Genomic DNA, 57,671 nt, shown 5'->3' with positions numbered 1-57,671 from the left:
AACGCCTGAACGTGTTACAGCGGCGTGTATCGCGAAAAGTGAAAGGATCGAAGAATCGACAGAAAGCAATTCAAAAATTAGCCCGATGTTATGAGACGGTTGCAAACCAGCGGAACGATCTCCTGCACAAACTTTCCTATCAAATTGTGAGCGAGAACCAAGCCATCGCAGTAGAATCGTTGAATGTCGCTGGTATGCAGAAAAACCACACATTAGCCCGGAGTATCAACGACGTATCGTGGAGTGCGTTCTTCACGATGCTAGAATACAAGTGTCGGAAGTATGGAAAGACACTCCTTACGATTGGAAGGTTCGATCCGTCATCGAAAATCTGTAGCTGCTGCGGGTACCGGAACCGCGATCTGAAACTCTCCGATCGCGAATGGATATGTTCCGATTGTGGTACCGTCCATGATCGAGATATCAACGCAGCGATCAATATCAAGAAGTTTGCTGTACAAGAGCAGAACCTTGTCGGCGTATTAACAGGTGCGAAACGCGCCGTCGAGCCTGTGGATTTGCCTCAATAGAGGAAGGATGAAGCAGGAAGCCTCGAACTTTAGGGCGGGGTAGTTCACGCCCCGGTTCGTGGATACCGGAGGAGGAGTTCGGTCGCCGCCCTGATATCCTGCCCCTGCTTCTTCGCCTCGGTGAGGTAAGCATCGTAGACCTCGTCGGTTACCAGCCGTACCTGCGGGCGGAACATATCAGCATGCATCATCAGGTCAAAAGACCGGGCTTCGCTCTCGGTGAGACCGAGCGCCCGGTACTCCCCGGTGTGCGGCATAAATGCCGGGTTTTTGTCTCGGGGCGTCCTGACCGCGAGGTCGGCGAGGGGCGTCCCGGGAATGGGCTCGGCGCTGCTCACGAAGACGTCGTCGAGAGAGAGCGCGGCAATGAGGTCCTTTGTTGCCTCGTAGTCCCGTTTCGTCTCCCCCGGGTAGCCGACGATGAAACTTCCCGCAACCCGGAGGTTGTGCTCCCGGCATCGCTCCACCGCTTCCTCGACCTGCCGGACGGCCACACCCTTGCCCATCAGCCGGAGCACCCGGTCGCTCCCCGACTCGATCCCGAAGAAGACCCACCCGATGGTATACTGCCGGATAGCGTCCAGGACCTCATCGGTGATACAGTCCACGCGGATGTCCGGAGAGGAGACGTTGTGCGGCCCCATCACCTCGGCCATCCCGCGGAGGAGGTTGATGAAGGCTTCCGGGTTCATCTCGCCGTCGCGAGAGCCGTAGAGCGACCCGGTCCCCCCGGAAACCGAGAGCCGCGTGGCCCCGGATGCTTTAAACACCTTCACCTCATCGATGATGCTCGCGAGGTTCCGGCTCCTGACTTTCCTCCCGAAGAACCGGGGCACCTGGCAGAACGTGCATCCCCCGATGCACCCCCGGTGGGTCTCGATATAGGCACTCGCGCCCCGGATGCTCTGGCTCCCGATATCGTCCGGGATCAGCGGGAGCGGCCGGTCGATCGGTGCCGGCGGGGCGGGGGGCGTCACGACCACCCGTTCGTTATCACGGTAGGCAATCCCGGGAAGGGTAGCCGAGACCCCTTCCTCGACGAGGCGGACCACCGTTTCCTCGCCCTCGCCGACGACCACCGCATCGGGAGCGAGTTCCCCGAGCACCATCTCCGGCGCTGCTGAGACCGGCCCCCCGATGTAGACCGTCCCGCCCTGCTTGCGATGGGTCCGGATAAGGCCCCTGATCGCAGGATCGAGGAGGTGCTGGGTGGAAAAGAGGCTCGCGAGCAGGAGCGAGCCGGCCGGGGCCCCGCCCGTCCGCGTGAGGGTCACCCGGTGGCCTGCGTCGCGGAGGACGCCGCCGATCAGCATGGCGCCGTAGGTGTAGATGCCGGGAGAGAGGATCGTGATATCCATGATACAGTATCGGCACAACAGTATACAAATGGTGGGGCCCCGCCGGTCCCCGGTCAGAGCGGCACCTGTTGCCTGAACCGCCGGGCCTCGGCGACGGTATGGGCGTCCCGGTCCGATGCGGCGATCAGCCGGGCCTGAAGCCGCATGATATCGGCGATCATGGGTTGCGGGTGCTGCTCCAGCGTCTCCGTCACCACGGCACGGGCCTCCCTGAGTCTACCCGCCCTGCGGAGCAGGTCCGCGAGGAGCGCTTCGTCCGCTCCCGCCTGGGAGGCCAGGCGTTCGCCCTGATCCCACGCCCGCCGCAGGAGATCGGCAGCGCGTTTCCGGCAGATCCGGGCGGGTACATCCTCCCCCTCGTCGTCGCAGATCCAGGCGGCGTGGAGGGATGCCCACGCCGCCCGGGCCGGGGCACCGAGGTCTTCCTGGATGATCGACCAGCAGAGGAAGGTGTTTGCAATCTTCGGGAACTTCGGGGAGTCGAGTTGCCAGCGGTAGCGCGGGAGTTTCACCACGTCTGCCGCTCTCTTCGGGGCCTGGCCCGGGTCGGGGGCGCAGTAGCCGCAGGAAGGACACCGTTTCACCCATGCGTAGATGGTGGACCGCAGGGGTTCGGCGGGGCGAGTGTCGAGGTCCCGTGACCCGACGCTGCCGGAGGCCTCGGGGATGGTGAACCGGCAGGATTCGCCGCAGACTGCGCAGGCCGTATTGAGGTAGCGAGGGTGGATCATCGATGGGCTGACTTGCATAACCCGGAATATATAATTTTGCATCACTGGAAGACGGGCGGAGGATGAGAGTGCGGGACCCCTCTCTGCCGACCGGCCCGGGACAGTGTATCGGGGTATCCGGTTCCGAAGGCTTCGAGACCGGGATGGACCGCCGGCGACGCAACCCGGCCTCGTCCTTCACCGGGTTCCCGGGGCGGCTTCTCCGACCCGCCGGGCGTAGGCCGTTGCGGCCCACCCGAGGAGCGCCGTCGCGCCCGCGACCAGCGCAAGGACCAGCCAGTGAACCGGGCTCGCGGTATCCACCGCGAGCCGGACGATGAGGTTGAAGGGGTTGTAGGGGACAGCCAGGACGAAGAGGAAGACCACGACGAGAGCCGTCGAGAAGATGAACTGGGCGCTGGTCCGCTCCCGGTAGTGGAGGCCGACGAGAGCCCCGACCAGGATGAGGAAGAGCCCACCCGCCGAGACATGGAGGAGGATCGGGGCGGCGTTGTTGACCGCGATGCCGTTTGCCCGAAGAAGGAGGAGCCACGCCCCGGCCTGGACCGGGACCAGGATTGCGCAGGCGGCGACCTTCCCCCAGACCATCTCCCTGAACGTGACCGGTGTCGACATGAGCGTCTCAAGGGTCTGCCGCTGGTACTCCTCGGTGATGAGATCGATGATCAGGGCTGCCGAGACGACTGCCGGAAGGAGGACGAGCAGCGGGATGAGGAGGCCGTAGACGAACTCAAAGAAGTTCTCGCCGCCCCCTGATTCGGGGAAATTCAGGCCGATGGGGAAGGAGGTCCTCCGGTCGGCCCGGACCTCCCGGAGTTCCTCCTCGTAGCCCTGGAGGACCTCTTTGAGCTTGACATTGATGACGCTCGACTGCAGGTCGTTCTGGATGAGGTAGAGCGTGAGCATAACCGGTTCTTCCGCGTCCGGCGGCGTATCCGGGACGTAGACCACCGCTGCAACTCTCCGATCGCGGAGTGCTCGAAGTGCCGCGTCAAGGTCCGTCCGGTGGAGGACGAGGTCCGGGCGTTTTTCAAACTCGTCGATGAGGGCTGATTCCGCTCCCGCGTACCCGACACCGTAGTTAACCGTCGAGTAGCCCTCGATTGCCTCCGGGTCGTACATGGTGGTGAGCCCCACCATCAGGAACGAGGAGAACATGGCGATGAAGACCTGCAGAAGGATGGCGAAGACGATCGTCTTCTCCGACGACAGCCCGAAGAACTCTTTCTTTGCGATAAGGCCGATATGGCGGGCGTTCAGAGGAGCACCCCCGTGAGGAAGTAGAGATTATAGAGGCAGTGTACCACGCTTGCCACGAGAAGCCCGGGCACGTAGGCCCGCCGCCCCCCGATCATGAGGAAGGTGCCGGTGATCAGCACTCCCGCAATGTGGAGGAGGAGCGGCATCCAGAGCACCTGGAGCGATGCGAAGAGGATACTACCGAAGATCGACTCCGTGATCTGGGCGAGCGTGGCAAAGAGGAGGAGTTTTTCCCCCGCGAGGAACCCGAAACCGATGGCTATCGCACCGAAACAAAGGTTTTTTACTGTGAGGAATCCCGGGCGCTCCCGTGCTGCCGCGTAGAGCCCGGCTGATTTGGCAACCTCCTCGATGAACGCCGCAGAAACGGTCAGGAGGACGAGAGAGAGCGGCATCGGGAAGTTGAAGAAGAGGACGAGCGTCATCATCTGGGCCATGAAGACGAACGGTATCGTGAATGCGGCAATGAGGAAGAGCGAGAGGTGCGGGTGGTCGCGGCTGATCCCGCCCGAGACGAAGTCTGCGAGCCTTGATGCGAGGGGTTTCTCCGAGAAGAGACGCTCCTCCCGGAAGTTGACCGTCCCGACGTAGAAGAGAACGGCGCTTGTAGCGAAGAAGAGCGCGGTCGAGTAGACGTACTCCATGGCGGTGAACCCCTCACCCTGGATCTCGAGGACGACCAGGGTGAGGGGGGAGATGATGCTGATGACATGGGTGTTCGCAAAGACCGTCGGGAAGAAGAGGTACGACGTGGCGAGGGTCGAGAAGAAGATCGAGACGAACGAGAGTTCTTTGAAACTCCGGGCGGCCATCCCGATGATGAGGGCGTTTGCGAGGAAGAAGATGACGACCGGGATGAGCGGGAGAAGGATCGTCACCGGCACCCCGATGAAGAGGGTGATGGCAGCCGAGACGAAGATCATGATTCCGAAGTAGGGGAGCGCCTTCCCGATGACGATCGCCGACGGCCGGACGGGGGTGGAGAGGAGAGGTTCCCCGGTCCGTCCCACCCGCTCGTTCATCACGCTCATCATGAAGAACTGGGAGGTGAAGTAGAGAGGGAAGATGAAGACGAAGACCAGAACGAGCGCGTCGAAGGGAAGCGGGGGCGAGAGTTCCGATGGTGTCTGAAGCTGTGCCCCCTGCCCGTTCTCCGAGAAGATGCCGGTGTAGCGGGCGAGGGGGTGATCGCTCCCCACCTCCGCGAGTTGCTCCCGGAGGTCGTCCTCGGAGACCGGGACGGCCGATGGCGGAAGGGTCACCACCTCGACCGGGCCGGAAGGGGCGGGAGCGACCGGGGTGGTTGCCGGGGCGCCGACCTGCTGCCCGCTCTGGGTCGCCAGGAAGTCGATCTCGCTTTTGACGTACTTCAGATCGATCCAGAGCGGGTAGGCGGCGAAGAGGTCGGGCTCCCCGGCGGCCACGCGGGCGACGTAGGACTTGTAGTCACGCTCGAGCGTTCTGGCCGCCGCCCGCCCTTTCTCCGTGTCGGCGACGTATACCACTCGATTCAGGATGAGGACGTCGTACGCGAACCGGTTCTCACGGAGGGCCGGGCCGTCGGCGAGGCCGATGGTGAAGCGGCTATCGGTGGCGACGACCCGGGCGACGTCGGGGTCATCGATGCCGATGCGGTAGATGCCGTCCTGCATGTGGACGCCGCTCTGGGCGGCAAACACGGTCACCAGCACCAGGAGGACAAGCAACCCCGCCGCGAGCGGCAGGACGTTTCGTCCCATCGTGGTCATCGACCGGTTCAACTCCCACGTGGCGATCGTCCGGATGGAGGAAACGAGACTCATGGTAATCCCAGAAGGCGTCGGAGAACTCTACCTCTGTGCAGCAACCTATTAGTAGTCATCGGAGCCATAGGGAGATCCGATGATTGCCGCCCGCTCTCTTGTCAAACACTACGGCGACTTCCCGGCCCTCGACGGCGTCTCCTTCGATCTCGACGATGCACGGATACTCGGGGTGATCGGGCATAACGGGGCCGGCAAGACTACACTCTTAAAGATTATGGCCGGCCTCATCGCCCCGACGGCAGGCAGCCTCGAGATCGGCGGGGTGGATGTCGTGAGAAGGCCGCTCGACCTGAAGCAGAACCTGGGCTACCTCCCCGAGGAATCGCGGCTCTACGAGACGATGACGACGGATGCCTACCTGGCGTTCTTCGGCGAGATCTACGGCCTCCCGAAGGCGGCCATTCGGGCGCGGCGCGACGACCTCCTCGCTTCGCTTGCACTTGAGCCCGACGGGAAGAAGATCGGGGAGCTTTCGAAGGGGATGAAGCGGAAGGTTGCCATCGCGAGGTCACTGATGCACGACCCGGGACTGCTCATCTACGACGAGCCCACCTCCGGTCTCGACCCCATGACCTCGCGTTCGGTGATCGAGTACGTCAAAGGCCTCCGGGAAGATGGTAAAACGGTGATCTTCTCGGCCCACAACCTCTTCCAGGTGGAGGAAGTCTGCGACCTCGTGCTGATCCTGCGGCGGGGGAAGGTGGTGGCCGGGGGGACCATCTCCGAACTCAGGGAGACCTTCGGTTCGATCACCTACCAGGTCTTCTTTCGGATACCCGGCCCTGCGTCTGCCTTCGCCACGTCGGTCGAGTTCTCCGCCCACGACGGCCGGTACCTTGCCGAGGCACGCTCCATCGAGGAGTTGAACCGGACGACCGCGGCGCTCGCGGCCGACGGCGCGACGATCGACCGGATCGAATCGCACTACCCGACGCTTGAGGAGATGCTCCTGATCATCGGGCGGTGACGCGGTGCATCGAGCCACTTCGCGAACTTCCGCGTGAGCCTGTGGTAAAGACAGGTGACGGGCCGCACGCGAAGGACGCGAAGGGGGTGTGAAATTTCGCATGAATACTCCGTAAATTTGAAAACTGGGCCCCATTTGCGCTTCTAAACGTGACGTTCCGGTGTCTATCACCTTGGGGGGGGCAGGTCCCCCCCTGTCTCCGCCCTCCGTGGCGATGCCCACCACGGCCCACTACACGAGGACAAGCCCGGAGATAAAAGAGCAATAGTCCAGCAGGTTCGGCCCTGTCGTCATTACACGGGGTTTTCCAGCGTTTCACCGGTAGCCGGATATACCCCGGTATAGATCTCGAATCTTCCCGCACCCGGCTGCACAAACGTCCGGCGTGACCACCGGATCGGCGGCTGTTCCCCGTCCTTCGCCAACCCTGGCCTGGTGAACGGCTCTCCGGCACTCAGGGGATCCATGCCAAAGAATTCATGAACCCGCCGGCCGGTCGGGTCATGCCCGGTCAACGCCCTGCACCGTCTGTTGCACCACACGATCCGACCGTCGTCATCCGCAACCACGACCTGGGCATCGATCGCGTCGGGGGCGGCAGCGTTGAATATCCACCCCCGTTTCAGCAGCTCCTCGGTGTGGCACAGCGCCGTGATGTCGTAGACGAACCCGATCGCACCGGCGATCTTCCCTTTACTAGCGTAGACCGGAAAGGCTTTCTCCCTGATCACCCGCGAGTACCCGTTTGGCAGGGAGGCGGTTTTCTCGGCGATGAGACAATTTCCTTCCTCCCGTATGCAGCAGGCATACCCCCCCACCGGCAAGTCACCGGAACCGATCGCCTGGTCGACGAGCATAGGCACCCGCCCACGGTAGAACGGCACCGAGTACTCGTAGTTCCCCTTTCCAAGCATATCAGCCGCGCTGATGCCGGTCATCGTCTCTATGGCCCGGTTCCAGGCCATGACCCTCCCGTCGCGATCGATAGCAAACGCTGCTTCCGGGAGATTCCGTATGGTCTCTTCAAGCAGGGAGCTGGCCGATCTAACCAGAGTTCCGGCTTTTTCATACCCATCTGTATCCTGAACCCTGACCATGTACCCCAGGGGGCGGGTGTTTTTGGGGTCGCACAACGGGGAGATGTTCGTTTCTATCGGCGTGGCACCGGGATTTCCCTCACCGTGGGCAACGGAACACGAAAGTCTGACCTGACGACCCTGCTGCAGCATGCCGATCTCTTCACGGGTGAGGCTGGGATACTGGAATAACCTGGCCCCTGAAGTCGTGAGAGGGACGGAGAGTTCCCGGAAGGCTTTATTGGCGTGGATCAGGGACCCCTCGTGGTCATAGAGCGCTAATCCGACTGGAGATTCGTCAAAAGCCATACCGAACAGGTCTTCGCTCCGCCACCGGATCTTATCTCCTGCTCCGGAGATGAGCCGGAAGACTGCACAACAATACTCTCTCCCGTCCAACTTGAGGTATTTTGCAGTTATCTCAGCCGGGAGGAGCGTTCCATCGAGCCTCCGCAACATCGATCCGGTATAGTAGCAGCCCTCCCGCCGGAGTGTCGCCCATATCTGCTCAAGCGACTCGCGGTCGCACCGGATATCGATCTCCTGGAGATACAGCAATCGCAGGTCGTCCCTGGTATACCCGAGATCCCCGCACAGTGCCTGGTTTGTATGGAGAATGCGGCCGGAGGGATCGAACCAGCAGATGCCGTCCGTAGCCATCTCTACGGCATACCTGGCAAACCACGACGCGCTCTCGACCTTATCGGGGTGTGCAGTATCCTCGTAATACCAGAATTCCCTCTCCCGGGGCGGAGCCCGTCTCCCGGTTTCCTCTCCATATTGCAGGGCTCCGCCCCGGGCCGCCGGGTATTCGTTTACGTCATGACCCACCAGTTGATACTCCAGGAGCGTTCCGGATGAACCGTAGAGCGCCCGCAACGTCCAGGACTGCCACAGGATACCTCCATTCCGGGCGCTGATGCGGCACCTGATCGTCGTTGCCGGGTGCTCGACAGTGAGAGAGCGGAGTTGCCGGTTCCACTGCTCTCTCTCGTCCGCGGTGACCGGTGGCTGGAACCGCCGCCCCACAAGATCTTCTTTCGCCTGACCCGCCATCCTGCAGTAGCCGGGGTTTGCCCGCCTGACATACCCCTCAGGAGAAAGCCTGACGATGTATTCGCTCTGGTCCTCGAAGAGCGCCTGGTAGCGCAGGATGCCAAGTTCATCCCCGTTGCCACCCTGATCGCTCTCCGTGACGTCTTTCAGGACCAGGGAGACCGCAGGGCGTCCGGACTCAAGCACCGTAGGTATGAACGAGACGGAAAACGCTCTCTCCCCCTTGTGCTTGCCGGTCTGGCATCGCACCGTCTGTTCCTCGCCTCGCAATGCAGAACGCAACCGCGTCTCGAGATCGCTGATCCCGCGCAGGCCGGGGAGGAGATCGTCGATACGGCGTCCTGTGCCGCGTTCTCCGGCAGGCATGCCCAGGCTGGCCGGCATCGATGCGGACACTTCGATTACATCGAGAAGGTGATCGAGAATAATGTAATGGCGGCAGAATCTGCGTACGGCTGAAACCGGGATCCGATCTGCTGTGAAGTACATCTTTGCTGTACCTACCTGCCGCATGCCGACCGAACCCTGGCTCTGCATGATCTCCAGGTACTTCACGAGGGTGTTGCGGTTTATCCTGGATAGAGACGATATTGATGTGATGCTCAATCCTTCGGGGTGCAACCTGAGGAGTTCCCGTATCTTCTCCGTAACTTCCACCAAATCCATATCCATAATCGTACCGGCACCCGGTTTCAATGCAACATACTGCAGGTCCAGATAAATACTTCCTATATTGCATGGCGTCTTTGCATGGCAAATCGGAGATTTGAAACCATCTTCAGGAGATTACCAGATTACGAAGGCTTGCAGACAGCTTCCTTCCCGGATCCGAAGATGCGGCACGACGGCGACACGCATGGTGGGGGAGGAGGAGCCGTTCGTTTGCCCGGTCCGGAAAGAAGGATGTGAAGCAAATTGTGCCAGGAACCCTCTCCACTAGAAGAGAAGATGACATGGTATCGGGCAATACTGTATGCTCTGCCTGATGCGGTACTGCTGGTCGAGGACGGCAGATGCATCGATGGGAATACCGCCGCAGGCAGGCTCTTCGGCCTTGCCGGGCGGGAGGAGGTCATTGGACGGGATATCTCCTGGTTCTCGCCCCCACGGCAGCCGGATGGGAGGGCATCCGGAGAGGCGATCCATGCCTGTATCCTGGATGCGATACGCGGCAGACCCGGGAGGTTTGCATGGCAGTGCCGGCGGGCGGACGGCACGACCTTCGATGCTGAGATCGCCCTCGCGGCCGCCCGTATCGACGATGCCGTTGTTATCCTGGCCTCGATCCGGGATTCCAGCAGAGAAAACCTTCTGCTTGCCGGGGCGCGGGCCGCAGAATGGAGGGCGGAGATGGTGATCCAGGGGAACCCCATGCCCCTCGTCATCTGGGATCTGGCTATGACCCTCCGGGCGGTAAACAAGGCGTTCCTGCAGATGACAGGGTATGAGAGAAAAACCCTTGAATCGATGAGTGTCCATGACTTTGAATCTCTCGATCGGACCGCCCGGAAGATCGCGGACGCGACTCTGGAGGGGCAGACGGTACTTGAGGAGGTCACGCTCGACCTTCCTGCAGGAACCCGCACCCTGATCCGGTACAGCACTCCTCTTGTGGACGGAGACGGGAACGTCATAGAGATACTGACCGTCTACCGGGACATCACCCCGTAGGGGCAGGGCGTCAGGGGGTTCTGAGGGACACTGTGATAAATCCGGGAATGCGGGGAGGACCGTTGATCCCGGCGCAGGTATTGCTCCCACCGCCTGCCTCTCCTGTATCGGCGCCGGCTGTTCTACCACTTGTGATGCCCCCGCGCATCGAGGTCAGCAACACATCAGAGTAGCTCAAGGGCCGTGTTCGTAGAGATCCTCTCCTTCTTCAGGACTTCCTTGGCCCGTCTCTGTTCCGTGATGTCCCGGATCGACTCGATGGCACCGGCAACCTCCTCCCTGCCGTCGTAGAGCGGGGCGGCCCTCACCCACCATGTCCGTCGCGAATCACCGCTGTGGGGATCCCGGTTGGATCCTCCATCGCCAGGTTCCAGGTGGTGACGACTCCCTTCCGGTCGATTGCAAACATGGCATCGGGCAGATGCCTGGCGATGCCGGCCAGCCGGTCACAGGACTCCTGGAGTGCTCCTTCCGCCAGAACGCGGCTGGTGATATCGTGTACCTGGATGAGGTAGCCGTCCGGGGATCCACTGTCGGGTGACCTGAGCAGGCTGATGACGCCCCCGATGTGGATGGACCCGGCCCGGGCCGTTGGGAGGAGATCCCGGCTGCGGATCTGGTCGAAGTCGATGCGGCACTCAAGCGGGGTCGCCGCATCTCCGGGTAATTGCACCTCGCAGTTCCCGAGCGCCCTGCAGGCCTGCAAGAGGTTGATCCCCCGTACATCGTCGAGACGGGCGATCCCGAAGAGTTCGAGGCAGGTCCGGTTGACGTGGAGCAGCACCCCCCGGGGATCGCAGACCGCGATCCCGGTGGGGGAATCCTCAAATATCCTCCTGAACCGTTCCGCATGACAGAAAACCGGGTTTCAAGGGGCGCAAGCAAGCCCCCGGCTTGAGCCATGGGGAGAATTGCACCCTTTGGTCCGTTCACGAATCTCCCCGCACGGCATATCGTATAGACTGATGAGGCCCAACTCCTCTATTGGTTCAAGCAATGAGACACGTCACCCGTTACCGTGCATACCCCCTCTCACACCGTTGAACAGCGGTTGTGCACCGGGTTTGCGAGATGCACCTTTGTACGGAACCACTGTCTCGACAACAACGCCTTTCGGGACTCTCTTTTACCGGAACTCAAGAAACAGCACCCGGAACTGAAAGAGGCGCAGAGTCATGTTCTGCAGAAAGTGATCCACCGGATCGTCTCCAGCCTCCGAGCCCTGAGAGCGATGAAAGCGAAGGGGAGAAAGGTCGGCAAGCTCCGGAAGAAGTGGGTTCACTCGATGGAATTTGATTCGACCGGGTTCAAGCTCACGGGCAACCGCCTCCGGTTGAGCAAGATCGGGGAGCTGCCGATCGAGCTCAGCCGCCCGGTACCCGGGCGGATCAAACAGATCGTGATCAAGCACACGCCTGCTCACAAATGGTTTGTGGCGATCATCTCCGAGACTCCGGACACGCCCGAGCCGACGACCGGTACCCGGGCGGTCGGGATCGATCTGAACCTGGAGAACTCCTCCACCGACACTGATGGAGTGGTCTTCGAGCACCCGCACAACGTCAGGAAGTCGGCGAAGCGGCTCCGCAGGGCTCAGCGAAAGTTGTCCCGGGCAGTGAAGGGCAGCAGGAACCGCCGCAAGCAGCGGGTCACGGTTGCCCGGATCCACGAGCGGATCGAGAACCGGAGGGACGACTTCCTGCACACGTGGAGCCGATACTATGTGGATCGATATCATCTTATCGCGCTGGAACACCTAAACATCAGGCCGATGGTCGAATCGCTGGACGCGAAACTCCGTGGCAGATCTAAATCTTTTCTCGATGCCGCGATGGGCCGGAGGGCCGGAGCGGGAGAAGCCGGAGGCTTCGAATCGCGTGGTACAAGGCAAGAGAGTTCATACGCTACAAAGCTGCGAATGCTGGTAAGTATGTCCACATTATTGATCCGGCCTACACGACCCAGGACTGTTTCCTCTGCGGGCACCGCGAAAAGAAGGATCTCGCGCAGCGAACCCATTCCTGCCCGGTCTGCGGGTATACCGTTCCGCGAGATCTGAACGCCGCGCAGAATATTCTGAAACGAGCATCTGTAGGGTGGGGCACACCCGAATCTACGTTTGTGGAGATCAGAACCGCTACACCGCCAAGCCCGGCGGTGCAAGTTCCGGTCAACGAAGCAAGAATCTCCCGGCTAAAGCCCGGGGAGAGTGTCAATCCGCAACGTCTCCTCCGCCCGTTTCGATGCCGTGATGTCGCGGGCGACGCCCATCACGTAGCGGCACGTCCCGTCGTCCGCGCGGACCGGGATGAGCCGCGTATCGTACCAGACCTCACCATCCGGCAACGGCAGCCGACTTACGTTGTTTTTGATCGTGCCGGTAGCCGCCACCGACGCGACGTTCCGGCGGTAGTCTGCACCCTGGCCGCCCGGGAAGAGATCGGGGAGACTCTTCCCGAGGATATCTTCCCCGGGGCGGTGCAGCATCCGCGCCCCGGACGAGTTGACGTAGAGCAGGCGCCCATCCGGGTCGAGCAGGAAAACGACGTCCGGCAGCGACTCGGTCAATATCCGGTACCGCTTTTCGCTCTCCGTCCGTGCCGCCTCGACCTCTCGTTGCCCGGTAATATCGCAGAAGATGACGATTACCTGGAACGGATTCTCTTCGCCGGGTCGGAACCGGGGAACGGCAAGGAGATCAAGCCATCGGTACCCGCCTTCCCGGGGGTTGAAGAAGCCGAGGGTCTTTCTCTTTGGCATACCGGCCGCCAGAGTCGCCACGTGCGGGAGCATGTCCCCCGGGTACCCGGAGTTGTCTTCATCGATAAACCGCCACCGGAGTTCACTGCAGGTTTTGCCCCGCATATCCGAGAGCGGATACCCGAGTACGCGTTCGGCGGCGGGATTGGCATCGATGATCCTGCCGTCATCCCCCAGGTAGATGGCGCCTTCGGCCAGTGCCTCAAAGAGGTTCCGGTACCGCGATTCGGCCTCTTTTGCCGCCGTCCCCGCCCTCTTTCTTCCCGTAACGTCCCGAAATTGTAGTATGAGCCCGGAAGGCGTGCCGTTCTCCCCGGAGAATACCGGCGATGCCGCACCCTCAAGGCAGATCGTCTCCGCGTCGTCCGTTGCACTGGAAGTCCGGTTCTGGCGCTCGTTTCGGGGGTAGGGGATGGTAAACCTGAGCGGCTCTCCGCCCTGTAGGGTGCGCGGCATATCAGGGGGAATGTGCGGGTCTGCAAAGATGTTCCACCCTTCAATCTCTTTCCGGTCCGGGGCGCCTAAAATCGCGAGAAACGCACGGTTGACGCGAACCACGACACCGTCCATGCCGCAGAACGCCATCCCGGCGGGCGACTCCTCGAAGATCGCCCTGAACCGCTCCTCGCTCTCCCTGAGTGCGGCCACCCGGCCGTTTGCCTGCTGCTCAAGGGCCTGCTGTTGCCGACGCAAGGATTCCTCGAGCACCTTGAATTCGTGGATATCAGAGCAGATGTACTGGTACTCGAGGATCTCGCCTTCAGGGCCGCAGAGGGTCCTTCCCCTCCACCGGTACCAGCGAACGTCTTCATCCGGCATAACCATCCTGCAGTCGATCGTCGCTGCCGGGTTCTTCGGCGTGAGGCCCCGGACAAACTTCTGCCACGCCGCCCTCTCCTCCCCGACAAGCGACGGGCGGAATTGCCTCCCGACGAGGTCGTCTCCGCTCTTCCCCGCCACCCGAGAGTAGATCTCGTCGGCCCACCTGGTGCGCCCGTCCGGCGAGACGCGGACGATTCCTTCGGCCCGGTCTTCCCGGAGCGCCCCCTGCCGCAACGCCTCAAGCAGGCGCTCTTCTCTGGGATCGCCATCCTCTGGGACCTTCTCCAGGACGAGCGAGATCGCGGGCCTGCCGGTCTCAAGCACGGTGGGTATCAGGGAGATCCGGTAGGAGGCGGCACCCCTGCGAGAGCCGGGGCGCCACCGGAAGGTCCCCTCTTCTCCCCAGAGAGCCCTCCTGAGCAGGGAGGCAACATCATCTGAAGACGTGCCGGAAAACAGAACCGAAACCGGGCGGGAGGTGAGAGCCTCAGGCGTCGTCCTGAGGATGCTCGCGAGCGTATCGGATACCTCCAGGACCTCCAGGTTGTGGTCGACGACGATGAGGTTCGGGGAGCAGAATCGGCGGACGGCCGCGACCGGCAGGCGCCGGGTCGGGCAGTAGACCTTTGCCGCGCCGACCAGCCGCATATCGACCGATCCCTGCCGTTGCAGTATCGCGAGGTATTTCGAGACCGAGTTCCGGTTCATCGGGAAGAGAGTTGCGATATCGCTTATACTCAGCCCGCCCGGGTGCTCCTGTAAAATCCCGAGTATCTCTGCAAGATTCTTCTCTGTCTGTCTATCGACCATGGAGGACGACCGTGATGTAAGGTCATGCCGGAAATGGTATATATAATTTACGGAAATGCATGGCAAACATGCATGGCATAAGAGTTATTTTAAGTGGTAAAATGAGGATAGCCTTACATTAGCGACGAAAATTGGGAGATCTGATCCGCTGTGTGGAGAGGGCTGGCACGATAGCCGACACCTGGACCGGTGGTCGGGCTCGCTCTGCCCCTCGCCCGGCCCGGCGGAGTCTGCAGAGAATATGTGAAGTCGTACAGGAGGCAAACCATGATATCAAGTGAACAAGGATCAGACAACTTCATCTCAACCGCGGCAGAAGAGAGCCGGCGGCAGGCGGAGACCATCCTGCAGGAGAACCCGATGCCTATCATCATCTGGGACCGGAACCTGCACGTGAAGACAGTGAACAAGGCGTTCCTGCAGATGACCGGCTACGACCGAAAGAAGGCCGAGTCCATGACGATCAAGGACTTCAGCTATATCGGCAACCAGTCCGGCCAGGAAGTGGCGGAGGCTTTCAGGACAAAGCAGACAACATCCGGCGAGATAACGGTTGCGCTCCCGACCGGCGCCTTCTCATTCGTCCGCTACAACGTCCCGCTCCCCGACGGGACGGGCAACATCGATAGCGTGATGACTGTCTACAAGGACATCACCGACCAGAAGCAGCAGATAGAGCGGATGGAGGTGCTTCAGCAGCAGGCCGATGTGATCGTCCAGGAAAACCCGATGCCCATCCTCCTCTGGGACGCCGACCTGACCATCAAGGTCGTCAACAAGGCGTTTAAAAAGGTGAGTGGTTTTTCCGAGGAGCGGTCCGCGCACCTCTCCGTGCGGGACTTCAAGTACATCAGCCAGTCGGGGCAGGGTGCCGCTGATACACTGAAGAGCGGGAAGCCGAGCAAAGGCGAGGTCACCGTCGAGTTCCCTGCAGGCGTCTGCATCCTCGATCGCTACAACATCCCGCTCTTTGACAAGCAGGGTGACATCACGAGCGTGCTCACGGTCTACAACGATATCACGGAAGGGCGGACGCTTGAGCAGAAGCTTCAGAAGAGCATCGGAGAGTTAGGGGAGGGCCTCGCCGCGATTGCCAGCGGCGACCTGACCTGGGTGGTGCCTACCTACCCTGGCGACCCGCTGGGAAAACTTAAGAAGGACGTAAACGGAGCGCTTAGCGGTCAGAAGGAATTATTCCTGCAGATCCTCGAACAGGCCGATGCCCTCGAGCACATTGTCGGCGATGCCGGGAAGGGTGCCGACGAGATCGCCCAGGCATCGCAGCAGGTGGCAAACACCGCCCAGAAGACGTCCGACGGCGCAAAAGAGCAGATCCGGCAGCTTGATCGGGTGACGAAAGAGATCGGGGACCTCTCCGCGGCCGTGGAAGAGATTGCAAGCACCGCCCAGGAGGTCCGTGACCTCTCCACGAATGTGGCAAAGGCCGGGGAAGCGGCCGTCGGGCTCGGGAACGAGGCTGGCGCAAAGATGCAGGCGGTGCAGCGGATCTCCGAGCAGGCCGTCGGGGAGATCACAAACCTGAACGAGAAGATGCAGGATATCGGTCATATCGTGAAACTGATCACCGATATAGCGAACCAGACGAACCTCCTCGCGCTCAACGCCGCGATCGAGGCCGCCCGGGCCGGGGAGCACGGTCGCGGGTTTGCGGTCGTCGCCGGCGAGGTCCGGAACCTTGCCGGGGAGTCGAAGAGCGCGACCCGGCAGATCGAGGAGGTCATCGGCGGGGTAACCGCAAGCAGCGGGAAGACCGCCGAGGCGATGCGGGGAGCGCACACCGAGATCCTCAGCGGGATCGAGAGCGTGAACAAGACCATCGCGGCCCTCAATAAGATGGTCGCCGACGTCAACGCCTCCGTCGGCGGCATCGCCGACATATCCCGGGCGACCGAGAACCAGGCCGATGCAGCAAACGCGGTCACAACGAGCATCGAGGAGGTCTTCTCCCTGATCCAGGAGACCGAGAAAGGCACGGAGAACCTCGCCGCGCTCGCTGAAGAGTCGTCTGCCTCGACCGAAGAGGTCGCCAGCGCCTCAAACGAGATCCAGCAGATGGCGCACCAGCTCCGCGAGAGGGTCGCGGCGTTCAAGTTCCAATGAGGCCGTGAGCATGATCGATGTCGTTGAGTTCGGGCTGGGACAGGAACTGTATGCGATGGACATCCAGCTTGCCCGTGAGATCGTGGAGATGATGCCCATCACCCACATCCCCCGGGCGCAGGACTACATCGCCGGGATCATGAACCTCCGCGGAGAGATCACCACAGTCATCGACCTGAAACGGCTGATCCAGATCCCGGGGGTATCGGGCGACAACCAGAAGATCATCGTCCTCGTGGCCGAGGCGACGGGAGGGTCGAACCTCGGCATCATTGTAGACGACGTGCACAGCGTCATCCAGGTGGCCGAGGACGATATCGAGCTGATGGACGAAGGGATCGCCTCAGGGGTCCATGCCTTCGTCAAGGGGATCATCAAACTTGCAAGAGACGAAGACGACCGGAAGCAGGCCGACGGGAGGGGCCGGCAGGAGGCCGGGCTCATCCTCTGGGTCGATATCAAAAAGATACTCGACGACCTCGTCCGGAACAGCCGGGCATAGGCGCCCTTTCGGCGCGCCTGCAAAACGCGGCGTACTCGCAATTCTCTCTTTTTTTGACCCCGCCGTCCAGCCTGTGGTGGGCGGGTGCGGAACAGGCAGGCCTCCGGGGATCTCTCTCCTGCACAGCGCGCTCCCGGATTTTTTGTCAGAGCTGATTATATATAGCAGCGGCATATACGTGCCTGCAGAACCCCACAAAAATCGCAACAACCGGCCTCTCGTATGAAACCCTGGCGCGGACGGCGGTCGATGGGGGTTGACCGGACGACCGGGCGCCCCGTCCGTAATGCGAGTAACCTCGGAGGGTGATCACGGGAACCGGGCTGATCGTCACCGAGACGATCTCGAGAGAATCCAGGCAGACAATATGCAAAATTGAGAACTCGACGGGCCTGAAGGGATTTGAACCCTTGGCCTACGGATTAAGAGTCCGTCGCTCTGCCGAACTAAGCTACAGGCCCATGCATCTGACCTAGTAATGTAGCACGGGAAGTGGTATAAATCTTACGGAACCCCCCTGAAAATCGCCGAAATGAGATCCCTTAATACTATGAGAAGTTACACCATTGTACGCATGCCTGAGGCGGTCCAGAACGTTTCGAAGGAACGTATCAAATACATCATTTTTGGGTGCGGGAGCACCGGCTATAACGTCGCTGAGGAACTCGAGCAGGAGAGCGAAGACCTGATCATCGTCGATAAGGACGAAAAGCGAGTGGAGGATCTCCGGGACCAGAAGTATGAAGCGCTCGTCCGCGACCTCCGGGACCCGGACCTCATGGAAGGGCTGCCCGTCCCCGAGGTCGCGTTCATCCTCGCGAACGACCGGGACGCCAATCTGGCCGCACTCAAGACCATCAAGAACCGCTACCCGGCGACCTACGTCATCGCCCGCGCCACCGACCCGGTTGGTGTCGACCTCCTCCAGCAGGAAGGCGCCGATATTGTCCTCTACCCGCAGGAGGTGGTGGCCCGGACCGCCATCCACCACATCCGGCAACTCCACTCGTCACGGCTCGCCCTGCGGCTCTACGATATGCTTGCCGCCTGGGAGGGGACGCTCTGCATCGTCACCCACTTAAACCCTGACCCCGACTCGATCTCAAGCGCCATGGCACTCTCGATGATTGCCCGGCATGCAAGCCACAACAAACTCAACTGCCGTATCCTCTACGAAGGAGACATCGGGCACCAGGAGAACCGGGCATTCATCAACCTCCTCGAGATCAAGATGGAACGGCTCACCCCCCAGATCCTCGATGAATGCAACTACATCGCCCTGGTCGACTCATCCGGACCCGGCGTGAACAACGAACTCCCCAAGACCACCCGGGTCAACATCATCATCGACCATCACAAGAACGGTGAGCACCCTTCTACCGTTGCCGACTTCATCGATATCCGGCCGGGGGTCGGCGCCACGGCGAGCATCCTGACCCAGTACTTGATGGAACTCGATATCCCGGTGAGCAAATCGGTAGCGACCGCACTCCTCTACGGCATCAGAGCCGACACGAGAGATTTCAAGCGGAACGTCACCCCCCAGGATCTCAACTATGCGGCGTTCCTTCTCCCCCTGACCGACTCGGACCTCCTCGATAAGATCACGTCTCCGTCCATATCGCAGGAGACTGTGGATATCATCGGCAACGCCATCCGGAACCGGCGGATCAAGAGCGGCTACCTCTTCTCCAACGTCGGTTACATCCGGAACCGCGACGCTCTCCCGCAGGCGGCCGATATGCTGATCCATCTCGAGGGCGTGAACACGGCGCTGGTCTACGGCATCAGCGACCAGAATGTCATCATCTCCGCCCGGAACAAGGATATCAGGCTCCATCTCGGGAACGTGATGGCCGAGGCGTTCGGCCCTATCGGCGAGGCGGGGGGGCACGCCACGATGGCCGCCGCTATCATACCGCTCAGTTTCTTCTCGATGGTGAAGGAGAAGGAGGAACTGCTTGGCCTGGTCATCGACCCGATCCTCAAGCGCTTCTCCAACATCGTCGGCCTGGACAACGAGGATAAACAATGAGGTTTGCAGACTGGGAGCCTCATTATATCGCAATTCTTGAGTATTTCGGGTTTGAGCGCGAGGCGGACGAGGCGGCCGCCCGGCAACTTGCGGATCTGGCGGACCGCGACGACGTCGGGCTGCTCGAAGCCCTCATCCGGGATAGAGTGGTGACGGTCTGCGGCAACGCCCCCTGCCTCGTGGGGGAGCTCGACCGGATCGAGGGGACGGTGCTTGCCGCAGATGCCGCGGCCGGGGTGCTTGTCAGCCACGGGATCCGGCCCGACGCTGTCTTCACCGACCTGGATGGAGCAACGGAGGTCTTCATCGACCTCTCGGCGCAGGGGACGGTGATGGTCGTGCACGCCCACGGTGACAACCTCCCGCTCCTCCGCCACTGGGTTCCGCGCCTCCCCGGGCCGCTCGTCGCCACCACCCAGGCGGCCCCCCTTCCGTCCGTCCACAACTTCGGCGGGTTCACCGACGGCGACCGGGCGGTTTTTGCCGCCGACGAACTCGGGGCGGCAGAGATCCGGATCATCGGGTTCGACCTTGCCGATAGAAACGTCGACCCTGTCAAGCGGGGGAAACTGTACTGGGCGGGGGAACTCCTCCGCCTGATCGGGTATGACCTCTAACGCCCTCATCATCGACGGCTACGTCGACGAGCCCGCGTGCCTCGGGGTTGCGCCCTACATCTCTCCCTACGTGAGAGATGTCGCCGGCGTTCTTTCCGGGCACGGCTACGCTCCCCGCTACGTCACCATCGACCAGGTCCGGGCCGACCCGTCGCTCGCCGCCGCATGCGGCCCGGGCGACCTCGTGGTGATGATCGCCGGCATGACCGTGCCCGGCGCTTACATCGGTGGGAAGCCCGCGACCCTGACGGAGGTCCAGCAGCTTGGAACCCTGCTCCGGGGGCCGACCACCGCCATCGGCGGGCCGATGACCTTCGGTTACGCTCCCGAAGGCGGGAGGAAGGCCATCCGCCAGGCTATTGCCGGGTTCGACGTCACGCTCTCAGGGTCGCCGGCGGTCGCGCTGGATGCCTGGCTCTCGGGTGGGGAGCCCGCCGGTGCGGGCGATTACTCCCTGACCGATCCCTGGTCCGTGGCGGGCGCTCCGATCATCGCACAGCACCCGGCGTTCCCGTATGTGATGTGCGAGATCGAGACCGCGACCGGGTGCTCGCGCGCGACGGTCGGGGGATGTTCCTTCTGCACCGAGCCCTTCTACGGGCTCCCGCGCTACCGGAGTATCGAGGGGATTGCAGAGGAGGTGGCGGCACTCCATGCGGCGGGAGCCCGGCACTTCAGGCTCGGCCGGCAGCCGGACCTCCTCGCCTACCAGAGTTCCGGCGGCGAGTTCCCGGTCCCGCGCCCGGAGGTGCTCGAAGAACTCTTCTCGGCCATCCGGGCGAGTGCCCCGGACCTTGCAACCCTGCACATCGACAACATCAACCCAGGCACTATCGCCCGGCACGAGGACGCAGCGCGGGCGGCACTTTCAGCGATCGTCGCAGGCCACACACCCGGCGACATCGCGGCCTTCGGGATGGAGACCGCCGATCCGGCGGTCGTTGCGGCAAACAACCTGAAAGCCATGCCCGACGACGTCTTCCGTGCGATCGAGGTCGTGAACGATATGGGGGCAGGACGGACGGGAGGAATCCCCGAACTCCTCCCGGGCTTAAACTTCATCGTCGGCCTTGCCGGGGAGACCGCGGCGACGTTCGACCTGAACGGAGCGTTCCTCCAGCGGGTGCTCGACGCCGGGCTTCTGGTCCGGCGGGTGAACATCCGGCAGTTGATGCCGTTTGAGGGGACGACAGCCTATGACGAGAACACCCTCGGGATGCACGACGCCCGGTTCCGGGCCTTCAAGGAGTGGACCCGGACGCACTTCGACGAACCGATGCTCCGCCGGGTCTTTCCCGTGGGCACCGTCCTTTCGGATATCGTCATCGAGATCCCCGGAAGACCTTCCTTCGGGCGGCAGATGGGCTCATACCCGATCCTGGTCGGCATCCCTCTTGAACTCCCGGCAAAGACCGTGCTCGATGCCGTCGTGGTGGACTGGGGAATGCGGTCGGTAACGGCCCTCCCCTGCCCGGTGGAGGTCAACACCCTCCCGGTCGCGGCGCTCCGGTGGATCCCCGGCGTCGGCAAGAAGAGGGCCGCGACCATCGCCGCCTGCCGGCCGTTCCGGAACCTCGCGGAGTTCCGGGAGGTCGCCGGCGAGACGGGGATCGATGGGATGATGATGTTTTAGGCCTCCTCCCGCAGTTCCATCACTCTCAGCACATCCGTCCGGGTGACGATCCCGATCAGGGTATCATCTGCGACCACCGGGATCCTCCCGATATTCATCCCCGTGATGATCTTCAGCGCGTCGATGAGCGGGGCCGACGGCGGGAGGGTGGTCGGGGTCCGGGTCATGACGTCCTGCACCTGCATCGCCTCCCGGTCGAGCGGCGAGATCTTGTGGACATCGGCGAGAGCGACGATCCCCACGAGCGATCCGCGCTCCACCACCGGGAAGCCGAGATGCTTTGTCTCATACATCATCTCCAGCAGCCTGCTGAGCGGCATCGTCGGCTCCACGGTAGTTACCGGGCTGCTCATCGCGTCCGCCACCGTGACGTCCTGGAGCAGGATGTTGTAGCGGAGGTAGGTAGCCTCCTGGTTCGCCCCGATGTAGATGAAGAAGGCGATGATGATCAGGATCGGGTTCAAGAGCAGGAGTCCGACGATCCCGAAGAGGACGGCAAACCCCTTCCCGACGTCGGCGGCGATCCGGGTCGCCCGGGAGAGTGGCATCCTCCGGGCGAGCCACGCCCGCAGCACGCGCCCCCCGTCCATGGGGAACGCCGGGAGGAGGTTGAACCCGAAGAGCAGGATGTTTAAGAGCCCGAGGTAACCGAAGGTGAAGACCAGGACGCCGGCAATGCCCGGGTCGGCGACGACGGCATCAACGGCGTAGACCAGGGCGCTGGAGATCACGCCGACTGCGAGGCTGGTGAGCGGACCCGCGAGCGCCATGGGGAGTTCCACCTTCGGGTCCGGCATCGTCTCCTCCATCTGGGAGACGCCGCCGAGGATGAGGAGCGTGATGCTGTGGATCTCGATCCCCTTTGCTTTCGCGATGAGCGAGTGGGCCATCTCGTGGATGAAGACGCCGACGAAGAGGCCGAGCGCAACGACGGTCCCGAGAATGTACGGGTTGAATCCGGCCGCGATCAGCGTCACGTCGATCGGAACACCGAAGAGGACCGCGATCAACTCGGTCGTGAGCAGAATCTGGCTCCCGATGATCCAGGCAAAGATGGGGATCACCAGGAGGAAACTCCAGTGCAGTTTGACCGGAATCCCGGCCAGGTTTCCGATCTGTAGCGACGCTTCCATGAGAAGGAGTATCTTTTTATCATTTATAGTAATATACCTTCAGAGGATACCGATGAGAACACAGATCACAGAGCTGTTCGGACTGCGGGTCTATACTGATAAGGCCGTCTTTGTCGGGAACGTTGATGACGTCGTGCTCGACGTGGACCAGAAGAAGATCGACTCCCTCGCGGTTGGCGACCTCAACCCCGAGATTGGGGAGGTAAAAGGCTACGCAGGAATGCAGATCCCCTTCCGCATCGTAAAGAGCATCGGAGATATCGTCATCGTCCGTCACATCCCCGGGATCTTCAGGTCGCCGGCAAAAGAGGAGTAACCGGGAAGATCCGGTCTCTCCGGGGATCCTCATACGTCGATAGCATATGGATATCAAAGATCGGGAGATCTTCTCGAACCTCACCATCTTTCCCCCCGTTTTTGTCAGGCTCGACGGCCGGGCCTTTCATCGTCTGACCCGTGCGCTGAACCTTCAAAAGCCGTTCGATCCCGCCTTCAATGCCAGCATGCGGTCGGTCTGCCGCTACCTCCTCACGGAAAGCGGCCTTACGCCCGCGTTCGCCTACACCTTCTCCGACGAGATCAGCCTCTACTTCCGGACGCTGCCGTTCTCCGGGCGGGTGGAGAAGATCGATTCGGTGACCGCCGCGGTTGCGGCGAGCGCGCTGACGATCGAGCTTGGATGCGTCGAACCCCTCGCGTTCGATGCTCGGACCATCCCCGCTGCAGGGGAGTTTGCGGTCGAGTACCTCGCATCAAGGCAGAACGAGGCGTGGCGGAACCACATCAACGCCTACTGCCAGAGCGCTCTGGTCGATGAGGGAATGAGCACCCGGGAGGCCGCCACCACGCTCAAGGGGCTGCAGTCCGAGGCGATGCACGAGATGATGTTTGAGCGGGGCGTCAATCTGGCGGCGACCCCGGCCTGGCAGCGGCGGGGGACGTTCCTCTACCGCGAAGAGTGTGTAAAAGAGGGGTATAACCCCCTGACGGCCGAGACCGTCGAGACGAAGAGGACCTGCATCCGGGAGCCGGAGGAGACGCCCCTCTTCTCCAGCCCGGAGGGCGCTGCCCTGATCCGCTCACTCACCGGCACGTGAGATGCCGATCTGCATCTGCACGCCTTCCACGTCCCAGTCCTTCTCGAGCGCAAAGGGTTCTGCCGGTCTCTTTCCGTCTGCGTGCCGGACGGTGAGGGCAGCAGCCCGCACCTCCCCGGCGATCTCGTTCTGCCACTCCTCTTCCCCGACGAGCGAGGCTACCCGCCCATCGGCGATCTCAACGGCCGCAACGATGAAGTCGTTGACGTTCAGGTCCAGTTGCCGGCGCATATCCTGTATCCGCCGGATCACCTCGCGAGCGTAGCCCTCGGCTTCGAGCGCCGGCGTGAGGGTGACGTCGACGTAGACCGTCGCATCCTTCATGGGGGCGGAAAAGACGCCCGTGGGGAGGGCTTCTGCGAAGGTGACATGCCGCGCGGTGATCTCGTAGCCGTCGATCGTGGCCTTTCCGTCCCGCTCGATAGCGGCCTTCAGGGCGGTGCCGTCCGCGCTCTCGATCAGCGCCTTGACCTTCGGGCCTTCTTTGCCGAACTCCGGGCCGATCGCCCGCATCACCGGTTCGGCCTGCCAGAGGATCCGGTCCCATGTCCCCGTAACGACCCTGACCGCCCGGGCGTTCGCCCGGGCCAGGGCAAGGGCGTTTAAGTCCTGGAGCGCCGTCTTCACCTCAACGCTTTCGGTGACGACCACGGCCTCGCCGACCGGCCACCGGAGTTTCCGCTTCCCGGCCTGCCGGGCAGTGGCGACCGCGTCGTCGAACGACTGGACGACCCCCATGTCGGCCTCCAGATGCGCATCGATCAGGGAGTCTTCCGCCTCCGGCCAGTCGAGCATGTGGACACTCTCCGGGTCTCCCTCGAGGCGGAGGTTCTGGTAGATCTCCTCGGCGATATGCGGGGTAAACGGCGCGAGGAGCGTCGTTAAGCGACGCATGACGTAGTAGGAGGTCTCGTAGGCGTACCGCTTCCCCGGCGAATCCTCCTCGAGCCACATCCTCGGCCGAACGAGCTGCACGTACCAGCGAGAGAGGTCCTCAAGGATGAAGGCGGCAAGCGCCCGGGTCTCCCGGTGGAGGTGATACTCCTGCATATCGTCGTTCATGGCCCGGGCGAGCGAGTTTACGCGGGAGACGATCCAGCGGTCCTCCTCCGGCATCTCCCCGATGTGGGCCCGGACAAACGACCCGTCCCACCGCCCACCGTCACCGGCCGCGGGCTCAAACGCGTCAAGGGCCATGTACGGGAGCGGGAACCGGTAGACGTTCCAGAGGATGTTGAGCGTCCGGTGGACGGTCTTCACGCCGTCCCAGTTGAACTTCAGGTCGTCCCAGGGGGCGTTCGCCCAGAGGACGTAGAACCGGAGGACGTCGACGCCGAACTGGTTCATCACCTCTTCGGGCGTCACCACGTTCCCGATGCTCTTGCTCATCTTGCGCCCTTCGGCGTCGAGAGCAAACCCGTGCATCAGGACACTCTTGTAGGGGGCGCGGCCGAACGCCACGGTGCTCGCCCCGAGCTGGGAATAGAACCAGCCCCTGGTCTGGTCCTGCCCCTCGGTGATGAAGTCCGCCGGCCAGTAACGGTCGAAGGCCTCACGCTGCCGGGGAAACCCGAGGGTCGCCCAGGACGCGACCGCCGAGTCGAACCAGACATCGAAGATGTCGGCCACCCGGCGCATCTCGCCGCCGCAGGAGCACGGGATGGTGACCTCGTCCACGTAGGGTCTGTGGGGGTCGGGGATCGTTGCCCCTGAGCGTTCCTCGAGTTCTGCGATGGTGCCGATGACGGTGTACTCGCCGCACTCCTCGCAGTGCCAGATGGGGATGGGGATCCCCCAGTAGCGCTGCCGCGAGATGCACCAGTCCCGGGACTCCTTGACGAAGTCGTGGAACCGGGCGCTGCCCGCCCACCCGGGGTACCACTTCACCTTCGCGATCTCATCGAGCATCTCGCCGCGGATGCTGGTGGCCTTCAGGAACCACTGTGCCGTCGCCCGGTAGATGATGGGGGTCTTGCACCGCCAGCAGTGGCCGTAACGGTGGGTGATCGTCCGCCGGGCGAGGAGGTAGCCGCCGAGCGCGTCGACGACGACGTCGTTTGCGTCCCGGACGTACATGTCCGCAAACGCTCCTGCCGCCGGGGTAAAGCATCCGCCGGCGTCGACCGGGCAGAAGACCTCAAGATCCTCCTTGATCCCGACCAGGTAGTCATCCCACCCGTGGCCGGGGGCGATGTGGACGAGGCCGGTGTTCTCGAGCGTGACGTAGTCGGCCGCCACGACCCGGTGCCGGATCTCCGCCTGGTGCGGCACGTGGCCGGCGAGCGGAGATGTATACTCCATCCCGACGAGACCGCTTCCCGGGACCTTCTCGATGACCGTGTAGTCTTGATACCGGCCCATCTTCAGGACGGGCTCGACGAGTTCGTCGGCGATCCAGAGGATCTCTTCGTCGTTGTCCTTCTTCGCCCGAACCCGGGCGTAGGTGAACGCGAGATTGATCGCCACCGCCACGTTTGCGGGCAGGGTCCAGGGCGTCGTCGTCCAGATCACCAGGTACTCGTTCTCGCGCCCGACGACGGGGAACTTGACGAAGATGGATGGGTCGGTCTCGTCCCAGTACTCCACCTCCGAGTCGGCGATCGCCGTCTCGCACCGGGGACACCAGTTCACGACCCGGTGGCCGCGTTCGAGGAGCCCGCGTTCGTCGGCCCGCTGGATCGCCCACCACGCGGACTCGATGTAGCCCGCATCGATGGTCTGGTAGGGGTTATCGAAGTCGAGCCAGACACCGAGCTTCCGGAACTGGTCGCTCATGATCCCCATATGCGTCACCGCGAACGTCCGACACTGTTCGATGAACGCAGCGATGCCGTACTCCTCGATGTCCTTCTTGGAGGTGAACCCGAGCTGGTGCTCCACCTTCACCTCGATGGGGAGGCCGTGCATGTCGTAGCCGGCCCGCTCGATGACGTTCGCACCCCGCATCCGGTGATAGCGGAGGATGGCGTCTTTGATGATCTTATTCCAGGCGGTGCCGAGGTGGATGTGGCCGGTGGTATACGGCGGCCCGTCGACGAAAAAGAACGCCTTTCCATCATTCCTCAGAGCCTGGACGCGTGCATAGATATTCTCGTTCTTCCAGTAATCCTGGACTCGCGTCTCGATATCGCGCGGGTTATAACTGCTGGTGACTTCTTTCACCTGGTATCCCTCATCGTCACACTCTGGTGTACCGTTTGTTGCCGTGGGACAAAGTATTTTGTATGTGTCCCGGGTGCCCCGCAGGGCAGCCGGGGCAGGAGCACCGCAGGTGTGACTCGCGTCGGGCCGAAGGGCCGTAGCGGTAGCACCGCCGGGTGCGACTTGCGACGGGCCATCAGGGCCGGAGCAGGAGCACCGTTAGGTGCGACTTGCGACTGTCGGAACGACAGGAGCATGAGAAGCCATCAGGCTTCGAAGTGCGACGTTCCGGTAGGAACGGAGTTCAACCTCTCCTTGGGTGCCCCGCAGGTTGCGACTTGCAACTGTCGGAACGGAGTTCAACCACCCGGGTGCCCCCCGTGCCGGGCCTTTATCCCCTCACAACCCCGACTTCTCCTCCATGCAGATCGCCGTCATCGGGAGGGGGGACTGCTCCAGCGAAGAATACGCAACAGCGGAGGCCGTTGGCCGTCTCATCGCCCGGAATCGCGTGATCGTCTGCTGCGGCGGCCTCGGCGGGGTGATGGAGGCCGCCTGCAGGGGCGCAAAAGAGGCCGGCGGGACGACTGTGGGCATCCTGCCGGACACCGGAGAGGGGAACCCCTACCTCGACGTGGTGATCCGGACCGGCATGGGTCACGCGAGGAACGTCGTCCTCGTCAACTCGGCGGACGCGGTGATCGCCGTTGGGGGCGGGTACGGCACGCTCTCGGAGATCGCCGTTGCCCTCAAGACCGAAAAACCGGTCTTCGGCCTCCTGACCTGGGAGATAGAAGGGGTGCGGGCCTGCGCCGGGCCCGAGGAGGCGGTCAGCCTCGCAGTCCGCGCAGGACGCCGGTCTCGCCCGTCTCGTAGCCACCGAGGTCCCGGAGGATCTGCTTGAACGCCTCCGAAGAGACGGTCTCTACCAGGGCCGCGATCCGGGGGTCGTCGAGCATCGCACGGTGCATCACGAGCTCGTAGCGCTCCGTCGCCACCGGGACGAAGGAAAGATCGAGCGCCTTTGCGGCACTGTAGACTCCCATGCCCGCGTCCACCTCCCCGGTCCGGACGGCAAGGGCCACTGCAAGGTGGGTCGTCGCCTCGCGCTCGTAGCCGGGGATGGATGTTGCGTCGATGCCGCGCTTCGCGAGGCAGTGGTCGAGAAGGATCCTGGTCCCCGACCCCTTCTGCCGGTTGATGAACGTCCGCCCGGGCAGGTCGTCGAACCCGAGCCCGTCGCGGGAGATGACCCCCTGCTGCCGTTCCGCCACACAGAGGAGGGCGAGGTCCGCGCCGGGCATGTAGCGCTCAAGGTAATGGGTGTTGTAGGTGCCGTCGGGGGCGAGGAGGTGCATCGGGGCCGCGTGACACTCCTGCTTTTTGAGCGCGATCACCCCGCCCATGCTCCCGAGGTGGGTGGAGTGGAGGTCGACGCCGCGCGGCCGGACCTGGTCGGCCAGGTAGTCGAGGGCCGGGTCGTGGCTGCCGGTGATGAGCACCGCTTCCTCAGCCTCCGCGCAGGGGACAGTGAGCCGGACGTTAACGGTCTCTCCTGCCTCGGCGCCCTCCTTCTGCGATGGGATCTGGAGGTAGCCGTTCGCCCGGACTGCGCTCATCTGGATACCCGCGCCCCGTGACTGGGGCACCGCCACCCAGCGGTCGCCGATATTTCCCACCGAGAGGAGGACGAACTCGTCGGTCCCGATATCCGACTGGAGGGTCGTGGTCAGCCGGGCCTCGACGCGCTCCCCCTCCCGGGTGGGGAGACCGTAGCGGGCGACGAGCGGCAGGACGATCTCCCGGAGCACGGTCGCCGCCGCAAGAGGATAGCCGGGAAGCCCGATCACCGGCTTCCCGTCGATCCGGCCGATGATCACCGGCTTTCCGGGCTTGATGGCGACCCCGTGCGCCAGCACTTCGCCGAGGTCCCGGACGATCTCTGCGGTGTAGTCGCGGGTCCCGGCGGACGACCCGGCCGAGACGAGCAGGATATCGTTCTCGGCGACGCCGCGCCGGACGGCCTCCCGGATCAGGTCGTAGTCGTCCGGGACGATTGGGTAGCGATGCGCCTCCACGCCCGCCTCCGTGAGGACCGCCGCGGCCATCAGGGTGTTGCTCTCTACGACCTTCCCGGGCGGCGGCATCTCACCCGCCGGCACCAGCTCGCTCCCGGTGGGGATCAGGCCGGCCCGGACGTTTTCGACCGCGACCTCCGTCACCCCGTAGTTTGCGAGCGCTCCCACGTCCTGGGGCCGGATCCGGTGGTGTGAGGGGAGAATCATCTCCGATTCTCCAATATCCTCGCCGACCGGGCGGATGTGCTGCCAGGGGCTGACCGGCTTTCGGACGGTGTAGGTCTCGCCGTCGTGACGTTCCGTGGGAGCGGAGCGGGAGAAGTCGTCAGACTTCGACTCGACCCAGACGTCCTCGATCATCACCACCGCATCGTAGCCGGGCGGGACAATGTTCCCCGTGTTGACCCGTGCCGCTTCCGGGAGGGTCACCGGGTGCTGCTCGCTCGCCCCGTGGGTATCGGCGCTTCTCGCCGCGATCCCGTCCATCGCCGAGAGGTGGATGGCGGGGACCGAGAACCGGGCGAATATGGGCGCGGCGGTTATCCTCCCGACCGCTCCGGAGGTCACCGGGACCCGGACGACCCCCGGGACCGCCGCAAACGAGCGCTCCACGAGCGCTCGCGCCTCAGCGAGCGATATGACCGAGAGGTAGCGCTTCACCACAGGATCACCTCCACCTTCTCGCCGACCTCGAGCCCTTCGCTCGATGCCGGGACCCGTACTAGCCCCTCGCTCTGCACCAGGGTGTTGAGGAGCCCCGACTTCCCGAAGACCGGCGTCGCCTCCCCGTTCCTGAGGCTGACCCGGACGTAGTCCTCCCGCCCGCGGGCGGAGGGAACATTCTGCTTCAGCCGTGCGCGGACGGTCCGCCGGGAGACGGCAGTATCAAGCATCGCCGCGAGCAGGTGGTCAACTATGGCGACGAGCACGACATAGGCCGAGGCCGGGTGACCGGGGAGACCGATGACCGGTTTGCCCCGGGCCGTCCCGATGATGGTGGGTTTTCCGGGTGCGAGGGCGATCCCGTGGACCAGCACCTCGCCGAGTTCCGCGATGACCGCGGCGGTGTTGTCCCGCTCGTCCTTGGAGGACCCCCCCGATACCAGGACCGCGTCGCATTGATCGAGCGCCGAAGCGACCGCCCCCCTCAGCACCGTACGATCGTCCCTGACGATCCCGAAGTAGACCGGGTGGCAGCCTCGTTCCGTCACGAAAGCCCCGGCAAGGTAGGAGTTCGCGTCCCGCACTTCGCCCGGCCCCGGGGTCTCGACGACGGGGACGAGCTCGTTTCCTGTCGATATGATCCCGATTTTGGGGCGCTTCACCACACTCACCCGGTCGGAGCCGACCGCCGCGGCGACGCCGATATCCCGGGGTGAAAGGATGCGACCACGTGCGAGGGCCATCTCCCCTGCCTTGAAGTCCTCGCCCCGAAAGACCACGTTCTCGCCGGGCGCTACCGGGCGGTGCACCAGGATCTCGTCGCCGATCTGCTCGGCATGCTCGATCATCACCGCCGCGTCAGTGCCCCCGGGGAGAGCGCCGCCGGTGGGGACGTATCGGCACGATCCCGGGGAGATCGCCCCCGCATCTACGCTTCCCATCCCGACCCGGCCCTGGCACTGGAGCATCGCCGGGATGGCCTCGGAGGCACCGGTGGTCTCGGCCGCGGCGACTGCGTAGCCGTCGACCGTCGACCGGTCAAACCCGGGGATATCGATATCGGCAGCAACGTCCCTCGCGAGAACCCGGTGCAGGGCGTCCTCGAGCGGGACCTCCTCATACCCGGGCGGTGGCGCGATCCTCCGGACCGCCTCCACGGCCTCGCTGACCGAAACGACTTCGAGGAAGAGGCTCATTTGAAGCAGCCCAGCTGGCAACCCCGGATCTTCAGCCTGGGCTCGCGCTGGTTGCAGTACCGGGCGATATCCATCTTCGGAATGTCGTATTTCTCCGAGATCTCGAACGCCTGCGGGCAGGTGATCTCGTCCGTTATGCCGTACGCTTCAAATGCTTTCCGTATCTTCTCTCTGTCCATAGTACCAACATGGTTCGCTTGCAGGCAGATAGGATTTACTGTCAGGCTGATCGGCACTACCATTTAGCGTGCCGCCCGTCTAAGATAGATACCGATGCGGATCGCGCTGATCAATTCAAGAGAGGATGTTGCGGGAGTGAATATCAGGCACCACCTTGAGATCCTGCTCGCGGAGGGCGGGGAGTGGCCGCTTGCGAACCGGCATACGCTGACGTTTTGCGAGGTCGGGGGAAGACTGATCTACCAGGACCGGATCGACGAAGAGGTCGACGCCGACCTGATCATCTTCATCTCCCGGCACGCGAGCGCGCAGCCAATGCCCGCCCTGACCGTGCACGTGACCGGCAATTATGAGACCGCCGACCTCGGCGGGGAGCCGGAGACGCTTGCGCCGGCAGCCCCCGCGTGGATGCATGCCGTCCTGAGGAACCTTGCCGCCCGGGCCCCGGAGGGCTACCGGGTCTCCTACGAGGTGACCCACCACGGCCCGACGGCGCTCAGGACCCCGTCGCTCTTCGTCGAGATCGGGTCCACCGCCACTGAGTGGGCCGACCCGGCCGCCGGGAGAGCGGTGGCAGAGAGCATCCTCTCCGCGGCGCCGGAGGAGACGATCAATCTTATCGGCTTTGGCGGAACCCATTACGCCGTGCGGCAGACTGAGATCGCTCTCTCCTCACGGGGCGCCTTCGGCCACATCGTCCCGGCCCGGCAGATCCGCGCCGTCAACCCCGGTCTCATCTTGCAGATGCAGGAGGCGAGCTCTGCCGTGGCCGCCCACATCGACCAGAAGTCACTTGCCACCAGCGAGGTCAGACGGATCGAGCGGATGCTCGACGATGCCGGGGTTCTTCTCCTCACCGAATCGGAGATCCTGGAGGCCGCGGGTCTTGCATGGGCGAGCTACCTCAGGGTCAGGTCCCTCGTCGGGGAGATCGCTCCGGGGTCACGCGTCCATATCCACGATCTTGCAGGGGGAGGGACCCCCGTTGCGGTCCGGGTCTCTCCCGATCTGGTCGAAGAAACCGTAAAAATCGACAAAGTCGGGTTCCTTGCCGCACTCGACAAATTACCGGTAGCCCATCTCTCAAAAGGATCGACCGAGGTTGTACCGACGTTCATCACCTTCGAGGAGATGTCCTCCCAACTCGCAAGAGATATAACTACCCTGTGTGTAAAACTCTTACTTATCTGTGAAAATGCTGTTATCGACGGTGATCACCTCGTCCTCCGGAAGGTGCGGTTCGACCCCGAGAAGGCGCGCATGCTCGGGGTCCCGAAAGGACCGCTCTTCGGCATGCTTGCCGGTGGGAAAGCGGTCGAGATCGAGGGACGGAAGATAACACCCGATGCAGTGCAGACAACCAGCGCAAAGCGGATACATATCCCGGGATTGGAGAGGTACATATGAAATCTATCGTAGAAGAGGCACTTTCACGGGCACGAGAAGAGCAGCGCTTTGCTGAACCCGTAGAGGTCGACAAGGATCTTGAAGATATCCTTATGGAACTCCGGACCGAGATCGCGGTCGTCGGATGCGGGGGCGGCGGTTCGAACACGATCACCAGGATGGCGGAGGAAGGCATCAATGGGGCGCGGCTGATCGCCATCAACACCGATGCCCAGCACCTTATCCGGACACGGGCAGAGACCCGTATCCTGATCGGAAGGCAGAGGACCCGCGGCCTTGGCGCGGGCTCGATCCCCCAGGTCGGCGAGGAAGCGGCCCTCGAGAACGAGGACGACATCAAGCGGTCCGTCGAGGGGTGCGATATGGTCTTCATCACCACCGGGCTTGGGGGCGGCACCGGCACCGGCTCCGCACCCGTAGTTGCAAAGTCCGCCCGCGAGGAGGGCGCGCTGACCATCGCCGTGGTCACCCTGCCGTTCACTGCCGAAGGCGCCATCCGCGGGCAGAACGCCGAGGCCGGCCTCGAGAGGCTCCGCGAGGTGGCGGATACCGTCATCGTCGTCCCCAACGACCGCCTGCTCGAGGTCGTTCCCCGTCTCCCGCTCCATGCAGCCTTCAAGGTCTCCGACGAGGTGCTGATGCGGGCGGTCAAAGGCATCACCGAGCTCATCACGATGCCCGGGCTCGTCAACCTTGACTTCGCCGATGTCCGGACCGTCATGGAACGGGGAGGCGTTGCGATGATCGGGATGGGTGAGAGCGACAGTGAAGATAAAGCCGCCGACTCGGTCAAGAAAGCGCTGCGCTCCCCACTGCTCGACGTAGATATCTCCGGGGCGACCGCGGCGCTCGTCAACGTGGTCGGCGGACCCGATATGACCATGTTTGAGGCTGAGGCCGTCATCCAGGAGGTCTACGACCGCATCGATCCCGACGCCCGGATCATCTGGGGTGCTCAGGTCGACCCCGAGATGCAGGGCAAGATGCGGACGCTGCTCGTCGTCACCGGTGTGCGGTCACCACAAATATATGGGAGAAACGAAAAGAGTATGCCGCGCATGATGAAACAGTTTGAGATCGACTTCCTGAAGTGAGCCGGTATGATGGATTATAAAGAGAAGTTTGAGGACGTAAAATCGTTCAAGATCGAAGAGGAACTCTTCAAAAAGTACTGGCGTGTGCTGAAACTGGCACGGACCCCGACCCGGGACGAGTTCTCCAAGATCGCTATCGTGGCGGCTGCCGGGATCCTGCTCATCGGTCTTGTCGGCTTTGTTATCTACGAGATTATGTTAATGTTGCCTAAATGATGGATATGGCTGACAGCGTAAACAGGGTATATGCAATAAAGACGACCGCAAAGCAGGAGCGGACGGTTGCCGACAATATTGAGAAGGTGACCCGCGAGCAGAAAGACATCCACGTGATGGCCGTCATGGTCCCCGAGGAACTGAAAGGCTACGTCCTCGTGGAGAGTCCCGACTCCATCGCCAGGATCGAACAGCTGGTCGAGTTGATTCCCCACGCGCGCGCGGTGGTGCAGGGCTCGACCGCTCTCTCGGAGGTCGAGCATTTCCTGGTGCCGAAACCGGTGGTCAGCGGCATCACCGAGGGCACCATCGTCGAGATCATCGCCGGCCCCTTCAAGGGCGAAAAAGCGGTCGTCAAGCGTATCGATACCGGGAAGGAAGAGATCACGGTCGAACTCTACGAGAGCATGGTTCCTATCCCGATCACCGTTCGCGGCGATTCCGTTCGCGTCGTGGAGCGGTCGGAAGACATGAACTGAAACGTCATCACTCCACTTTTTTTCTCCTGATTGGGGTCGTTGCCCCGCTGTTGATCCGACTCTTCTCGATCGGGCGCGCCCGATCGTGCGGGAGGGGCCCGGCGCTGGAAAGGAACCGCCCTGCACTATATGTGAACTACCCCGCGCTCTCGGGCGGGGCTTCCTGCTTCATGGCCAATACTTGCATCACAGCGATGTGATGTAGCGGTATCGGCTCTACAGGCTCAAAGGGCTGTTCCATCCCCATGCGGTGAATATTCACCGCAGCATTATAGTCTCGATCGGCAATGAACCCACAGTACGGACAATCGTGGACTCTCTCGGAAAGCGTCTTTTTCACGATACTCCCACAGTTCGCGCACAGCTGCGTTGTATCCCGGGGATCGATCTGAATGAAGTTCGTACCAGCACTTTCAGCCTTGTACGAAAGATACGAAAAGAATCGTCCCCATGACGCACTGTGGATACTTCTACGGAGCCCGCGAGATTTGCCGTTCTCTTTAAGATACTTGATATTCAGGTCTTCGACGCAAATCGTCGCATAGGTGTCAGTGTACTGACGGGAGAGTTTGTGCAGGAAATCGTTCTTCTGGTTCGTGATATGCTCATAGACCTTCTCCAGCCTGCATTTCGCCTTCTTCCAATTCTGCGAAGATCGCTTCTTCCGGGCAATACTCTGGTGTAACTTCTTGATCCGGTCAAGTGAGTGCTCATAGAACCGGGGATTCTCAATCACTGCACCGTCACTATCGACTGCAAACGAATCCAACCCGACGTCGATGCCGACTGAACGCCCTTCACGCTTCGATGCAGACACTGTCTGCTCTGCCTGAATAATCACATGCCACCGCTCTCCAGAACGGGTGATCAGAATACCCTTCACGTTGCCCGAGTAGGGCCGGTGCATGTTGAAGGGGATTGTTCCAATCTTCGAGAATGTAATCCTGCTCTGTTCCCGGTCAATCTTGAACCCGGACTGGTTGTAATTGAGCGTCCGGTACCGGACTGCACTTTTGAACCTGAGTTTGCCGATTTTGCATCCTCTCTTCTTCGTCTGTGAGAGCGCGGGGATGTTGCTCCAGAGGGTATAGTTCACCATCTGGAGTGTTTTTGAATACACGCTTTTCAGGGTTGGATTCTCCTCTTTCAGCGTGACGATCCGCGCCTGCATTCCTCGCATCGTCGGAGTGATCCCGGTCTCCCGTGCGGTATTACACTCTTCAAGGAGTTTGTTATAGAGCCATCTACAGGTATCGAGAGCTGCGTTGAGCCGCACCTCGGTGATTGCATCTGGATACGCTCGATACTTGTAGGAAATGAGCATAGACAACAGGATAGTTCATCTGAAATAAGATATACTTGATCCGTGCAGGGTGAAAGTGAAGAAGGACGGCTCCGCTTCACGGAAGATGCTTCGCATATTCCTGTCAGGCACAACCCCGCGGGTTGTGCCGTGTCATCCCCGATCTCTCGACCGGGGACTTCTCGCTCCGCCCCTTCACCTCCACAAGGGTTAAATTCTCTTACGCTGACCTTAGATAACCCAGGCAACTATTCCCCTGAGGAATAAGCTGGAGAATTTGTATGGCAGAAACGGTCGAGGTATTGGTACCCGGTGGCAAGGCAACAGCAGGCCCGCCTCTCGGGCCTGCTCTTGGACCTCTTGGTATCAACGTGAAGGCAGTCGTCGACGAGATCAATAAGAAGACGGCCGATTTCAACGGCATGCAAGTGCCGGTGACGGTCACGGTCGACGATAAGCGAAACTTCACGATTGATGTGGGCATTCCGCCCACGACGGCGCTCGTCATGAAAGAGGCCGGTATCACGAAGGGGTCTGCAGAGCCGGGTGCTTTGGTGGCGGGAGATCTGCCGCTGGAGGCCGCTGTCCGTATTGCCCGTATGAAGTTTGATGGGATGCTCTCGTACGACCTGAAATCCGCGGTCAAAGAGGTCGTGGGAACGTGCGTGAGTGTCGGTGTCACCGTCGAGGGTATGAAACCCCGCGAGATGATCCGGGCCATCAACGACGGAGCATACGACGGCGTACTCGTCGCATAGATGTCAGACAACCATAGAAGATCATGAGGTCGTGTACTATGGAGGCAAAGGATGGTTGATAAAACCAATATACAGCAGGCCGTGACGACGGCCCTCTCAAAGGCTCCGGAACGGAAGTTCAAGGAGAGCGTGGATATCACCGTCAACCTCAGGAATATCGATATGTCCCAGCCCAAGAATCGTATCGATGAGACGATTCTCCTTCCGAACGGTTTTGACAACGTCAGGATCGCGGTTCTCGGGAAGGGCGACATCACCACGCAGGCAAAAGAGGTCGACGTGGACCTTATCATCGGACCTGAGGAGATTGAGCGGCTCGGGGGAGAACCCCGGGAAGCGCGTAAGGTGGCGGAAGAGTACCAGTTCTTCCTTGCCGAGACGGCAATGATGCCTCTCGTCGGCCGGTATCTCGGTGTCAGGCTCGGCCCCCGCGGCCGAATGCCTATGCCGGTTCCGCAGGGAATGGATATCCGGCCCATCGTCCAGCGTCTGAGGAGTTCCGTCAAGATCCGGACGAAGGACAAGAAGGTCTTCCACGCGAAGGTCGGCTCGGCCGGGATGGATCCCGCGGAGATCGCTGAGAATATCGATGCGGTCCTCCGGAGGGTCGAGTCGGTTCTCGAGAGCGGGGCACTGAACATCCACTCGGTCTACGTGAAGACGACCATGGGGCCGGCAGTGAGGGTGATCTGATGGCACTCTATACGCACCACCTGCCCAGGTGGAAGAAGGAAGAGGTAGACGAGATCAAGCGTGGTGTCGAGGAGCACACGCTCGTCGGCGTTGTGGACATGTACGGCATTCCCGCCTCGCAGGTCCAGCACATCCGGAGGAACCTCCGCGGAACGGCGAGGGTGAAAATGGCCCGGAACACGCTGATCGAGCACGCCCTCACCGAACTCGGCGGCAACGTCGGCGGTCTGAAGGATCACGCCGAGGGCCAGAGTGCCCTGATCTTCACGAACGAGAATCCGTTCAAACTCTTCAAGCTGCTGGAGAAGACGAAGACCAAGATGGCGGCGAAGCCCGGCGAGACGGCTCCCGAGGATATCGTCGTCCCCAAGGGTCCGACCACCTTCAAGCCAGGCCCCATCGTGGGCGAGCTCCAGCAGGTGGGCATTCCCGCAGCCATCGAGGGCGGAAAGGTCAAGATCCGTGAGACGAAGACCGTCGTGAAGAAGGGCGAGGTCATCAACAAGAAGGTTGCCGACGCGCTCGTGAAACTCGGTATCAAGCCGATGGACGTTGGTCTCGTCCTGCAGGCCGCATACTACAGGAGCACCATCTTCACGCCGGACCTCCTCGCTATCGATGAAGAGGCCTACGCGAACAACCTCGTGCTTGCTGCCCAGCAGGCGTTCAACCTCTCGGTCAACGCCGTCATCCCGACCCCGCTGACGATCAGCGCGATCATCGGCAGGGCGGTTCGCGAAGCCCGGAACGTGGGCGTCGAGGCGGCCATCTACGAGAAGGGTGTCGTCGACCTGATCATCGGACGGGCACAGCGGGAGATGCTGGTCGTCGCGCTCGCGGCGCAGGGCCACGGGTTCGAACTCGATGAGGCGACCCTGAAGGCTGCCTCAGCCGCAACTGCTGCAGCCCCCGTTGCAGCTCCGGCGGCAGCCGAGGCAAAGCCCGAGGAAGAAGAGACGGAAGAGGAGAAGAAGGAAGAGGAGGAAGAGAGCGGCATGGCCGGTCTCGGTGCCCTCTTCGGCTAATACTTTATCAGACAATCAAAGGTGAATGAACTATGGAGTATATCTACGCTGCACTGCTCCTGCACAACGCAGGCAAAGATGTAACTGAAGAGAATGTGACTGCTGTCCTGAACGCGGCCGGTGTCGCCGTTCAGGATGCCCGCGTGAAGGCCCTTGTCGCCGCACTCGAGGACGTGAACATCGAGGAGGCCATCAGCAAGGCCGCTGTCGCGCCGGTCGCCGCTGCACCCGCAGCCGCCGCCCCTGCAGCCGCTGCACCCGCAGCCGAGGAAGAGGCCGAGGAAGAGTCCAAGAAGGAAGAGGAAGAAGAGAGCGGCATGGCCGGTCTCGGTGCCCTCTTCGGCTAAATCTTTTTTTTTACCGGCGGTTTGCCGGTAGCCGTTACAACATAATTCTTCCGGAACCTTCTCCGGTAGGCCACGCCATGAGTTGTATCTCTCTTTCCTGCCACTATTCGGGCCGGCGGGATGTATGGGTAACTGTGACCGGAGCGGTTTGAGACCTGGAGTGGGAGAACGGGGGAGGTGCAACGCTCCCCCGGATAAGGGATTCTATTCTTTCTTTCCGGCCGTCTCACAGCGCCGGGATCTTCTCGACGAAGTAGTAGGCGATCTTTGCCGCATCCCCGATATCGACCGCGCCGTTCTCATTGAAGTCGGCGGCGGGGTCGGCCGCGGCCTTCCCGACGACCATATGCGCGACAAAGGCGACGTCGCCGATGTCCACTTTGCCGTCTCCTTTGAAGTCACCTTTGAGGCGTGTGACGGCGATGTAATCGGGCCGGGAGAGCGTGTCCGAGCCGTCCGCGGTGCTGACCGTGAGGTTCACGGTGTAGGTGCCCGGTGTTCTGTAGGTATGGACCGGGTGCTGCTCCGTCGAGGAGTTGCCGTCGCCGAAGTCCCAGAGCCAGGTGGTCGGGTCGCCGGTGGAGAGGTCCGTGAACTGGACGACCAGCGGGACGGGGCCAGAGGTGACGTTCGCGGCAAAGTCTGCGGTTGGTAGTTCGACGATGCCGAACTTCGCGACGAAGGCATCGCTACTCCCTCCACTATAGGTGCTCTGGTATGCCCGCAGGACAGGGAAGTCATTAGATCCCGTATACCCCGCGACCCATACTCCGCCGGCGTCGTCACCCGCAAGCGCTTTTCCATAATCATCCCCCTCCCCGCCCAGGTAGGTCGATAAGAGGAGAACGCCCTCCGACGAGAAGTGGGAGACGAAGGCATCGTAATAATCTTCTCCTCCTCCATAGGTGTTCTGGAACGCATCATCCGTGATCGGGAAGGCGGTAGATTTTGTACACCCCGTGACCCACACCCCTCCATCGCCGTCACCCGCAAGGGTATATCGATGATCATCTTCTCTTCCTCCGTACCCATCACAATCATCCTTCTCCCCGCCCAGATAAGTCGATGAGAGGAGAGCGCCCTCCTGCGAGAAGCGGGCGACGAAGCGATCGCCATAAGATGACCCTCCCCTGTAGGCGTTCTGGTGTGCGTTCAGGGTCGGGAAATCGTCAGAGCGTGTATCTCCTGTGACCCATACTCCCCCGGCGCCGTCACCCGCAAGGGCATACCCGGAATCATGTTCGTCTCCACCCAGGTATGTCGAGTAGAGGAGAGTGCCATTCGACGAGAAGTGAGAGACGAAAGCATCATAACTCCCCTCATTGTCCCACTGGTATGCGTTCAGGACCGGGAAGCCACTGTTGGGGTAATCCGGCACATGCACTGACTGTGTCTCTCCAGTGACCCAGACACCTCCATCGCCATCACCCGCGAGGGCGGATCCGTCATCGTGATTCATTCCGCCCAGGCAGGTCGATGAGAGGAGAGTGCCGTTCGATGCGAAGTGGGAGACGAAGACATCCCACCCCCCTCTGTTGCCTCTCTCGAATGCACCACCCGTGACCGGGAAGCCGCCATAATCGTTGCCCCCCATGACCCATACTCCCCCGTCGCCGTCACCCGCAAGGGCCGAACCATAATCATACCCATCTCCGCCCAGGTAGGTCGATAAGAGGAGATCGCCGTCAAACGAGAAGCGGGCTACGAAGGCATCGCCAGAACCCCCTCCATAGTCGCTCTGGTATGCATCCCCCGTGACCGGGAGGTTGGTTGAGGTCGTCAGTCCCGTGACCCAGACCCCTCCTTCGCCGTCACCCACAAGGGCATTGTCGATTTCAGTTTCCCCTCCGCCCAGGTAGGTCGATGAGAGGAGAGTACCGTCCGACGAGAAGTGGGAGACGAAGGTATCTCCACCTCCTCCATAGGTGCTCTGGGATGGGTTCAGGACCGGGAAGTCGGTTGAACCCGTCGTCCCCATGACCCATACTCCCCCGGCGCCGTCACCCGCGAGGACATGTCCATACTCGGCGGTCGCTCCACCGAGGCAGGTCGATGAGAGGAGGGTGCCGTTCGATGCGAAGTGGGAGACGAAAGCAATGTGGCCCCCATTTCCATTGGAGTCGTCCAGGACCGGGAAATCGAGAGAGCCCGTATACCCCGTGACCCATACCCCTCCTTCGCCGTCATCCGCAAGGGCATACCCCATATCCCAATTCTCTCCGCCCAGATAACTTGAGTAGACCAGTTCGGGGTCGATGATCAACTCATGCCCGGCGTCGTACTCCGCCACCGCGATACGAACCGATCCGTCATCGACGACGTACTCCGCGGCCCGACTGACCTTTTCCCCGTCGATCACCTGCCAGCAGACGAGAGGGCTCTCAAGCAGCTCCCCTGCCGGCGACGCAAACCGCAGCACGCCGTCCCCATCCACGCGAGGCATGCTCTCTCCCTCGTAGAGCAGTTCAATCTGCGAGGGGTCCGCGCCGGGGGAGATGTGGAACTCACGTTTCAGCCTGCCGTTCTCCTCGGCATACACGAGATCGATCCCGGGATACAGGTCTTCATATACGATCCTGGAGTACACCGGGATGCCGCTCAGCCACTCCGACGAATCGTTCCCGACGTAATAGTTCACGACCCCCGGACGCTGACGGCAAGCGGTCAGCTGTGTGTCGGGGGATGCACCGGCAAACGACTGCCGGATAACGTCTCGGGAGACGTTATCCGCACTCCCTGAGATATGGGTCAGCACAAGTCCGTCCCTCGTAAAGAAGACCGTTGTTTCCCGGTGCTGCAGGACATACTCCACCCCGGGGTCGCACTGGCCGACATTCGGGATGAAACCCAAACCGAGAAGTCGATAGTCCGCTCCGCCGTCAATTTCAAGAGAACCCGGGGATGGACCGCCCGTTTCTGTATTCGCCGCCGCTACCGCCGGCAGCAACGCTGCCAGTACAATAAGAACCACGAGAGAGAGTATCCGCTTCATCATGACCACGCATCCGCGACACCGATCCTGCCGGCGAGCTCCTGCTGCCCGGGAGTCGAGAAGGGGAAGCGAGGGGTATCGGGATGCCCGGATGTCGGGATGGCCGCGACGGTCGATGAACGCCTCTCGATCGGGGAAGTCATTCCCTCGTGATGCCGGATCGGCTATCTGGCTATGCACGATACTAATCTCCAGACAGTGAAAAACTTTTCTTTGTTATCACTGAAGTGCTAAACCCGTTTTATCAAAACTGCTCTCAAGAAATGACGTTATGCTCGAAGAAAGGCACCGGGGAGCCCCACCGGACAGCAGGCGGGCTCCTCTCCTCTGCGCGCTGCCTGCCGGTCCCGGTGCCCTCTGCGGCCAAACCCTTTCCCCTGTAGATCATCTGCCCGATGCTGATGCACCCGTTCTCGAATGGGTAGGGCTGCCTGGTAGCGGGGGTTGGGCAGGCCGGCCGGGACCGCGTCCCGGAGCCCCCGGCGGGAGGCCGGCCCGCCCGAGAGCGCCACCCGCGCGGTTCTCACCGGCCGGATGGGCGCTCAGGCGTTCGTGTACTCTTCCGGGCTCCCTCCCACCGCCTCACAGCGCCGGGATCTTTTCGACGTAGTAGTAGGCGATCTTCGCCGCGTCGCCGATGTCGACCGCGCAGTTCTCATTGAAGTCGGCGGCGGGGTCGGCCGCGGCCTTCCCGACGACCATATGCGCGACATGGGAGACGTCGCCGATATCGACCTCACCGTTCCCGTTGAAATCACCCTTGACGCGTGTGACGGTGATGTAATCGGACCGGGAGAGCGTGTCTGAGCTGTCGGAGGTGCTGACGGTGAGGTTCACGGTGTAGGTGCCCGACATTGTGTAGGTGTGAGTGGCGTGCTGTTCGGTCGAGGTCGCGCCGTCGCTGAACGACCAGAGCCAGGCGGTCGGGGCGCCGGTCGAGGTGTCGGTGAACCGGACAGTGAGCGGCGCTGTGCCGGCGGTGACGTCAGCGGTGAAGTTTGCGACGGGGGCATTCACGTGGAGCTGCGCCCGGGTCACGGCAGGGAAATACCTGCCGCCATGCCGGTCTTCGATCCTGCCGGGGAGGACCGTGATGTTCGTCGTGCCGGGGGCATCGGCACGGATCGTTACCGTCACCAGCGTGATATTGGCGTTCCCGGAAGCCCCCGTGGAATCCCTGGCGCTGCACCAGACCGTATCGGCGGGCATCGTGCCGTTTGCCGGGATAACCGACCACGGCGGGAAATGGACTCCGACAATCTCGCCGACGGCCGGATCGGTCAGTTGCACGGTGAGGTTATAACTGAGGAGTTCCGCAGGGGCGGCATCGAGCGCCACCGTGTACGCCCATGTCTGCCCGACTGTCAGCGTTGAGGCTGCCGGCAGGATGGCGATCTGGTTGATTGTGTCGGGTGGACCCCTCAGCATGAGTGAGGTTGTTCCATACGCGGCATTGGCCAGATCGTTTTTGGCATTGGGAACTGAAGCGGCGTAGACGGTGCAACTGGCATGTGTACCGCTCTCCGGTGCAAGCCCGCAACTGCTGGTGTTCCAGCGATACTCCCAGGTATCATCCTGGTTTACATCTACCCGTGTAAACGTGCCGGCATCTCCGGTTATGCAGGGTATGGCCGTGTCGTCAAGCCTTGTTCCGTTCGCTGCAAGTTCCGGTCCCGTGATGAAGAGATATGTCGTTGCACTGTCGGTGTTTGTGCCGGAGAAGACAACCTCGTCACCGGTATAGTGTATGCCGGTGCCGGCCGATGTTATGGTCACTGCTCCCCGTTCCACGCTCACCGTGGCGCTTGCCGAGCGCGAAGGATCGGTCCAGTCGATCGCTTCGATGATGTAGTCCTGCGCCCTCGTTGAGGTGTTCGTCTCGAACCAGATGGTGCGGGTGCCGGAGGATCCGACAGTGACATTCGCCTGCGACGCCGCGGTCGCGTTTGCCACGCTCCGGGGGCCGGAGGTCCCGATGCTGCTGATGCCGGACTGTCCGGACACGATAGATGGATACGCCGCCGGCGGGGTGTCCCCGGCCGCCTTGATGTAGATGAAGTATGTCCGGCCGCTCTCGCCACCGACGGTCAGATCAAACTGGTTGCCGCGCATGACGGAATCCTTCCCGGCGGTGAGGGTGAGGGCGACCGGGGTCCTGACGGTGAAGCCCTGCGGGAGTGTGGCGGACTGCCCGTCGGGGTTCGTGACGACGACGTTCCAGGCGCCCGCCGCCCGGCCGGCGAGGTCGAACGTGCATGCAATCCGTGACGACGAGACGACCGAGACGCCTGTCGCCATGATATCGGGCTGCCCCGAACTGGTGAGCTTCACCGTCGCGCCATTCTGGAAGCCGGTTCCTGCAAGGTCGGTGATCTGGACGACGCTGCCGGCATACCCGGTGTTCGGGGTGATCCCGGCGATCGCCGGGGCCGGGGTCTGGCCGGGGTAGATCCAGCGTGCTCCGTCAGCATCGGATTCGGTCAGGGTGCGTTTGGTCTGGCCGGAACCGGTCCGGCCGTACATCACCTTCCCCGTGTCGGAGGGGTATCCCGGGACGTTCCCGTAGAGGTCCTGCAATTGGACCCAGTGGCCGAGTTCGTGGAGGCAGACCGTCTCGATATCGTACGCACCGGTCTGGGGGGTCGTTGACCAGGTATAGCGGGTATTGAACTTGATGTCGCACTCGGCAACCTGCTCCCCGTACAACCAGGTGCTCGCCTGGGCAAGCACCCCGTCGATGGCGATATCGCCCCAGAGGATCTCATTTTTGGAGTTGTATCCCCTGTCCGTTGAGGATGTGGTTCCGGCATACTGGAAGGAGAAGTCGGAGCCCTGGACCGCTGTCCATGTCCCGGCGGCGTTCTGCGTCGCGGCGAGAGCGCCCGATACCGGGGGTGGGTTGACGTAGTAGGAGACGACGGGCGCGGCCCCCTGCCAGCGTTTCTTGCTCCACCCGAACGGAACGCTGAGCGAGTATGGTCCGAAGGTGGTCGTCCCGTCATCATGGAGCACGTAGACCGGCCCGCTGCTTGCCGATCCCCAGTACATCTGCCCCCGCCAGGCGATTCCGGTCGGGACCTTGCAGATGATCTGCGAGCCGGTCCAGGAGACGATGTCGTTTGAGTTAGCGCTCTGCCATCCCGTAACCGGCAGGTATCCGCTCGCATAGATCCAGTAGGACATGCCGCCGGTTGAGGTGAAGAAGAATGCGACATCTGCGTCACTCTCCCTGGACGCCTTGGTCCCGAACCCGGTCCCGGTTATCGTCACCTCCGTCCCGGTCCCTGCCGATGTGGTCGTCGGGGCGACGGCGTCGATGGAAACCGCTGTGGTTCCGACAGGCGCTGGCATCGATGTTGTCGTCGTCCACAGAACATCGGCGTCGCCCTGCAGCGCGGCGTCCACCCGGTCCGCAAACTCGTCCGGCGTGAGCAGGCCCGCTTCCCTGGCTTTCGCTGCGGACGTTCCGGCGAGGGGTACGACGCCCTGTGAGAGGCCGACCGGCTGATAGGATCCGTCGGGACGCTCTCTCAGGAAGAGCCCGACGTTCTCGCCCGGAAAGAAGATCGGGACATCTTCCACCCACTGCGTGATCCCGTCCACCGTTCCGCCCGGAACCACGAGGACGGTATCGTTCTGGAGCTGGCCCGCAAGGGTCCGGTCGACCGAGAAGGAGACGACAGTCTCGATTGCCATGCCGGTCCCATCCCACCGACTCTCGACGGAGGTGACCGTTCCGGTCGCTATCGCGTCCGACTGCTCCGCGAGATACGAGGGGGCGAGCTCGACCATGAGGGCCGATGCCGGAGATGCGAACGTTGCTGTAAGGAGACTGAAGCAGAGGATAAAAAGAGCAATCCTGCACTGTGGAGAAGCATCTCGCATATACGGTCATTATCGCCGGAAAATTTATATTTTCGCATTTTTATTACTAATTTTACCTTATTTTGACAAATGTCCGATTTAACAAAAAGCATTCCTTATATATGATTCGGGGAGGTTATCCCTCGGGAGTGTCTTCAGCCCCGCCCCGGCTGTCGCCGGAGCTACTGATGTGGCCCCGCGGCCGGGCATCCATGGGATGGATTGGCGGAGCACTCTGAGCGGTGCCCCTGATGCAAGGCCGAGGACAGCCCGGGGCTGTTACCATCCAGTTCCGCCCTTGAGTTCCGGCGACGCAGTACGGCGAAAAGAGGGGGGTGAGATGTTCTTCAGGGGTTCTTTGCCTATCTCCCTCACAATGCCGGGATCTTCTCGACATAGTAGTAGGCGATCTTTGCCGCATCGCCGATATCGACCGCGCCGTTCTCGTTGAAGTCGGCGGCGGGGTCGGGCGCGGCCTTCCCGACGACCATGTAGGCTACGCGGGAGACATCGCCGATGTCGACGATACCATCTCCACCGAAATCACCCTTGACCATTACGGTGATGTAGCCGGGCCGGGAGAGTGTGTCCGAGCCGCTCGCGGCACTGACCGTGAGATTCACGGTGTAGGTGCCGGGGGCGGTGTAGGTGTGGACGGGGTGCTGCTCTGTGGAGGTCGCGCCATCCCCGAACGACCAGTTCCATGCGGTCGGATCGCCGGTTGAGGTGTCGGTGAACTGGACGGTGAGCAGAACGATGCCGGTGGTGGTGTTTGCGGTGAAGTTTGCCAGTGACGTTGTGCTGGCGATCTCAAAGGTGACGACATTCGAATCGTATCCTTTTCCGGCAAAGTCGCTCGCCGACGGCCAGACAGCCTTTGCGGTGTAGGATCCAGGATCGGCACCGCTCAGGGAGATCCCACGGATGTACACCCTCGAAGCCTCGATGGGGATGCCTGACAGGTCTGTTGCGCCGAACTGCGTGAGTTTTCCGCCGCCGGGCGTCGTGATCTCGATGTCCATAAAGATGACTGCCGGGGTTGCGTAGAGACCTTCAAGGTTGTTCTCCATTGCAACGTCGAGAATGGCGTTGCAGGTGAGGGAGGTGCCGCCGACGGAAGTGTTCGTGCCACCCAGGAGAACGTCCAGGCCGGTGATCGGCTGCCGGATCTCCACCCAGGGCCTGCCGTTGATGAGACCGTCGTCTCCCCATGCGTAGTAGCGCCCGGTGATCGGGCTTCCCCCGGCTACCACGTTAAATGAGTGGCAGTCGGGCACGTTGAGGGTTGCGTCCACTGTGCCGGCCGAGATGTTGCTGTAGTGGACCAGCCGTTGCGCACCGCCCAGCCGGGTGAGGTTCAGGTTCTCTTCACCGAAATAGAGCGTATTTCCGCTCAGGATGCCCTTGTAGAGGCCGTTGGCGTCGCGGTACCGGATGGGATCGGGGGTATCGGGGTACAGCACCTGGAACTCACCGTGGACCGGCAGGGCGGCAAACGAGAGGTCTTTGCCACCATCATCTATGAGCTCATCTACTGTGATGTTCAGCGGGCTAATATCGCCGGGTTCTCCGGTTGCTTTCAGAGTCACGGTGCAGATGGGCACATCCCCGCTCTGGCCGTAGGTAGTGAAGTAAACTATGCGTGCCTTGCCGTTCGCGGTGTCGATATTTGAAGTGAGATGCCAGGGTGAAGCACCGTTTATCGCATCCACCGTCACGATAGCGGGATCATAGGTCAGGTTGAGACTCCCGCCACCGATGGCCGATGCGTTGCGGATGGTCAGCAGCGCCTGGGTGGTCTGCCCCTTCGCCGCCCCGGCATCGCCGAGACCGATGGTCATGGCGTCGAGGACGGTTATGTGCCTCTCTCGCGAGAGGGTATCTGACCCGGTGGCATTCGTGGCAGTCAGAGTTACGGTATAGATGCCTGCTGCCGTGTAGGTGTGGATGGGGTGCTGCTCGGTGGAGGTTGCGCCGTCGCCGAAGGTCCAGTTCCATGCGGTAGGTTCGCCGGTTGAGGTATCCGAGAACTGCACCGCAAGAGGAGCGGTGCCGGAGGTGATATCAGCAGTAAAGTTTGCGACCGGCGGAATCGATACGCCTCCTCCGGCAAGATACATCTCCAGTGCGTCTGCACGGCCATATCCGAACATGGTGTCCCAACCGGGAGTTCCCAGATCAACAGCAGTTGTATACAGCATCGTTCTGATCTGCGCTGACGTTTTCGCCGGATAGGCGCCCCAGATCTGGGCCACCATCCCGGCTATATGCGGGGCAGCAGCACTGGTTCCGTAGAACGGCTTAGAAAATCCGCCTGCTCCGGTGATGGAAACACCATCGATCCCTGCGATATCCGGTTTATGCCTGGATTCCGCGGATGGGTAGGAGATGGTAACCGGACCCTGGGAGGAGAAGGGCTCGATAACGTCGTGTCCTGGGTCATTTGCGGCGATCGCGCCTACAGAGATGACATCCTGCACAGCAGGATGTCCGAATATCGAGTCGGAGGGCTGGATATTGTCTGTATAGACGTAGGTACCTCCAGCGGGGTAGATGAATACTTCGAGAATCCGCGAGCTGGCAGCCCCCTGATAGTTTTGAACGAGAATGGCATAGTCTTCCGCGATACTTTGGGTATTCGTGTAGGCGAGAGCTTCAAGCGGATCATCGTCACCGTTCTGTGCAGTAGTACCGGACGCAACAACGGCTCCCGTAGCATAATCACAGAGATACAGATCGTAATCGTTTCCCGACGAGCCGAACATATCGTTCCACTGGAGAACAACGCGGACCTGACCCTCCGGAGGGATATTTACATACAGCTCCTGATACGTTGGATCCGAGCCTTCACTGAAATCATGGCAGTTATCCCACCCATTGTAATATGTCCCCTGGTAATGTTTCGTAGCAGCGTTCCCGGCAGAAGAAATGTAAATAATATTGTTTGCGGCGAGAACGCTTTCGATGTGGGATGCCACAATACCGTCTTCAAAGAAAGGTTCCCCGATCCAGCTGATATCGTCGCAGACGACGGTGCATCCTGATGCAATCAGGGCGTCAATACCATTGTTGAATGCGAGCCTGTTTGCGCCACAATCATGGAAGACGAGATCTGCATCCGGAACCATATCGTGGACGATCTCAAGCATCGCTGTTCCTTCGTCCCCACCCTTGCTATTGCTCAGCACGCGAACGTCTCCGGGAAGGTCGCCTGATGCCTGCGAGGATGCAATATGATCGACACCGTCCGAAATGATGCCCACGCAGACGCCATTGCCACGAAAGCCATACTGTGAGCGAACCTGATCCGCCCGGAGGATAGCGTCTCCCTCTGTCGTCACCGATCCCCGGTTCAGGATCGGAGGCATCACGGTTCTGATACTACGGACGCTATCCAGAGCCGCAAGCCCCTCGAGTTTGGATACTGGTACCCACGCAACCGCCAGACTATTTTCCTCATCCCGGTCAGTGACGGTAACGGCAAAGGGGTCAATGATATCCGTCGGGAAACCCGGCTTCATGAAAATGTAGACATACACGCTCTCTGACGATTCCTGAAACAGGACCCCGCTTCCGGAACCGTCCGCCGAGGAGAGTTGCTGGAGATTCATCATCTCGGCTTTATGCTTCTCCGGTGTCATCACTTCTGGAAGGAAAGCGGAATCCAGCAGCTGAAGGAGATCTGTAGAGAGTTTTTGCTGCCCTTCAGTTAGATTCGATTTATCTGATCCCGGAAAATCGCTGTTTCCAGTACTTGAGGATGCATCCAGTATTTTTTTAAATTCACTGTTCGTTTCTTGGAGAGCGAACAGTGTGTCGTCAGATATCGCCGATGCGGAAGACGGAACAACTAAAAGTACTATAATAAGTGCATGAAGGATTCTTAGCCTTGTTATTGCTGTCAAACGGTTTTTCATCCAGAGCCACCTTCTCCTGACTTATTCTGGTGAGAATCTGCATTTAAACCGATCTGAATGCCTAAATATATACTTTACGGAAAAAAAATTTGCCCTGGAACGCCTCTTGAAAAAATCCAGAGATTTTGAAAAGCAATTAGAATTGCCGCTCGATTTAGGGTGTAGATCACGGTTTTATGTCACCCCGGTATAACCGAGTAACCCCCTCCCCGCTTCACCGCACCGTGAGACTCCGAATGGGTTATTTGTTCATCCTGCAAGAACAACCCGCCCTATCAAAAGTCGATGCAGAACGGTAAATTTTACGAAAGACAGCCGTGAATACCGGCGCAATGCTCAAAGAGAGAAGGCTTCTTTGCCCGACTTGAAGAGGTTTTCGACCAGGACCTGGTTTGATGAGAACCTGTCCCGCTGCTCCAGCAATGCGAGCGGCTACGAGAGATCTTTATCCGGGTGCTTGCCGGAGAACCGCCCTAATCCTCCCCGCTCCCCCCGTAGACCACCTGTCCGAAGCTGATGCACCCATCCCCGAGCGGATACTCCCGGTTCATAACCACCTCAAGCCCCGCAGCCCGGACCTCCCCGACGATCGCCTCCCGGATCGCCCGGTTATAGGCCACCCCGCCCGAGAGCGCCACCCGCGGGATCCCCCGCTCCTCCGCCGCCCGGACAGCCATCGCGGCGACGCCTCTCGCCAGGTTGTACTGGACCGACGCGGCGATGTCGTTCACCCGTTCCCCGGCCGCGGCCCGCCGGTATGCCTCGGCGATGAGCGACCGGGTCGAGAGGACCTCGCAGCCCCCGTCGCGCAGGAACTCAAGATCCCAGGCCGACGCCCGCCCGGCACACGCCGCCGACTCGAGTTTCATCGCCGGCTCGCCGTCGTAGGTCCGTTCCCGGCAGATACCGAGGAGGGCTGCGGCGGCGTCGAGCACCCTCCCGGTGCTCGAGGTCGCGGCGACGTTCAACCCCCGCTCCACCTGCCGGGAGAGGACCGCGAGCTCGATATCGCTCCACCCCCGTGACGAAAGGAGGTCCCGGACCCCCGGCGTCGGCAGGATCCCATACAGCATCCGCTCCGGGAACCGGGTGGCAAGGTCGCCGCCCGGCATCGGGACGACCTCGAGGTGGGCGACCCGGTCGAGGTGGGGAACCTGCCCGGCAAAGACCTCGCCACCCCAGATCGTGGCGTCGTCCCCGTAGCCCACGCCGTCGATCGCGATCCCGACACACTCCTCCCGGGTCGTCGCAGCGATGTGCGCCCGGTGGTGCTGGACAGCCATGACCTCTGCCCCGACCGCCTCGGCAACCTCCCTCGCGTAGCGGGTCGAGAGGAACTGCGGGTGGAGGTCGTGGACGATCAGGTCATATCGCGCCCCGACAAGTCCCCCGATCTTCTCCGCCGTCTCCTGCAGGTAGGCGAGGGTCTGGGGGTTTCTGACGTTTCCCACATGGGGCGAGGTGATGCAGAAGCCCGCTTTGTAGACGGAGACGTTCGCGTTCAGCTCCGGCCCGACGCCGAGGATACACGCATCTCCGAGGTCGATCGCCGTCCGTTTCGGGGCGAGGCCCCGTGAGAGACGGATGATGTAGCCGTCTCTGACGACGGAGTCGTCGCAGCGGTTGACGATCCGGCGGTTGTGGGTGAGGATGTAGTCCACCTGCCCCGAGAGCCGGCCGAGAGCGATCTCAAGATCGGTGATCATCGGGTAGCCAGGCAGGTTCGCGCTCGTCATCACCAGGAGCGGGTGGGCGAGGTTCGCAAAGAGGAGGTGGTGCAGCCCGGTGTAGGGGAGCATGCACCCGATGGTATGGAGCCCCGAGATCCCCGGGTGCGACGTATGGTCCTTCTTCTCGAGCACCACGATCGGCCGTTCCCGGGACTGCAGGATCCGCCGCTCTTCTTCCGAGACGACCGCGATCCGCTCCACCTCCTCCGGGGTTCCCATCACCGCGAGCGGCTGCTCTGTCCGGCCCAGCCGGCGTTTCAGTTCGGGGGCCGCCTCCTCGGTGCAGGCGATATGAAACCCCCCTACCCCCCGGATGGCGACGATCGAGCCCCCGTCAATGAGGGCTGCCGCCTCCCGGATGGGATCTGCGGCCGCAACCAGCGTCCCGTCGGCCTTCAAGAGAGCGAGTTGCGGCCCGCAGGCGGCACAGGCGATCGTCTGGGCGTGGTGCCGCCGGCAGGACGGGTCGGTGTACTCGCTCTCGCAGGCGCCGCACATGGGAAACTCCGCCATCGACGTCCGCTCCCGGTCGTAGGGGATGGCAGTGATGATGCTGTACCGCGGACCGCAGTTGACGCAGGATGTGGCCCAGTAGCCCTCGTACCGTCCCCCCGGCGTGAACATATCGGCGACGCAGTCGTCGCAGGTGCCGATATCGGCAGGGATGAATCCGGAGAGGCTCCCGGAGCCGCTCTCAAGGACAGTAAACGTATCGGGCGGGTTGTCGCGCAGATCCTGGACGTCCACGGAATCTATGTGAGATAACAGCGTTCCCCGGGAAACGGCCTCGAGGAACTCCTCGAAGCGGTCACCGAACGCATGGATCTCCACCTCGCTCCCGAGATTTTTGACGGTCCCGGTGATCCCAAATTCCCGGGCCTTTGCATAGACAAAGGGACGAAATCCGACCCCCTGAACGACGCCCCGGATGATGATCGTGCCACGTATACGCATTGAATATTCAGCAAAAATTTATGGAGTTATACAACGATATAACAATAGGGTATCGCATTGACGGGACATATTAAAATTCTTAATGATCCGGTTGAACTGGTTCCTCTTCTTATAACGTTCAATAATGCTGATTATAAAAAGATCTACGAGCTCTTAAACAAAGCCTGGCTGACCGAGGAGGAGCTCGGGACCTACGCCGGGACCTCGATGGTGACCGAGTGCCTCTCCATCCTCAAGAAGGGAAACTTGATCGAAGAACAGTGGCGGATGCCGAAGCCCGGAGAGAAGCCGACGAAGGAGTACCGGGCTACATACAGCAAATTCCGGGCCAGCTTCCAGTGTTCCATGGGCGATATCGGAGACCTGCTGCACATCGCCATCTCAAACGACGAGAGTCTTCGCACAATTGTGGATTCGGTTGAACAGGAGATCCTGGGCGGAACCACCTCGATCAGCGACATCTCCAGGAAGTACGGCGTGAGTCCAACCTTCATCAAGGGGCTGGCGAAGAGGATTCCCGGCCTTGATCTGAAAGGGCAGGGAATGGTGTTGCTTGACCGACTTCACTGACGATCCCCTCTATGTGATCTTACGTAGCAAACGGGAGGCCACGCGATTCCAGATCCTGGTGGAGATCGCCGAGCACCAGCCGGCCGTCCGCCAGCAGGAGATCGCCGGAAAACTCGGCGTGACACCCCAGGCCGTCTCCGAGTACATCCGGGAACTGGTGGATGAGGGGCTGGTCACCGCTCACGGCCGGGGCCGGTATGAGGTGACGAAGAACGGGATCGAGTGGGTCCTGCGGCACGCCGAGGCGCTCGAGGCCTATGCCCGTCACATCAACCGGGACATCATTCAGCAGGTGGCGGTCTGGACGGCTATCGCCCGGGATGAGATCCGGAAGGGCGATACGGTCGGCGTCTTCATGCGGGACGGCTGGCTCTACGCGACGAAAGAAGAGCAGAGCGCAACCGGCCTCGCGACCATGGACGCGGAGCCGGGAGAGGATCTCGGTGTCGCCCAGTTGAACGGCATCATCGAGCACGAGGAAGGACTCATTCATGTCTGCAAGGTGCCGCGGGTCGAGCGGGGCGGCTCAAGGCACGTCAGGACAGACCTTCTCCGGGACGCGGTCCGGGACGCGGAGATGGTGGCCGCAGTGGGCCTCGAGTCCTACGTAGCCCTCAGGAAGGCTGATATCGAGCCGGATATGTTCTTCGGATCCCGTGAAGGGGTTATCGAGGCGGCATTCCACGGGCGGGAGTGCGCAATACTTATCGTTGATGAGGAGTTTACCGACTTCCTCAAGCGACTGGAGACGGTGGGGCTCACCTATACGATCCACGACCTGATCGCACCATGAAGGTTATCGTCCAGCCCCAGAAAGGCACGTATAAACTGCTGTTTGTCGAGGGCGGCCGTGTCGAGGGTTCCGGGTTCGTCGACCTGACCGCAACCCCGAAGGGCCAGCGGCCAAAGAACTTCAAGATGCGCCGGCGGGGTAAACAGCTCAAGCCCACCCCGACCCGGGACCTGATCACGCTCTTGCGCCGGTCTTCGGTCCACCTTGCGGGGAAGAGCCCGGAGTTCGAGTCGTTTCTTGCCGACCTCCAGATCCCGGTGTCAAGGATCAACATCTGTCGGTTCTGCCAGCTCGAGGACCGGTTTGTTCCCATCGATAAGACGACCGGCGTCCGCTACGGCGGGGAGTGGATCTGCCTTGAGTGCGCGAAGCGCGAGATGCGCCGGGAGCTCGGCTACATGGGCAAATTCGGCGGCTCCGTCCTCGTCCACCTCGAGAAACTCCTCGCCCAGGTCCGGGACCTCGACCGGGTGCTGGGATCGGTGGGTCCCGACCATCCTGACCGGAAGCGGACCCTCTTTGACCGGCTCGAGGCGCACGAGGTCCAGAAGACGGCTCATATCACCGAACTCCCGCTGCCCGCGGCGTTTGCGAAGGCCGCCGGGGTCGAGTACTTGATGCCTGTCCAGCAGCTCGCCGTCCAGAACGGGCTCCTCGAGGGGCAGCACCTCCTCGTCGTCTCCGCCACCGCGAGCGGCAAGACCTTCATCGGTGAGATGGCCGGAATGAAGAACTTCCTTGAAGGGCGGGGGAGAATGCTCTTCCTGGTCCCGCTGGTCGCGCTCGCGAACCAGAAATACCAGCGGTTCCGCGACCGTTACGGCCACCTGGTGAGGGTCACCCTCCAGACCGGGATGAGCCGTCTCAACCTCCCCGAGACCCGGCCCGCGGGAGACCGGGACGTCCATGCTCCCGTCGTGGTAGGGACCTACGAGGGGATCGATCACGCTCTCCGGACCGGGAGATCCTTAAAGGACATCGGGACCGTCGTCATCGATGAGGTCCAGATGCTCGAGGACCCCGATCGGGGCCACCGTCTCGACGGGCTGATCGCCCGGCTCAAGCATATCGCCCCGGAAGCCCAGTTCCTCTACCTCTCGGCGACGATCGGGGCTCCCGGGCTGCTCGCGGAGAAACTCCGGGCAAACCTGGTCCGCTACGCCGACCGGCCGGTTCCGCTCGAGCGGCACCTCATCTTCGTGGAACGGTCTAAGAAGATCGGGTTCATCAAGCAGATGGTCGCCGAGGAGTACAAGATACGGTCGTCGAAGGGCTACCGGGGCCAGTCGATCGTCTTCACGAACTCCCGGGCCCGCTGCCACGTCATCGCCGACGCTCTCGGAAAGATTGCCGCCCCCTACCATGCGGGGCTGACCGCGCAGGAGCGCCGGGACGTAGAGCGGCGGTTCGCGAACGGGGAGGTCGGCGCCGTCGTGACCACGGCCGCGCTTGCCGCCGGCGTCGACTTTCCGGCATCTCAGGTGATCTTTGACGCCCTTGCGATGGGCATCCAGTGGCTCACCGTCCAGGAGTTCCACCAGATGATGGGCCGCGCCGGTCGGCCCGATTTCCACGACCTCGGCCGGGTGGTCATCCTGGCGGAGCCCGGGGGTTCGTACTCCAGATCGTCCGGGAAGACCGAGGAGGAGGTCGCCGTCGGCCTTCTCAGTGGCGAGATGGAGGAGGTCGCTCCCGAGTACGACATGGAGCAGAGCACGGAAGAGTTCGTGGCGAACGTCGTGGTCTCTAGCGGCGACGAGCAGGAGGTGATCCGCATGACCCACACGATGGTCGGGGCGCTGGAGCCGGCCCTCCCGACACTCCTTGACTACGGGCTGGTCCGGCGGAGGGCCGGCCGCATCGAACTCACGGATATGGCCCGGGTGATGGCCGAGCACTTCATCGGCGTCGAACGCCTGGTCGAGATCAAGGACCTGGTCCGGCGGATGGACGATGCGGCCGATGTCGTCGCGGAACTCGAGTGCGCCGAGGAGAAGGAGCCGTAGGGGACGGCACCCGGCCTCCCTCACCGGTACCGCTCAAGGTACTCCCGGACCTTCTCCGACTCAACCCACCCTTCGTCGAGCTGCATGAGAATCTTCTTAATCTGCCGGACCTGCTCCCGGATCTTCTCCGCCCGCTCGTCCTCGATGAGGTCGGCCATCCCCTGGACGACCTGAAGAGGGTTTCGGATGTGGTCGGTCAGGACCGCGAACTGCTCGATGTTCCTCTCGATCTGCCGGTATGCCTCCAGCCTCTCCCGCTCCATCCGCGCCCGCTCTCTCATTTCGCGCCTGAGACTCTCGTTTGCCGCCTGGAGTTCGTTGGTCCGCTGCGTCACCAGTTCCTCCAGGCGGTAGCGGTAGTCCATCAACTCCTTCTCGGCCCTTCTCCGCTCCGTTACGTCCCGCGCGATGATGAGGATCGCCGGGGTGCCCTCGAGGCTGATGCGGTGAATGGTCGCCTCGGCGGGGATCCGTTCGCCCTGCCGGGGGATCAGGTCGGCGCTGTAGAGGTGGTGGTCGTCTCGCTCGAAATCGCTCCTGATGAGGATGACCGAACGGGGAGCGAGGGCGAGGAGATTCTCCCGGGCATACCCGAGAGTCCGGCAGGCGAGCGCGTTTGCGTCCAGTATCCGGTAGGGCGTGCCCTCCCTCCCCACTGCGCAGACGAGCAGGAAGTCGTTCCCGCTGTCGAAGAGGAGACGGTAGCGGTCCCTGCTCTCCAGGATCTCCTGCCGGGAACGCTCCAGATCGTCGAGCATCCGGTTGACGTCGCCGGCAAAGCGTGAGACCGGGTCGCCCTCGCCTGCGGGGAGACGGGTGCGGGCGTCACTGCCTGCCCGGATGGCCTCGATGCTCGCCCCCATCCCGGCGATGCGGGCAACCACAGCCCGCTCCTTGAGCCAGATCCCGAGGAGCCCAAAGGCAATCCCGGCGATGAGGAGTTCGAGGAGCAGGATGCCCACGGCGTCCCCTATCTCTCCCGGAATCCCGGACGGCAGGGCGACAAGAAGGAACGAGGCCGGAAAGCGGGCACGAAGCGTACAGAAGTCCGCAGGGGGGGCGGCCGGAAGCAGGAGTGTATGCTTGCAGTGGTCCATGAGATGTTGTACTCTTGCGCCGGGCAGAGAGATGCCCGTAAGCCTGCAGGGGTCACCCGGCCGCGCTGCAGATGTTTGACACGACGGTTCCGGCGCGCTATCCCACCTGCACGCCTTTGTATCCCATGATAGTAAAAAAGGTATATTAATTTATCTCATGTGAGAGAATGACATGCGGTCAGAATGGCTCTTTTGGGCCGGTAGAGTTAATGTTTCGGGGAATCCGAACGACGAACGGCCGCCGCTCCCCTGGAAGAGGGTCTATCCGTGCCCCGGCACCTCTCCGGCAGCGCATTCACGAGCGTTCCGTTGCATCATCACTGCAAAGACTCCCGTTCCGATGAGGCATACCGCTCCGCCCACGTAGAAAACGGCGCCGATCCCGATATAGTCCATGAAGACCCCCCCGATCAGCGGTGCGATGATCATGCCGATACCAAAGACCGTGTTGTAGGCGCCCATCGAGGTTCCCATCCCGATGGTCCGGCCTGCATCGACCGTCAGAGCCATGATGGCCGGTTGCTGGATGGCGCCCCCGACGCCCACGGCGGAGGTGATCACGAGCAGAGGCCAGAACGACCCCGAGAGGGGGATGACGGCGAGCGCCACCGCGGCTACGGTCGATCCCGCGACGATCAGGGTAACTTTGTTCCCGGTGTCGGTGAGCCTCCCGATCGGCATCTGGAGGAGCGCCATCAGGAAGGTGTTCACGGAGAGGACGACGCCCACCTCGAACGGGCTGATCGCGATCAGCGGCCCGAAGACCGGGATAAAAACCATCATACCCCCGCGGCCGAGGGCGCTGATGAGGGTGAAGACCAGGATCCCCCGCATGATCGGCAGCGTGAAGATCTCCCGCATCGGAGCGGGTTCCCTGGCCGGGATTGTCAACGAGCCCGGTCTCGCCTCCGGAAGAGAGGCGGCGACGAGAAGTGTGGCGAACGCCGAGAGGCCGGCCATGACATAGAAGACCGAATCCATGCCGAACGCGTCGTTTAAGAATCCCCCGAGGAGCGGTCCGACCCCCATCCCGAGAAACATCGAGATGGAGAAGTTTCCCATCTGACTCCCTTCCTTGCCCTTCTCCGAGAGGTCCGCTATGTAGGCCATGGCTATCGGGACGACCATTGCTGAAGCGATCCCGTGGGCGAAACGGACTGCCGAGAACTTCGAAAAACCTCACC

Annotated in this window: 43 protein-coding genes, 1 tRNA gene and 4 pseudogenes (1 of these 48 running past the window's edge); 26 read left to right on the top strand and 22 right to left on the bottom strand. The window is 61.9% G+C overall.

Features of this window, described 5'->3' with window-relative positions:
• Together BRA49_RS01995 and BRA49_RS01990 are read left to right on the top strand one after the other, a co-directional pair.
• On the top strand, positions 1–94 hold the end of the coding sequence (locus BRA49_RS01995; protein ID WP_292383754.1) for a hypothetical protein. Its footprint begins 179 nt before the window's first position; only the last 94 of its 273 coding nucleotides appear in the window; its start codon lies beyond the left edge, outside the window; its stop codon occupies positions 92–94.
• Positions 12–530 carry an RNA-guided endonuclease TnpB family protein gene (locus BRA49_RS01990; RefSeq protein WP_292383722.1) on the top strand — a complete coding sequence of 173 codons (519 nt, stop codon included), beginning with the start codon at positions 12–14 and terminating at the stop codon, positions 528–530. Before BRA49_RS01995 ends, BRA49_RS01990 begins: the two co-directional genes overlap by 83 nt.
• Positions 531–574: 44 nt before the next feature.
• On the opposite strand, the gene BRA49_RS01985 is transcribed toward BRA49_RS01990, so the two are convergent.
• The 4 genes from BRA49_RS01985 to BRA49_RS01970 all read right to left on the bottom strand — a co-directional run bounded on the left by BRA49_RS01985 (position 575) and on the right by BRA49_RS01970 (position 5,681).
• Positions 575–1,888 (bottom strand): methyl-coenzyme M reductase glutamine C-methyltransferase, encoded by a 1,314-nt coding sequence (locus BRA49_RS01985; protein WP_292382991.1) that lies wholly within the window; start codon positions 1,886–1,888, stop codon positions 575–577.
• Positions 1,889–1,941: 53 nt separating this feature from the next.
• Positions 1,942–2,637 (bottom strand): hypothetical protein, encoded by a 696-nt coding sequence (locus BRA49_RS01980; protein WP_292382989.1) that lies wholly within the window; start codon positions 2,635–2,637, stop codon positions 1,942–1,944.
• A gap of 159 nt (positions 2,638–2,796) precedes the next feature.
• The gene (locus BRA49_RS01975; protein ID WP_292383720.1) at positions 2,797–3,831 is read right to left on the bottom strand and encodes an ABC transporter permease; all 1,035 of its coding nucleotides are present in this window, start codon (positions 3,829–3,831) and stop codon (positions 2,797–2,799) included.
• A gap of 44 nt (positions 3,832–3,875) precedes the next feature.
• Positions 3,876–5,681 (bottom strand): PrsW family intramembrane metalloprotease, encoded by a 1,806-nt coding sequence (locus tag BRA49_RS01970; RefSeq protein ID WP_292382988.1) that lies wholly within the window; start codon positions 5,679–5,681, stop codon positions 3,876–3,878.
• A gap of 79 nt (positions 5,682–5,760) precedes the next feature.
• Between BRA49_RS01970 and BRA49_RS01965 the strand changes: the two genes are divergently transcribed.
• On the top strand, positions 5,761–6,651 hold the full coding sequence (locus BRA49_RS01965) for an ABC transporter ATP-binding protein (RefSeq protein ID WP_292382986.1): 891 nt from the start codon (positions 5,761–5,763) through the stop codon (positions 6,649–6,651).
• A gap of 293 nt (positions 6,652–6,944) precedes the next feature.
• On the opposite strand, the gene BRA49_RS01960 is transcribed toward BRA49_RS01965, so the two are convergent.
• Positions 6,945–9,449 carry a PAS domain-containing protein gene (locus tag BRA49_RS01960; RefSeq protein WP_292382985.1) on the bottom strand — a complete coding sequence of 835 codons (2,505 nt, stop codon included), beginning with the start codon at positions 9,447–9,449 and terminating at the stop codon, positions 6,945–6,947.
• A gap of 282 nt (positions 9,450–9,731) precedes the next feature.
• On the opposite strand from BRA49_RS01960, the gene BRA49_RS01955 reads away from it, so the two are divergent.
• Positions 9,732–10,454: a PAS domain-containing protein gene (locus tag BRA49_RS01955; protein WP_292382983.1), complete on the top strand. Its 723-nt coding sequence runs from the start codon at positions 9,732–9,734 to the stop codon at positions 10,452–10,454.
• A gap of 164 nt (positions 10,455–10,618) precedes the next feature.
• Here BRA49_RS01955 and BRA49_RS01950 read toward each other — a convergent pair whose 3' ends face one another.
• The 3 genes and pseudogenes from BRA49_RS01950 to BRA49_RS01940 all read right to left on the bottom strand — a co-directional run.
• Entirely contained in the window at positions 10,619–10,762 is a 144-nt protein-coding gene (locus BRA49_RS01950) for a hypothetical protein (protein ID WP_292382982.1), read from the bottom strand.
• A complete protein-coding gene (locus tag BRA49_RS01945) occupies positions 10,759–10,887 on the bottom strand; it encodes a PAS domain-containing protein (protein WP_292383718.1) in 129 nt (42 codons plus the stop codon). The genes BRA49_RS01950 and BRA49_RS01945 overlap by 4 nt, the downstream gene beginning before the upstream one ends.
• A 39-nt stretch (positions 10,888–10,926) precedes the next feature.
• A pseudogene (locus tag BRA49_RS01940) lies at positions 10,927–11,289 on the bottom strand (PAS domain-containing protein); the annotation flags it as partial.
• 183 nt (positions 11,290–11,472) lie between these two features.
• Between BRA49_RS01940 and BRA49_RS01935 the strand changes: the two are divergent.
• A pseudogene (locus tag BRA49_RS01935) lies at positions 11,473–12,276 on the top strand (RNA-guided endonuclease InsQ/TnpB family protein); the annotation flags it as partial.
• Positions 12,267–12,470 (top strand): annotated as a pseudogene (locus BRA49_RS13580) (zinc ribbon domain-containing protein); the annotation flags it as partial. The pseudogenes BRA49_RS01935 and BRA49_RS13580, both read left to right, overlap by 10 nt.
• Positions 12,471–12,647: 177 nt before the next feature.
• On the opposite strand, the gene BRA49_RS01930 reads toward BRA49_RS13580, so the two are convergent.
• A complete protein-coding gene (locus tag BRA49_RS01930) occupies positions 12,648–14,846 on the bottom strand; it encodes a PAS domain-containing protein (protein WP_292382979.1) in 2,199 nt (732 codons plus the stop codon).
• A 267-nt stretch (positions 14,847–15,113) separates the two neighbouring features.
• On the opposite strand from BRA49_RS01930, the gene BRA49_RS01925 reads away from it, so the two are divergent.
• Both BRA49_RS01925 and BRA49_RS01920 read left to right on the top strand, forming a co-directional pair.
• Positions 15,114–16,967 (top strand): methyl-accepting chemotaxis protein, encoded by a 1,854-nt coding sequence (locus BRA49_RS01925; protein ID WP_292382977.1) that lies wholly within the window; start codon positions 15,114–15,116, stop codon positions 16,965–16,967.
• 10 nt (positions 16,968–16,977) lie between these two features.
• Entirely contained in the window at positions 16,978–17,469 is a 492-nt protein-coding gene (locus BRA49_RS01920; protein ID WP_292382975.1) for a chemotaxis protein CheW, read from the top strand.
• A gap of 387 nt (positions 17,470–17,856) precedes the next feature.
• On the opposite strand, the gene BRA49_RS01915 is transcribed toward BRA49_RS01920, so the two are convergent.
• A tRNA-Lys gene (locus tag BRA49_RS01915) sits at positions 17,857–17,930 on the bottom strand.
• Positions 17,931–18,001: 71 nt separating this feature from the next.
• Between BRA49_RS01915 and BRA49_RS01910 the strand changes: the two genes are divergently transcribed.
• Genes BRA49_RS01910 through BRA49_RS01900 form a run of 3 tightly spaced genes read left to right on the top strand, consistent with a single transcriptional unit; the run spans position 18,002 to position 21,754 of the window.
• Positions 18,002–19,504 (top strand): DHH family phosphoesterase, encoded by a 1,503-nt coding sequence (locus BRA49_RS01910; protein ID WP_292558927.1) that lies wholly within the window; start codon positions 18,002–18,004, stop codon positions 19,502–19,504.
• A complete protein-coding gene (locus tag BRA49_RS01905) occupies positions 19,501–20,121 on the top strand; it encodes a 6-hydroxymethylpterin diphosphokinase MptE-like protein (RefSeq protein WP_292382972.1) in 621 nt (206 codons plus the stop codon). Before BRA49_RS01910 ends, BRA49_RS01905 begins: the two co-directional genes overlap by 4 nt.
• Positions 20,111–21,754, top strand: a complete 1,644-nt coding sequence (locus BRA49_RS01900; RefSeq protein ID WP_292382969.1) for a radical SAM protein — start codon at positions 20,111–20,113, stop codon at positions 21,752–21,754. The genes BRA49_RS01905 and BRA49_RS01900 overlap by 11 nt, the downstream gene beginning before the upstream one ends.
• On the opposite strand, the gene BRA49_RS01895 is transcribed toward BRA49_RS01900, so the two are convergent.
• Entirely contained in the window at positions 21,751–22,887 is a 1,137-nt protein-coding gene (locus tag BRA49_RS01895) for a CBS domain-containing protein (RefSeq protein ID WP_292382967.1), read from the bottom strand. The two genes, BRA49_RS01900 and BRA49_RS01895, sit on opposite strands and share 4 nt — an antisense overlap.
• Positions 22,888–22,939: 52 nt before the next feature.
• On the opposite strand from BRA49_RS01895, the gene BRA49_RS01890 reads away from it, so the two are divergent.
• Together BRA49_RS01890 and BRA49_RS01885 are read left to right on the top strand one after the other, a co-directional pair.
• Positions 22,940–23,203, top strand: coding sequence for a PRC-barrel domain-containing protein (locus tag BRA49_RS01890; protein WP_292382966.1), 264 nt, complete (start codon positions 22,940–22,942; stop codon positions 23,201–23,203).
• Between the two features lie 46 nt (positions 23,204–23,249).
• On the top strand, positions 23,250–23,984 hold the full coding sequence (locus BRA49_RS01885) for a tRNA(His) guanylyltransferase Thg1 family protein (protein WP_292382964.1): 735 nt from the start codon (positions 23,250–23,252) through the stop codon (positions 23,982–23,984).
• Here the strand turns inward: BRA49_RS01885 and ileS are convergent.
• Complete coding sequence (ileS, locus tag BRA49_RS01880) at positions 23,967–27,146, bottom strand: isoleucine--tRNA ligase (RefSeq protein ID WP_292382963.1); 3,180 nt, start codon at positions 27,144–27,146, stop codon at positions 23,967–23,969. The two genes, BRA49_RS01885 and ileS, sit on opposite strands and share 18 nt — an antisense overlap.
• A gap of 400 nt (positions 27,147–27,546) precedes the next feature.
• Between ileS and BRA49_RS01875 the strand changes: the two genes are divergently transcribed.
• On the top strand, positions 27,547–28,029 hold the full coding sequence (locus BRA49_RS01875; RefSeq protein WP_292382961.1) for a TIGR00725 family protein: 483 nt from the start codon (positions 27,547–27,549) through the stop codon (positions 28,027–28,029).
• Here BRA49_RS01875 and BRA49_RS01870 read toward each other — a convergent pair.
• Genes BRA49_RS01870 through BRA49_RS01860 form a run of 3 tightly spaced genes read right to left on the bottom strand, consistent with a single transcriptional unit; the run spans position 27,956 to position 31,241 of the window.
• Positions 27,956–29,866: a molybdopterin biosynthesis protein gene (locus tag BRA49_RS01870; protein WP_292382959.1), complete on the bottom strand. Its 1,911-nt coding sequence runs from the start codon at positions 29,864–29,866 to the stop codon at positions 27,956–27,958. The genes BRA49_RS01875 and BRA49_RS01870 overlap by 74 nt on opposite strands.
• Positions 29,860–31,062 (bottom strand): gephyrin-like molybdotransferase Glp, encoded by a 1,203-nt coding sequence (gene glp / locus BRA49_RS01865; RefSeq protein WP_292382957.1) that lies wholly within the window; start codon positions 31,060–31,062, stop codon positions 29,860–29,862. Before glp ends, BRA49_RS01870 begins: the two co-directional genes overlap by 7 nt.
• Positions 31,059–31,241: a hypothetical protein gene (locus BRA49_RS01860; protein WP_292382955.1), complete on the bottom strand. Its 183-nt coding sequence runs from the start codon at positions 31,239–31,241 to the stop codon at positions 31,059–31,061. The genes glp and BRA49_RS01860 overlap by 4 nt, the downstream gene beginning before the upstream one ends.
• Positions 31,242–31,335: 94 nt before the next feature.
• Between BRA49_RS01860 and BRA49_RS01855 the strand changes: the two genes are divergently transcribed.
• The 4 genes from BRA49_RS01855 to BRA49_RS01840 are packed head-to-tail and all read left to right on the top strand — an operon-like array spanning position 31,336 to position 34,438.
• Positions 31,336–32,649 carry a D-aminoacyl-tRNA deacylase gene (locus BRA49_RS01855; protein WP_292382953.1) on the top strand — a complete coding sequence of 438 codons (1,314 nt, stop codon included), beginning with the start codon at positions 31,336–31,338 and terminating at the stop codon, positions 32,647–32,649.
• Positions 32,646–33,743, top strand: coding sequence for a cell division protein FtsZ (ftsZ, locus tag BRA49_RS01850; protein WP_292382952.1), 1,098 nt, complete (start codon positions 32,646–32,648; stop codon positions 33,741–33,743). The genes BRA49_RS01855 and ftsZ overlap by 4 nt, the downstream gene beginning before the upstream one ends.
• A 6-nt stretch (positions 33,744–33,749) precedes the next feature.
• Positions 33,750–33,959, top strand: coding sequence for a protein translocase SEC61 complex subunit gamma (locus BRA49_RS01845; RefSeq protein ID WP_292382950.1), 210 nt, complete (start codon positions 33,750–33,752; stop codon positions 33,957–33,959).
• 5 nt (positions 33,960–33,964) lie between these two features.
• Positions 33,965–34,438: a transcription elongation factor Spt5 gene (locus BRA49_RS01840; protein WP_292382949.1), complete on the top strand. Its 474-nt coding sequence runs from the start codon at positions 33,965–33,967 to the stop codon at positions 34,436–34,438.
• A gap of 136 nt (positions 34,439–34,574) precedes the next feature.
• Here the strand turns inward: BRA49_RS01840 and BRA49_RS01835 are convergent, their stop codons facing one another.
• Positions 34,575–35,762: an RNA-guided endonuclease InsQ/TnpB family protein gene (locus BRA49_RS01835; protein WP_292382948.1), complete on the bottom strand. Its 1,188-nt coding sequence runs from the start codon at positions 35,760–35,762 to the stop codon at positions 34,575–34,577.
• A gap of 260 nt (positions 35,763–36,022) precedes the next feature.
• Between BRA49_RS01835 and BRA49_RS01830 the strand changes: the two genes are divergently transcribed.
• From BRA49_RS01830 to rpl12p, 4 genes are read left to right on the top strand one after another with little or no spacing between them, the layout of a single operon-like run.
• Positions 36,023–36,499 carry a 50S ribosomal protein L11 gene (locus BRA49_RS01830; protein WP_292382946.1) on the top strand — a complete coding sequence of 159 codons (477 nt, stop codon included), beginning with the start codon at positions 36,023–36,025 and terminating at the stop codon, positions 36,497–36,499.
• Between the two features lie 51 nt (positions 36,500–36,550).
• Complete coding sequence (locus tag BRA49_RS01825) at positions 36,551–37,192, top strand: 50S ribosomal protein L1 (protein ID WP_292382944.1); 642 nt, start codon at positions 36,551–36,553, stop codon at positions 37,190–37,192.
• Positions 37,192–38,217, top strand: coding sequence for a 50S ribosomal protein L10 (locus BRA49_RS01820; protein WP_292382942.1), 1,026 nt, complete (start codon positions 37,192–37,194; stop codon positions 38,215–38,217). Before BRA49_RS01825 ends, BRA49_RS01820 begins: the two co-directional genes overlap by 1 nt.
• Positions 38,218–38,249: 32 nt before the next feature.
• Positions 38,250–38,564 (top strand): 50S ribosomal protein P1, encoded by a 315-nt coding sequence (gene rpl12p, locus BRA49_RS01815; protein WP_292382940.1) that lies wholly within the window; start codon positions 38,250–38,252, stop codon positions 38,562–38,564.
• A gap of 226 nt (positions 38,565–38,790) precedes the next feature.
• Here rpl12p and BRA49_RS01810 read toward each other — a convergent pair whose 3' ends face one another.
• Positions 38,791–41,202, bottom strand: a complete 2,412-nt coding sequence (locus BRA49_RS01810) for a PKD domain-containing protein (RefSeq protein ID WP_292382939.1) — start codon at positions 41,200–41,202, stop codon at positions 38,791–38,793.
• 153 nt (positions 41,203–41,355) lie between these two features.
• On the opposite strand from BRA49_RS01810, the gene BRA49_RS01805 reads away from it, so the two are divergent.
• Positions 41,356–41,709: a hypothetical protein gene (locus tag BRA49_RS01805; protein ID WP_292382938.1), complete on the top strand. Its 354-nt coding sequence runs from the start codon at positions 41,356–41,358 to the stop codon at positions 41,707–41,709.
• 429 nt (positions 41,710–42,138) lie between these two features.
• Here the strand turns inward: BRA49_RS01805 and BRA49_RS01800 are convergent, their stop codons facing one another.
• The 3 genes from BRA49_RS01800 to hypF form a co-directional block, all read right to left on the bottom strand.
• Positions 42,139–45,441, bottom strand: coding sequence for a PKD domain-containing protein (locus BRA49_RS01800; RefSeq protein WP_292382936.1), 3,303 nt, complete (start codon positions 45,439–45,441; stop codon positions 42,139–42,141).
• A 350-nt stretch (positions 45,442–45,791) separates the two neighbouring features.
• Complete coding sequence (locus tag BRA49_RS01795; protein ID WP_292382934.1) at positions 45,792–49,337, bottom strand: PKD domain-containing protein; 3,546 nt, start codon at positions 49,335–49,337, stop codon at positions 45,792–45,794.
• 473 nt (positions 49,338–49,810) lie between these two features.
• Positions 49,811–52,021, bottom strand: coding sequence for a carbamoyltransferase HypF (gene hypF, locus BRA49_RS01790; RefSeq protein ID WP_292382932.1), 2,211 nt, complete (start codon positions 52,019–52,021; stop codon positions 49,811–49,813).
• 57 nt (positions 52,022–52,078) lie between these two features.
• On the opposite strand from hypF, the gene BRA49_RS01785 reads away from it, so the two are divergent.
• Genes BRA49_RS01785 through BRA49_RS01775 form a run of 3 tightly spaced genes read left to right on the top strand, consistent with a single transcriptional unit; the run spans position 52,079 to position 55,390 of the window.
• Complete coding sequence (locus BRA49_RS01785; protein ID WP_292382930.1) at positions 52,079–52,591, top strand: ArsR family transcriptional regulator; 513 nt, start codon at positions 52,079–52,081, stop codon at positions 52,589–52,591.
• Complete coding sequence (locus BRA49_RS01780; protein WP_292382928.1) at positions 52,575–53,384, top strand: winged helix-turn-helix transcriptional regulator; 810 nt, start codon at positions 52,575–52,577, stop codon at positions 53,382–53,384. Before BRA49_RS01785 ends, BRA49_RS01780 begins: the two co-directional genes overlap by 17 nt.
• Entirely contained in the window at positions 53,381–55,390 is a 2,010-nt protein-coding gene (locus BRA49_RS01775) for a DEAD/DEAH box helicase (RefSeq protein ID WP_292382926.1), read from the top strand. The genes BRA49_RS01780 and BRA49_RS01775 overlap by 4 nt, the downstream gene beginning before the upstream one ends.
• 20 nt (positions 55,391–55,410) lie before the next feature.
• On the opposite strand, the gene BRA49_RS01770 is transcribed toward BRA49_RS01775, so the two are convergent.
• Both BRA49_RS01770 and BRA49_RS01765 read right to left on the bottom strand, forming a co-directional pair.
• Entirely contained in the window at positions 55,411–56,487 is a 1,077-nt protein-coding gene (locus tag BRA49_RS01770) for a PAS domain S-box protein (protein WP_292382923.1), read from the bottom strand.
• 261 nt (positions 56,488–56,748) lie between these two features.
• A pseudogene (locus BRA49_RS01765) lies at positions 56,749–57,642 on the bottom strand (MFS transporter); the annotation flags it as partial.
• Between the last annotated feature and the right edge of the window lie 29 nt (positions 57,643–57,671).

The organism is Methanoculleus sp. UBA430, assembly GCF_002506585.1.
Lineage (GTDB): Archaea > Halobacteriota > Methanomicrobia > Methanomicrobiales > Methanoculleaceae > Methanoculleus.
Note: the sequence above shows the minus strand (reverse complement) of the source record. Positions and strands in the feature narration are given on the sequence as shown.

Excerpts from the sequence above, each read along its gene's own strand:
- rpl12p (WP_292382940.1), top strand. The coding sequence starts at position 38,250 with ATGGAGTATATCTACGCTGCACTGCTCCTGCACAACGCAGGCAAAGAT.
- BRA49_RS01860 (WP_292382955.1), bottom strand. The coding sequence starts at position 31,241 with ATGGACAGAGAGAAGATACGGAAAGCATTTGAAGCGTACGGCATAACG.
- BRA49_RS01955 (WP_292382983.1), top strand. The coding sequence starts at position 9,732 with ATGACATGGTATCGGGCAATACTGTATGCTCTGCCTGATGCGGTACTG.
- BRA49_RS01895 (WP_292382967.1), bottom strand. The coding sequence starts at position 22,887 with ATGGAAGCGTCGCTACAGATCGGAAACCTGGCCGGGATTCCGGTCAAA.
- BRA49_RS01910 (WP_292558927.1), top strand. The coding sequence starts at position 18,002 with ATGAGATCCCTTAATACTATGAGAAGTTACACCATTGTACGCATGCCT.
- BRA49_RS01875 (WP_292382961.1), top strand. The coding sequence starts at position 27,547 with ATGCAGATCGCCGTCATCGGGAGGGGGGACTGCTCCAGCGAAGAATAC.
- BRA49_RS01795 (WP_292382934.1), bottom strand. The coding sequence starts at position 49,337 with ATGAAAAACCGTTTGACAGCAATAACAAGGCTAAGAATCCTTCATGCA.
- BRA49_RS01985 (WP_292382991.1), bottom strand. The coding sequence starts at position 1,888 with ATGGATATCACGATCCTCTCTCCCGGCATCTACACCTACGGCGCCATG.
- BRA49_RS01900 (WP_292382969.1), top strand. The coding sequence starts at position 20,111 with ATGACCTCTAACGCCCTCATCATCGACGGCTACGTCGACGAGCCCGCG.
- hypF (WP_292382932.1), bottom strand. The coding sequence starts at position 52,021 with ATGCGTATACGTGGCACGATCATCATCCGGGGCGTCGTTCAGGGGGTC.
- BRA49_RS01980 (WP_292382989.1), bottom strand. The coding sequence starts at position 2,637 with ATGCAAGTCAGCCCATCGATGATCCACCCTCGCTACCTCAATACGGCC.
- BRA49_RS01770 (WP_292382923.1), bottom strand. The coding sequence starts at position 56,487 with ATGGACCACTGCAAGCATACACTCCTGCTTCCGGCCGCCCCCCCTGCG.
- BRA49_RS01970 (WP_292382988.1), bottom strand. The coding sequence starts at position 5,681 with ATGAGTCTCGTTTCCTCCATCCGGACGATCGCCACGTGGGAGTTGAAC.
- ftsZ (WP_292382952.1), top strand. The coding sequence starts at position 32,646 with ATGAAATCTATCGTAGAAGAGGCACTTTCACGGGCACGAGAAGAGCAG.
- BRA49_RS01840 (WP_292382949.1), top strand. The coding sequence starts at position 33,965 with ATGGCTGACAGCGTAAACAGGGTATATGCAATAAAGACGACCGCAAAG.
- BRA49_RS01905 (WP_292382972.1), top strand. The coding sequence starts at position 19,501 with ATGAGGTTTGCAGACTGGGAGCCTCATTATATCGCAATTCTTGAGTAT.
- BRA49_RS01965 (WP_292382986.1), top strand. The coding sequence starts at position 5,761 with ATGATTGCCGCCCGCTCTCTTGTCAAACACTACGGCGACTTCCCGGCC.
- BRA49_RS01855 (WP_292382953.1), top strand. The coding sequence starts at position 31,336 with ATGCGGATCGCGCTGATCAATTCAAGAGAGGATGTTGCGGGAGTGAAT.
- BRA49_RS01920 (WP_292382975.1), top strand. The coding sequence starts at position 16,978 with ATGATCGATGTCGTTGAGTTCGGGCTGGGACAGGAACTGTATGCGATG.
- BRA49_RS01830 (WP_292382946.1), top strand. The coding sequence starts at position 36,023 with ATGGCAGAAACGGTCGAGGTATTGGTACCCGGTGGCAAGGCAACAGCA.
- BRA49_RS01800 (WP_292382936.1), bottom strand. The coding sequence starts at position 45,441 with ATGCGAGATGCTTCTCCACAGTGCAGGATTGCTCTTTTTATCCTCTGC.
- BRA49_RS01930 (WP_292382979.1), bottom strand. The coding sequence starts at position 14,846 with ATGGTCGATAGACAGACAGAGAAGAATCTTGCAGAGATACTCGGGATT.
- BRA49_RS01885 (WP_292382964.1), top strand. The coding sequence starts at position 23,250 with ATGGATATCAAAGATCGGGAGATCTTCTCGAACCTCACCATCTTTCCC.
- glp (WP_292382957.1), bottom strand. The coding sequence starts at position 31,062 with ATGAGCCTCTTCCTCGAAGTCGTTTCGGTCAGCGAGGCCGTGGAGGCG.
- BRA49_RS01845 (WP_292382950.1), top strand. The coding sequence starts at position 33,750 with ATGATGGATTATAAAGAGAAGTTTGAGGACGTAAAATCGTTCAAGATC.
- BRA49_RS01820 (WP_292382942.1), top strand. The coding sequence starts at position 37,192 with ATGGCACTCTATACGCACCACCTGCCCAGGTGGAAGAAGGAAGAGGTA.
- BRA49_RS01775 (WP_292382926.1), top strand. The coding sequence starts at position 53,381 with ATGAAGGTTATCGTCCAGCCCCAGAAAGGCACGTATAAACTGCTGTTT.
- BRA49_RS01925 (WP_292382977.1), top strand. The coding sequence starts at position 15,114 with ATGATATCAAGTGAACAAGGATCAGACAACTTCATCTCAACCGCGGCA.
- BRA49_RS01890 (WP_292382966.1), top strand. The coding sequence starts at position 22,940 with ATGAGAACACAGATCACAGAGCTGTTCGGACTGCGGGTCTATACTGAT.
- BRA49_RS01835 (WP_292382948.1), bottom strand. The coding sequence starts at position 35,762 with ATGCTCATTTCCTACAAGTATCGAGCGTATCCAGATGCAATCACCGAG.
- BRA49_RS01960 (WP_292382985.1), bottom strand. The coding sequence starts at position 9,449 with ATGGATTTGGTGGAAGTTACGGAGAAGATACGGGAACTCCTCAGGTTG.
- BRA49_RS01825 (WP_292382944.1), top strand. The coding sequence starts at position 36,551 with ATGGTTGATAAAACCAATATACAGCAGGCCGTGACGACGGCCCTCTCA.